Annotated in this window: 49 protein-coding genes, 3 pseudogenes and 1 riboswitch (1 of these 53 cut by a window edge); of the genes and pseudogenes, 33 read left to right on the top strand and 19 right to left on the bottom strand. The window is 71.1% G+C overall.

Annotated features, from left to right (window positions below; all coding sequences use genetic code 11):
• Positions 1-397, top strand: the final stretch of a protein-coding gene (locus tag ACZ5VQ_RS37910; protein WP_469108943.1) for a pyruvate dehydrogenase. The gene continues 1,346 nt to the left of window position 1, outside the view; 397 of the gene's 1,743 nt are visible here — the last part of the coding sequence; its start codon lies beyond the left edge, outside the window; it ends in the stop codon at positions 395-397.
• A gap of 79 nt (positions 398-476) precedes the next feature.
• Here the strand turns inward: ACZ5VQ_RS37910 and ACZ5VQ_RS37905 are convergent, their stop codons facing one another.
• Positions 477-1,913: a helix-turn-helix domain-containing protein gene (locus ACZ5VQ_RS37905; protein ID WP_469108942.1), complete on the bottom strand. Its 1,437-nt coding sequence runs from the start codon at positions 1,911-1,913 to the stop codon at positions 477-479.
• Between the two features lie 319 nt (positions 1,914-2,232).
• Here ACZ5VQ_RS37905 and ACZ5VQ_RS37900 point away from each other — a divergent pair, with 319 nt between their 5' ends.
• The 3 genes from ACZ5VQ_RS37900 to ACZ5VQ_RS37890 all read left to right on the top strand — a co-directional run bounded on the left by ACZ5VQ_RS37900 (position 2,233) and on the right by ACZ5VQ_RS37890 (position 5,543).
• Positions 2,233-2,919 carry a hypothetical protein gene (locus ACZ5VQ_RS37900; protein WP_469108941.1) on the top strand — a complete coding sequence of 229 codons (687 nt, stop codon included), beginning with the start codon at positions 2,233-2,235 and terminating at the stop codon, positions 2,917-2,919.
• Between the two features lie 213 nt (positions 2,920-3,132).
• Positions 3,133-3,945 (top strand): serine/threonine protein kinase, encoded by an 813-nt coding sequence (locus ACZ5VQ_RS37895; RefSeq protein WP_469108940.1) that lies wholly within the window; start codon positions 3,133-3,135, stop codon positions 3,943-3,945.
• A 59-nt stretch (positions 3,946-4,004) separates the two neighbouring features.
• Positions 4,005-5,543 carry a serine/threonine-protein kinase gene (locus tag ACZ5VQ_RS37890; RefSeq protein ID WP_469108939.1) on the top strand — a complete coding sequence of 513 codons (1,539 nt, stop codon included), beginning with the start codon at positions 4,005-4,007 and terminating at the stop codon, positions 5,541-5,543.
• A 97-nt stretch (positions 5,544-5,640) separates the two neighbouring features.
• Here the strand turns inward: ACZ5VQ_RS37890 and ACZ5VQ_RS37885 are convergent, their stop codons facing one another.
• Entirely contained in the window at positions 5,641-6,843 is a 1,203-nt protein-coding gene (locus tag ACZ5VQ_RS37885; protein WP_469108938.1) for a serine hydrolase, read from the bottom strand.
• Positions 6,844-6,935: 92 nt separating this feature from the next.
• Entirely contained in the window at positions 6,936-7,304 is a 369-nt protein-coding gene (locus ACZ5VQ_RS37880) for a hypothetical protein (protein ID WP_362078730.1), read from the bottom strand.
• A 545-nt stretch (positions 7,305-7,849) separates the two neighbouring features.
• Between ACZ5VQ_RS37880 and ACZ5VQ_RS37875 the strand changes: the two genes are divergently transcribed.
• The gene (locus tag ACZ5VQ_RS37875) at positions 7,850-8,350 is read left to right on the top strand and encodes an ATP-binding protein (protein ID WP_469108937.1); all 501 of its coding nucleotides are present in this window, start codon (positions 7,850-7,852) and stop codon (positions 8,348-8,350) included.
• A 168-nt stretch (positions 8,351-8,518) separates the two neighbouring features.
• Here ACZ5VQ_RS37875 and ACZ5VQ_RS37870 read toward each other — a convergent pair whose 3' ends face one another.
• Together ACZ5VQ_RS37870 and ACZ5VQ_RS37865 are read right to left on the bottom strand one after the other, a co-directional pair.
• Complete coding sequence (locus ACZ5VQ_RS37870; RefSeq protein ID WP_055615044.1) at positions 8,519-9,556, bottom strand: DUF2637 domain-containing protein; 1,038 nt, start codon at positions 9,554-9,556, stop codon at positions 8,519-8,521.
• A gap of 326 nt (positions 9,557-9,882) precedes the next feature.
• Complete coding sequence (locus ACZ5VQ_RS37865) at positions 9,883-10,764, bottom strand: (2Fe-2S)-binding protein (RefSeq protein WP_469108936.1); 882 nt, start codon at positions 10,762-10,764, stop codon at positions 9,883-9,885.
• Positions 10,765-11,518: 754 nt separating this feature from the next.
• Here ACZ5VQ_RS37865 and ACZ5VQ_RS37860 point away from each other — a divergent pair.
• On the top strand, positions 11,519-12,259 hold the full coding sequence (locus ACZ5VQ_RS37860; RefSeq protein WP_469108935.1) for a GntR family transcriptional regulator: 741 nt from the start codon (positions 11,519-11,521) through the stop codon (positions 12,257-12,259).
• Positions 12,260-12,369: 110 nt separating this feature from the next.
• Here ACZ5VQ_RS37860 and ACZ5VQ_RS37855 read toward each other — a convergent pair whose 3' ends face one another.
• Together ACZ5VQ_RS37855 and ACZ5VQ_RS37850 are read right to left on the bottom strand one after the other, a co-directional pair.
• Positions 12,370-13,143, bottom strand: a complete 774-nt coding sequence (locus ACZ5VQ_RS37855; RefSeq protein WP_469108934.1) for a hypothetical protein — start codon at positions 13,141-13,143, stop codon at positions 12,370-12,372.
• Between the two features lie 164 nt (positions 13,144-13,307).
• Positions 13,308-15,008 carry a PucR family transcriptional regulator gene (locus ACZ5VQ_RS37850; protein ID WP_469108933.1) on the bottom strand — a complete coding sequence of 567 codons (1,701 nt, stop codon included), beginning with the start codon at positions 15,006-15,008 and terminating at the stop codon, positions 13,308-13,310.
• 429 nt (positions 15,009-15,437) lie between these two features.
• On the opposite strand from ACZ5VQ_RS37850, the gene ACZ5VQ_RS37845 reads away from it, so the two are divergent.
• The 5 genes from ACZ5VQ_RS37845 (at position 15,438) to ACZ5VQ_RS37825 (ending at position 22,277) form a co-directional block, all read left to right on the top strand.
• Positions 15,438-16,328, top strand: a complete 891-nt coding sequence (locus ACZ5VQ_RS37845) for an FAD binding domain-containing protein (protein WP_469108932.1) — start codon at positions 15,438-15,440, stop codon at positions 16,326-16,328.
• A complete protein-coding gene (locus tag ACZ5VQ_RS37840) occupies positions 16,328-16,921 on the top strand; it encodes a (2Fe-2S)-binding protein (RefSeq protein WP_469108931.1) in 594 nt (197 codons plus the stop codon). The genes ACZ5VQ_RS37845 and ACZ5VQ_RS37840 overlap by 1 nt, the downstream gene beginning before the upstream one ends.
• Before the next feature lie 2 nt (positions 16,922-16,923).
• The gene (locus tag ACZ5VQ_RS37835) at positions 16,924-19,323 is read left to right on the top strand and encodes a xanthine dehydrogenase family protein molybdopterin-binding subunit (protein WP_469108930.1); all 2,400 of its coding nucleotides are present in this window, start codon (positions 16,924-16,926) and stop codon (positions 19,321-19,323) included.
• 269 nt (positions 19,324-19,592) lie between these two features.
• Positions 19,593-21,050, top strand: a complete 1,458-nt coding sequence (locus ACZ5VQ_RS37830; RefSeq protein WP_362078708.1) for an NCS2 family permease — start codon at positions 19,593-19,595, stop codon at positions 21,048-21,050.
• Positions 21,051-21,119: 69 nt separating this feature from the next.
• A complete protein-coding gene (locus ACZ5VQ_RS37825) occupies positions 21,120-22,277 on the top strand; it encodes an XdhC family protein (protein WP_469108929.1) in 1,158 nt (385 codons plus the stop codon).
• Positions 22,278-22,316: 39 nt separating this feature from the next.
• Here ACZ5VQ_RS37825 and ACZ5VQ_RS37820 read toward each other — a convergent pair.
• From ACZ5VQ_RS37820 to ACZ5VQ_RS37810, 3 genes and pseudogenes are all read right to left on the bottom strand, one after another.
• Positions 22,317-22,974, bottom strand: a pseudogene (locus ACZ5VQ_RS37820) (TOPRIM nucleotidyl transferase/hydrolase domain-containing protein).
• Between the two features lie 64 nt (positions 22,975-23,038).
• A complete protein-coding gene (locus ACZ5VQ_RS37815; protein WP_469108928.1) occupies positions 23,039-23,746 on the bottom strand; it encodes a cation efflux transmembrane domain-containing protein in 708 nt (235 codons plus the stop codon).
• The gene (locus ACZ5VQ_RS37810; protein WP_469108927.1) at positions 23,746-24,081 is read right to left on the bottom strand and encodes an ArsR/SmtB family transcription factor; all 336 of its coding nucleotides are present in this window, start codon (positions 24,079-24,081) and stop codon (positions 23,746-23,748) included. The genes ACZ5VQ_RS37815 and ACZ5VQ_RS37810 overlap by 1 nt, the downstream gene beginning before the upstream one ends.
• 818 nt (positions 24,082-24,899) lie before the next feature.
• Between ACZ5VQ_RS37810 and ACZ5VQ_RS37805 the strand changes: the two are divergent.
• A pseudogene (locus ACZ5VQ_RS37805) lies at positions 24,900-25,390 on the top strand (hypothetical protein); the annotation flags it as partial.
• Between the two features lie 74 nt (positions 25,391-25,464).
• On the opposite strand, the gene ACZ5VQ_RS37800 reads toward ACZ5VQ_RS37805, so the two are convergent.
• Positions 25,465-26,445 (bottom strand): Gfo/Idh/MocA family protein, encoded by a 981-nt coding sequence (locus tag ACZ5VQ_RS37800; protein WP_469108926.1) that lies wholly within the window; start codon positions 26,443-26,445, stop codon positions 25,465-25,467.
• Between the two features lie 191 nt (positions 26,446-26,636).
• Here ACZ5VQ_RS37800 and ACZ5VQ_RS37795 point away from each other — a divergent pair, with 191 nt between their 5' ends.
• The 12 genes from ACZ5VQ_RS37795 to ACZ5VQ_RS37740 all read left to right on the top strand — a co-directional run bounded on the left by ACZ5VQ_RS37795 (position 26,637) and on the right by ACZ5VQ_RS37740 (position 38,467).
• A complete protein-coding gene (locus ACZ5VQ_RS37795) occupies positions 26,637-27,980 on the top strand; it encodes an ABC transporter substrate-binding protein (protein ID WP_469108925.1) in 1,344 nt (447 codons plus the stop codon).
• Positions 27,977-28,918, top strand: a complete 942-nt coding sequence (locus ACZ5VQ_RS37790; protein ID WP_469108924.1) for a carbohydrate ABC transporter permease — start codon at positions 27,977-27,979, stop codon at positions 28,916-28,918. Before ACZ5VQ_RS37795 ends, ACZ5VQ_RS37790 begins: the two co-directional genes overlap by 4 nt.
• Positions 28,915-29,778, top strand: a complete 864-nt coding sequence (locus ACZ5VQ_RS37785) for a carbohydrate ABC transporter permease (RefSeq protein WP_469108923.1) — start codon at positions 28,915-28,917, stop codon at positions 29,776-29,778. The genes ACZ5VQ_RS37790 and ACZ5VQ_RS37785 overlap by 4 nt, the downstream gene beginning before the upstream one ends.
• Positions 29,775-30,374, top strand: a complete 600-nt coding sequence (locus ACZ5VQ_RS37780) for a hypothetical protein (protein WP_469108922.1) — start codon at positions 29,775-29,777, stop codon at positions 30,372-30,374. Before ACZ5VQ_RS37785 ends, ACZ5VQ_RS37780 begins: the two co-directional genes overlap by 4 nt.
• Before the next feature lie 184 nt (positions 30,375-30,558).
• The gene (locus tag ACZ5VQ_RS37775) at positions 30,559-30,798 is read left to right on the top strand and encodes a hypothetical protein (protein ID WP_469108921.1); all 240 of its coding nucleotides are present in this window, start codon (positions 30,559-30,561) and stop codon (positions 30,796-30,798) included.
• Entirely contained in the window at positions 30,795-33,074 is a 2,280-nt protein-coding gene (locus ACZ5VQ_RS37770) for a heavy metal translocating P-type ATPase (protein WP_469108920.1), read from the top strand. The genes ACZ5VQ_RS37775 and ACZ5VQ_RS37770 overlap by 4 nt, the downstream gene beginning before the upstream one ends.
• Positions 33,071-33,604 carry a copper chaperone PCu(A)C gene (locus ACZ5VQ_RS37765; RefSeq protein WP_469108919.1) on the top strand — a complete coding sequence of 178 codons (534 nt, stop codon included), beginning with the start codon at positions 33,071-33,073 and terminating at the stop codon, positions 33,602-33,604. Before ACZ5VQ_RS37770 ends, ACZ5VQ_RS37765 begins: the two co-directional genes overlap by 4 nt.
• 34 nt (positions 33,605-33,638) lie before the next feature.
• Entirely contained in the window at positions 33,639-34,409 is a 771-nt protein-coding gene (locus ACZ5VQ_RS37760) for a hypothetical protein (protein WP_469108918.1), read from the top strand.
• A 219-nt stretch (positions 34,410-34,628) separates the two neighbouring features.
• On the top strand, positions 34,629-35,282 hold the full coding sequence (locus ACZ5VQ_RS37755) for a sigma-70 family RNA polymerase sigma factor (RefSeq protein WP_469108917.1): 654 nt from the start codon (positions 34,629-34,631) through the stop codon (positions 35,280-35,282).
• Positions 35,283-35,391: 109 nt separating this feature from the next.
• Positions 35,392-36,777 carry an MBL fold metallo-hydrolase gene (locus tag ACZ5VQ_RS37750; RefSeq protein ID WP_469108916.1) on the top strand — a complete coding sequence of 462 codons (1,386 nt, stop codon included), beginning with the start codon at positions 35,392-35,394 and terminating at the stop codon, positions 36,775-36,777.
• Positions 36,778-36,973: 196 nt separating this feature from the next.
• Entirely contained in the window at positions 36,974-37,720 is a 747-nt protein-coding gene (locus ACZ5VQ_RS37745) for a sulfite exporter TauE/SafE family protein (RefSeq protein WP_469108915.1), read from the top strand.
• Positions 37,721-37,876: 156 nt separating this feature from the next.
• A complete protein-coding gene (locus tag ACZ5VQ_RS37740; RefSeq protein ID WP_469108914.1) occupies positions 37,877-38,467 on the top strand; it encodes a rhodanese-like domain-containing protein in 591 nt (196 codons plus the stop codon).
• 14 nt (positions 38,468-38,481) lie between these two features.
• Here ACZ5VQ_RS37740 and ACZ5VQ_RS37735 read toward each other — a convergent pair whose 3' ends face one another.
• Together ACZ5VQ_RS37735 and ACZ5VQ_RS37730 are read right to left on the bottom strand one after the other, a co-directional pair.
• A complete protein-coding gene (locus ACZ5VQ_RS37735) occupies positions 38,482-38,982 on the bottom strand; it encodes an LmeA family phospholipid-binding protein (protein ID WP_469108913.1) in 501 nt (166 codons plus the stop codon).
• Positions 38,983-39,060: 78 nt separating this feature from the next.
• On the bottom strand, positions 39,061-39,732 hold the full coding sequence (locus tag ACZ5VQ_RS37730; RefSeq protein WP_469108912.1) for a TetR/AcrR family transcriptional regulator: 672 nt from the start codon (positions 39,730-39,732) through the stop codon (positions 39,061-39,063).
• A gap of 195 nt (positions 39,733-39,927) precedes the next feature.
• Here ACZ5VQ_RS37730 and ACZ5VQ_RS37725 point away from each other — a divergent pair, with 195 nt between their 5' ends.
• Positions 39,928-41,532 (top strand): MFS transporter, encoded by a 1,605-nt coding sequence (locus ACZ5VQ_RS37725; protein ID WP_469108911.1) that lies wholly within the window; start codon positions 39,928-39,930, stop codon positions 41,530-41,532.
• A 288-nt stretch (positions 41,533-41,820) separates the two neighbouring features.
• Here the strand turns inward: ACZ5VQ_RS37725 and ACZ5VQ_RS37720 are convergent.
• Positions 41,821-42,090 (bottom strand): annotated as a pseudogene (locus ACZ5VQ_RS37720) (bifunctional 3-(3-hydroxy-phenyl)propionate/3-hydroxycinnamic acid hydroxylase MhpA); the annotation flags it as partial.
• A gap of 98 nt (positions 42,091-42,188) precedes the next feature.
• Here ACZ5VQ_RS37720 and ACZ5VQ_RS37715 point away from each other — a divergent pair.
• From ACZ5VQ_RS37715 to ACZ5VQ_RS37695, 5 genes are all read left to right on the top strand, one after another.
• Positions 42,189-43,022 (top strand): AraC family transcriptional regulator, encoded by an 834-nt coding sequence (locus ACZ5VQ_RS37715; RefSeq protein WP_469108910.1) that lies wholly within the window; start codon positions 42,189-42,191, stop codon positions 43,020-43,022.
• An 82-nt stretch (positions 43,023-43,104) separates the two neighbouring features.
• Positions 43,105-43,575, top strand: coding sequence for a cupin domain-containing protein (locus tag ACZ5VQ_RS37710; RefSeq protein ID WP_469108909.1), 471 nt, complete (start codon positions 43,105-43,107; stop codon positions 43,573-43,575).
• Positions 43,572-44,291, top strand: coding sequence for an SGNH/GDSL hydrolase family protein (locus tag ACZ5VQ_RS37705; RefSeq protein ID WP_469108908.1), 720 nt, complete (start codon positions 43,572-43,574; stop codon positions 44,289-44,291). Before ACZ5VQ_RS37710 ends, ACZ5VQ_RS37705 begins: the two co-directional genes overlap by 4 nt.
• A 259-nt stretch (positions 44,292-44,550) precedes the next feature.
• Positions 44,551-44,892 carry a hypothetical protein gene (locus ACZ5VQ_RS37700; RefSeq protein WP_469108907.1) on the top strand — a complete coding sequence of 114 codons (342 nt, stop codon included), beginning with the start codon at positions 44,551-44,553 and terminating at the stop codon, positions 44,890-44,892.
• Positions 44,893-45,408, top strand: coding sequence for a tyrosine-type recombinase/integrase (locus ACZ5VQ_RS37695; protein WP_469108906.1), 516 nt, complete (start codon positions 44,893-44,895; stop codon positions 45,406-45,408). It abuts the gene before it with no gap.
• Between the two features lie 25 nt (positions 45,409-45,433).
• Here the strand turns inward: ACZ5VQ_RS37695 and ACZ5VQ_RS37690 are convergent, their stop codons facing one another.
• A complete protein-coding gene (locus ACZ5VQ_RS37690) occupies positions 45,434-45,637 on the bottom strand; it encodes an FAD-dependent monooxygenase (RefSeq protein ID WP_469108905.1) in 204 nt (67 codons plus the stop codon).
• A gap of 212 nt (positions 45,638-45,849) precedes the next feature.
• On the opposite strand from ACZ5VQ_RS37690, the gene ACZ5VQ_RS37685 reads away from it, so the two are divergent.
• The 3 genes from ACZ5VQ_RS37685 (at position 45,850) to bla (ending at position 48,350) form a co-directional block, all read left to right on the top strand.
• Positions 45,850-46,479, top strand: a complete 630-nt coding sequence (locus ACZ5VQ_RS37685; protein ID WP_469108904.1) for a TetR/AcrR family transcriptional regulator — start codon at positions 45,850-45,852, stop codon at positions 46,477-46,479.
• 92 nt (positions 46,480-46,571) lie between these two features.
• Positions 46,572-47,216, top strand: a complete 645-nt coding sequence (locus tag ACZ5VQ_RS37680; protein WP_469108903.1) for a TetR/AcrR family transcriptional regulator — start codon at positions 46,572-46,574, stop codon at positions 47,214-47,216.
• A 258-nt stretch (positions 47,217-47,474) separates the two neighbouring features.
• Positions 47,475-48,350: a class A beta-lactamase gene (bla, locus tag ACZ5VQ_RS37675; protein ID WP_469109027.1), complete on the top strand. Its 876-nt coding sequence runs from the start codon at positions 47,475-47,477 to the stop codon at positions 48,348-48,350.
• Positions 48,351-48,421: 71 nt separating this feature from the next.
• Here the strand turns inward: bla and metE are convergent, their stop codons facing one another.
• The 4 genes from metE to ACZ5VQ_RS37655 all read right to left on the bottom strand — a co-directional run bounded on the left by metE (position 48,422) and on the right by ACZ5VQ_RS37655 (position 56,382).
• Positions 48,422-50,743, bottom strand: coding sequence for a 5-methyltetrahydropteroyltriglutamate--homocysteine S-methyltransferase (metE, locus tag ACZ5VQ_RS37670; RefSeq protein ID WP_469108902.1), 2,322 nt, complete (start codon positions 50,741-50,743; stop codon positions 48,422-48,424).
• A 167-nt stretch (positions 50,744-50,910) separates the two neighbouring features.
• Positions 50,911-51,135: riboswitch (cobalamin riboswitch) on the bottom strand.
• Positions 51,136-51,398: 263 nt separating this feature from the next.
• Positions 51,399-52,385: a methylmalonyl Co-A mutase-associated GTPase MeaB gene (gene meaB / locus ACZ5VQ_RS37665; RefSeq protein ID WP_469108901.1), complete on the bottom strand. Its 987-nt coding sequence runs from the start codon at positions 52,383-52,385 to the stop codon at positions 51,399-51,401.
• Between the two features lie 5 nt (positions 52,386-52,390).
• Positions 52,391-54,577 (bottom strand): methylmalonyl-CoA mutase, encoded by a 2,187-nt coding sequence (gene scpA / locus ACZ5VQ_RS37660; protein WP_469108900.1) that lies wholly within the window; start codon positions 54,575-54,577, stop codon positions 52,391-52,393.
• The gene (locus tag ACZ5VQ_RS37655; RefSeq protein WP_469108899.1) at positions 54,577-56,382 is read right to left on the bottom strand and encodes a methylmalonyl-CoA mutase family protein; all 1,806 of its coding nucleotides are present in this window, start codon (positions 56,380-56,382) and stop codon (positions 54,577-54,579) included. The genes scpA and ACZ5VQ_RS37655 overlap by 1 nt, the downstream gene beginning before the upstream one ends.
• Positions 56,383-56,738 lie beyond the last annotated feature (356 nt).

Below are 56,738 nucleotides of genomic sequence, written 5' to 3'. Positions count from 1 at the left end.
CCTCGTCCAGTACGACCTGCCGGTGAAGGTCGTCCTCTTCAACAACTCCTCCCTGGGCATGGTCGAGTTGGAGATGCTGGTCGCCGGCCTTCCCTCGTACGGGACCTCCAACAAGAACCCCGACTTCGCCGCCGTCGCCCGCGCCTGCGGTGCCTACGGTGTACGGGTCGAGAAGCCCAAGCAGCTCGCGGGCGCGCTGAAGGACGCCTTCCGGCACAAGGGCCCGGCGCTCGTCGACATCGTCACCGACCCGAACGCCCTGTCGATCCCGCCGAAGATCAGCGCGGAGATGGTGACCGGGTTCGCGCTGTCGGCGTCGAAGATCGTGCTGGACGGGGGAGTGGGCCGGATGCTGCAGATGGCCCGCTCCAACCTGCGCAACGTGCCGCGACCGTAGGCAGCCGCCTCAGGACACCCCCTCAGGACACCGCCTCAGGAAGAAGCCTCCTCGGGACGCATCTTCGGGACGCCGTGGCTCAGTCGGTGCGGGGGACCCACTGGCGGTCCGAACCGACCGAGCCGTACCAGTAGCGCGGGAGACCCTCGACGCCGCTGGTACGGAACGGCTTGCCGTGATCGTCGATTCGGATCGTGCCGGTGCGTCCCTGGGACGACCAGTCGAGTTCCAGGTACCAGCGGCAGTCGCAGGAATTCGTCCGTGCGTTGACGAGCAGCACCTCCGGGTCCTCGGCGGACACCCGGTAGGGCATACGCATCGCAGGGATCGTCCCGTCGACGTCACCGCCCGGGACCGCGCGTGCGATGGGCCGGTCCTTGTCCAGGTCGACGGCGAAGGAGCGCGGGGTGATCGCGCCTCCGCAGCCCTCGTCCATGGAGTAGCCGGCACCCCGCAGTTGGGTCGAGCGCCCGACGACCCGTACCCGGAGGGCCTCCAGGACGACGGCGGTGGACGACTTTCCCTGGACCGAGATCTTCACGATCGTCTCGCGCCCGTGCACCGCGTTCTGGCTGGCCGCCCACCTCGCGGCGTCCTGTGTGATCGGAGGCGGTGGTACCTGCTCCGGCTTCCTGTCGACGACGTACTCGTGGCCGCAGTCGAACGTCCAGCCGTGCGAGTTCGCGGTCCAGGTCAGCGGGAGGCCGGTGGAACCGGAACCGTTCGGCCGGCCGGCGTTCGCCGACGGCTCGCCGTCCTTGCCGGGGGGTGTGGACGCCTTTCCCTTGCCTCCGGCCGACGGTGAGGACGACGACGGTCCGGAGACCTTGGGCGACGGGCTCGTGGACCGGCGGTCACGCGGGTCGCCGGTGGCCGTCGTCGAGGTCGGGCCCTCGCTCGGGCCGACGTTCCGGGAGGCGTCGTCGGACCGGCGGTCGTCGGACAGGGCGGACAGGCTGCCCAGCGTGACGAGCAGCACGGTCACCACGGCGGCGGTGACCGCGACCCGCCGCCGGTACCAGGCCCGGCGGGGGCGCGGACCCGAACCGCCGGAGGAACTGGAAACGGTCGGCACGCTCGATACGGGGTCGGCCTCCGCCTCCGTGTCCGCGTCCGCGTCCGCGTCCGAAGACTCTGACTCCAACTCGTCGCTTTCCTCGGGCCCGGAGCCCGCTGCGTCGGCGACCGGAGCCGGAGCTGAAGCCGAAGCCGGAGTTGGAGCCGGATCCGCACTCTCCTGCGCCCCCGACCCCCGCGGCCGCTGTCGTGCCGCCACCGCCAGGATCCAGAGGCGGTGGAGTTCGAGCCGCTCGGCCGGTGTCGCCCCGCACAGTGCGGCGAACCGCTCCACGGGGGCGAAGTCGAGCGGCACCGCGTCACCGGCGCAGTAGCGGTGCAGCGTCGAGGTGTTCATGTTCACCCGGCGTGCGAGGGCGCCGTAACTGCGGTCCGTGCGCGCCTTCAGACGCCTCAGCAGTGCCGCGAACTCCTCGACGTCGTCGTCCCGAGTCGACACCGTGCCCCCGTGCTTCTCGTCGTGGCCCCGTGGTCGAAGGGGCGGTTCCGTCCCGGGAGGGCATCCCAGGCACTCCATGTACCTGCACGTCAGATGGCCTGGGATGGTTCCACCGTCGCGGACCCGGCGCTGTCTGTTGCGCAGGCCCCGAGTGACGGCTGATGCTCTTGGTGTCGCACCGACCGCCGCCGGACCGACCACCCGGTGGCAGCCCACGACCGGGACGGGCGTCGACACCCGTGCACACGGATTCTTCCCGTGTGCACCTCACTTCACCGACCAGCGCTGATCAATCACGCACTCATACACAGGGGGACCCATGTCCAAGCGCACCCGAGCGGCCTCGCTCACCACATTCGTCGCCGCGAGCGTCGCTTTCGGTGCGGTGCTCGCCGGCCCGGCCGACGCCACGGGGAAGGACTCCGCGGGGAAGGACGCGAGCGTCTCGAAGCACACGTCCACGAACGCCTCGGCGAAGGTGAAGGCGGCCGCGTGGCCGAAGTTCCTGTCGGCCTCGCAGCTGCCCCCGCACCCCACGTCCTCCTGGACGGCGGGCAAGGTCACGGACGGCGTGCCGGACGAGGTCCGGTTCTGCATCCAGGACACTCTGCCGGGCTACGACTCCCGGTACCGCGACTTCCGGACCGACCTTGAGACCAACGCCCAGCAGCTCACCTTCGTCGTCGGCAGCAGCGCCAAGGCCAAGGCCCTGGCCACGCGGCTGAACAAGGACATCCGGGCGTGCGTCACACGGATCGAGCAGTCCGACCCGGAGACCGAGGCCGCACTGAAGGACTACGGCAAGCTGCCGGTCGAGGAGGGCGCGCACGCCTACGGCCTGCACACCGAGACGTCCTGGGGCGCCACCGACATCAACCTCTACTCGGTCGGCAGGGACGGCCGGGCCGTCACCCTCGTGCACTGGGGGCAGATGGGCGATTTCTCCGACGCGCCGGTGAAGGCGTTCAAGAAGACGACCACCACAGCGGTCAACAAGCTCTACTGACCGCTGCCGGGGGGAAAGGGCTGGAGCCGCCCTCCCGCCACGGGGGTGTGAGAGGGCGGCTCCTCCGCACGGGCAACACCGGGCACCAAGGGGCACCAAGGGCATCGGGAGCAAGCAGCCCCGAACAGCGGCGAGGCGAGAACCGGCCGCCGCCGGTGCCCGTGATTGATCTGCGCACTACAATCCTGGCGACCTCATCGGGGGAGAGCCGTCGTGGAAACGATCATTGTCCAATTACCGGGTCCGTCGTGGGCGGACGGCGAGCACGACCGACGCGAAGGCGGGCCCGGACCCGGACTGCTGCACCTGGGGCCCGGCGACATGGCCGACTTCGGGCGCGGCGGGTCGGGAGCCGCGGACCTGGCGGTCGTCCTGGCCGACCCGGGCGTCTCGCGGCGCGCCGGACGGCTGGAGGCCGCCGAGGACTACTGGCGGCTGTCCAACTTCAGCCGGACCGCCGCCTATGTGGTGGAGAACCTGGAGGGCGCCGGCGAGTACCTCACGGTGGCCCCCGGCCGCCTCGGCGCGCCGGTCCCCTTCGAGTTCTCCCGTGTCGTGCTGCCCGCACTGAACGGAACCGTCGACTTCAAGGTGTTCGCTCCGCAGCACGCCTACCTCGACGAGCGGTCCGTGCCCGGTGCCGGTGACCAGACCGTCAACCCCTTCGCCCTCGACCAGACGTCGAAGTACTTCCTCGTCCTGGTGGCGCTGTGCGAGCCGCGGCTGCGCGAGCCCTCGGACACGACGCTCCCCGGCGCGGGGGAGATCGCGGAACGGCTGCGTCCGCTGGACTCCTGCCGCGATCTGTCCCGATCCGCGGTCAACTACCACATCGACTACCTGTCCTTCGCGAAACTGCGCCTGGACCAGGGGGACATGGAAGGGGAGCAGGGCGGTCGTACCGGTGCCAAGCGCGCCCGGCTGGTGGCGTCGGCGCTCCGGTTCGGCCTCGTACGCGAGGAGCACCTCGCCCTGCTTCCGCGCCGGACGGCGAGCCGCCGGTCCGTACAGGAAGCTCCCGCGTGACACCGTCGTCCAGTGCGGAAGGCTCCCACCCGCCTCCGCCCCTCGAAGAAGGCCCCGCTTTGACCCCCCGCACCCCCCGCACAGACCCCTCGCCGCACCTCCCCGCCGGTTTCCGCATCGACGGCTGGGAGCTCGGCGCACCCATCGGCTCCGGCGCCTGGGGCACCGTCCACGAGGCCCGTTCCGTCGCCGACGGCACTCCGGTCGCGGTGAAGGTGCTGCGCACCGACGCCCTGGCTCCGGGACAGCGGGCCGCCCTCGGTGAACTCGTCCAGCGCGAAGCGCGGTTCAGCCGGGAGGCGGACCACCCCAACCTCGTACGGACCCATGCGGTGTGCACCGTCGAGGCGCCGGACCATCCCGATCTGGACGGTTCGATCGCCCTGGTCATGGACCGTGCCGAGCGCAGCCTCCAGGACGTGCTGGACGGCTCCCCGGTCGGCTGGCCGATCCCCGACGCGGACCGCGTACTGCGTTCGGTGGCCGCCGGTCTCGCGCACATGCACGGCGCCGGATGGGTGCACGGCGATCTGAAACCGGCCAACATCCTGTTGAGCGCGGACGGCGACGTGTGGCTCGCCGACTTCGGGGTCGCCGCCGAACTGGAGGGCACCCACGCCCACATGCCGCCGCTCGGCACCCTCGACCATCTGCCGCCCGAGTGGTGGTCGCAGCGCACCGACGCGCGGGGCACGGTCGTCCGGACGACCGCCGACATCTGGGCCTTCGGCGTCCTCGCCCACCAGGTGCTCACGGGTGGGCTGCACCCGTTCCCGGGGGCCACCGCCAGGGCCCGCTCCCTCGCCGCCCAGTCCTACGCGCGCGGGACCGCACCGCTGCGTCTGGACGCCGGCATCGAGGAGAGCCGGCGCCGGCTGATCGCCGACTGTCTGGCGCCGGACCACGCCACGCGTCTCCAGTACACCGCCGACGTCCTCAAGGCCCGCGTCGACGAGCTGTCCGGCGCGCCCCGCCGTCGCCGACGGCTGGTGCCGGTCGTCGCGGGCGTCCTCGCGGGGGCCGCCGCCGTGACCGGTGTGCTCCTGCTGCGGGGTGACGGCGGTGACGACGACGCGGACGGCCGTGGCACGTCCGCCACGGCCACGGCCACGGGCAGTCCGGTGGCGGTGGCCGCTGGGGAGATCCCGCCGGACTCGGACGTGCCCGCGGCACTGCGCCCGGTCATCGTGAAGGCCGCACACCGCTGCACCGACAAGGAGATCACCCCCATCGTGCTCGCGGCCATGCTCAAGGCGGAGAGCGGGTTCGACGCGAAGGCGGCCCGCCCGGCCTCCGAGGAGTTCGGCATCGCGATGTGGACGCCCTCGGTGTTCCGGGCCTGGGCCGTGGACGGGGACGGCGACGGCGACAAGGACCACATGTCGCCGCCCGACGCGATCTCGACGATGAGCCTGTACGTGTGCTGGCTCGACCAGCGTTTCAAGGAGGCCGGGCTGCCGGAGAAGGACCTCGTCAAGCTCGTCGTGGCCGGCTACCGCACGAGTGACCGCACGATCATCGAGGAGCGTGGTGTCCCGGAGCGCGTGCGGCCGCACGTGGACAAGGTGATGCGCTATCTCGCCGACTACGAGCGGTGACTTTCCCGCCGACTGCGAACGGTGAGCCGGGACCCGGCGAACAGCGAGCCGGGACCCGGCAGGCGACCGGGTCTCGGCTCACCGACTCACGCCTCGGCTACGAGCCGGCGCAGTCCGGCACGTCCGGCAGCCGGTTGCCGGGCGAGCTGATGTAGATGTTGGAGATGTAGCCGCCGTACTGGGGCAGATACGCCCACCACTCGTTGGTGTAGGGCGGCACGCTGACGGTCTGGCCCTTCTTCTGGCAGCTCACCAACACCTCGACCCCGGCGGGCAGTTGGGTCATCGGCGGGTTGGCGGTGGACGGGTCCCGGCGGACGTTCACGTGTTCGCTCCAGGTTCCGTACCACTTGCCCGTCGGCCGTACCCCGCCGGGCACGTTCAGGGAGCGGGTCAGCCGGCCGATGTCGGTGTAGGCCTTGCCGTACGAGGTGCCGTCCGGATGGAGCGTCAGGACCGCCACGATCGTACGGTCGCCCGCTCCCACGGTGCCGGTGGTGTGCAGCGCCGGGCGGGTGAGGTCCACGGCCGCGGCGGCGCGGTCCTTCGGAGCGGCGGTGGTCCGTGCGCCGGCGGCCGCGCGCGTGGCGGCGGCCGAGTCCGGCGGGCCGCACGTGCCCTCCGGGTACGAGGCGCCCGCCCAGCCCTGCTTCACGGCCCAGGGGCGGTCGAACGCCCCCGCGATGCCGAAGTGCTGGTCGAAGTCGTCCGAGGCGCAGCGCGTGGACTGGCGCAGGTTGCCCATGACGAAGTCGCGCACGGGGGCCGGTGCCGTGTCCAGGAGGTAGCGGTAGATCTTCACGGTGTCGCGGGCCGACAGGGCGGTGTAGCCCCAGTAGCCCTCGTAGCCGACGGGAGGTGGGGCGGTGTCGGTCAGGCCGAGCTCACGGACCATCCGGTCGATGATCGCCGAACCGCCGTAGTTGGACCAGTAGTAGTCGGCCGCGTCGTCGTCGCTGCTGCGCAGCATGGGCTCCAGACGGGCCCGGTCGGCGGCCGGGATGGAGTAGGACGGCCCGCGGTTCCACAGGAAGTCGAGGGTCAGCAGCAGCTTGACGACGGAGGCGGACCTGAACGGCGCTGCGGCGTTGACCTGTTCGGTGAAGGTTCCCGTCTGACGGTCGAAGACGGCGACCCCGGCGGTGACGCCGTCGGGGATCTGGGCGGCGGCGGGTGCCTGGGCGGCAGCGGTGGCCGGTGTGGCCGCGCCGGAGGTCAGGACCAGAAGTGCGGCGGCGGACGCGAGAAGTGTTCTCCACACGTGTCCGGCCGTTCCGCGAAGGCGCGCGGTGCGGTGCATGGTGGTTGTCTCCCCCTGGAGGAACGGCGCGGCCCCGACGACTGCCAGGACCGCACCGGCCGGGTTTCGAGCGGCTGACGGTGAAGGCAGGGTCAGTCCAGGTGCGGCCTGAGGACGATCGAGTTGATCGGCGTGAGGTCGGCGTACACACCGGTTCCCTCGGCGAGCATGTCTGCCGTGCAGTCCGTCCCGCTGCTGTAGCACAGCATCGCGAGCGCACCGTCGTACTGGTTGTTGAGAACCCAGTGATTGCCGTACTGGTTGTGGAGGTTGTGCGTGCCGTACGTCCAGTAGATGTGGCTCGGGCTGACGGCGGGGTTCTGGTTCTGCGGGTAGACGCACACGGCGCCGTACGGGCAGCCGGCCCAGTCGTCGGCCGCCTGGGCCTCCGTCGTGCCCACAGCCGTCAGGGCCGCGGTCGCGAGCGCGAGTGCGGCGGCGCCGCGAAGAAGTCTGCGCATGGTTGTCACTCCTCCGTGGAGTCGGTGAACTCGAACCCTAGGAAGAGAAGCGGGCGACCGGTCCTGACGAATGTCAGGTTGACTGCGGCCGGATCGGCAGCACGGCATCGGTAGTTGGTCCGAGGGCGGGTGGTCGCACGGCGCCCGGGACCGTAGGCGCGGCAGAGTTCGGCATGGCCGGGTCGGCCGTCGGTCCCACGGGCAGATGTACCGGCCCGTCTCGTCGTGCGAGTGGACGCGGGGATCAGACGTGATCGCGCCGTTCAGCCCTTGAAGGGGCACCCGGAACGGCCTACGGCAGCCCCTTCGGCTGGCAGCCCTCCACTCCCGGGGCGCCCGGGTCTCCACCCGTGATCGTCCGTCGGGTGGCGGCGGCTCGGGCGGGTGGGTTTTCGCGCGACTTTTCCGGGTGGTGACGGGCCATCCGGGGACGTACCAGGGGTGGTTGACGATTCGACATGAGTGTCGTGTTCCGGGCCGGGGCATGCATTCCGTGAACGTGTTCGAGCAGGAGGGGAATCGACAGCGGCGTGCGGGCGGGGGTCATGAAGAGGCAGGCACGAGGAGGCGGTCCCGTCGTATCCGGGGCCTTCTCGGCGAAGACGGTACAGACGACCACGACGGCGGGGGACACAGCGGACGGAACGACCGACCAGCACGGCGTTCCGCAACTCAGGCTCAGGCTCGGGCGCTGCGACCTCCGGGCGGTGCCCCAGGTCCGCAGGGCGCTGCGGGACCTGCTCGCCCACTGGGGGCGGCCGGGCCGATCCGAGATAGCGGAGTTGCTGACCAGCGAGATCGTCACCAACGCCCTCGTCCACACCAACCACGACGCGCTGCTGACAGCCACCGTCGGCCCGCGCGGACTCCGGGTGGAGGTGAGGGACTTCGTGGGACGCAGGCCGAGACTGCGACTGCCGAACGCCGACGACGGTACGCACGGCAGAGGCCTGATCCTGGTGCAGTCCCTCGCGGACGCGTGGGGCGTCCGGGTCCACGGAGTGGGGAAGGTGGTGTGGTTCGAGCTGGACGCGGGAGCGACCTGACACCGGACGAGGCAACGGATCGGACACGGACGAGGCAACCGATCGGACACCGGACGAGGCAACGGATCGGACACCGGACAGGGTCGGGACATGAAACTGGACGGGGGCGCGGCATCAACTGCCGTGCCCCCGTCCAGAGTTGAGGCCTCGGGAGGCCCCGGGTCCGGATCAGCCGAACTGCTGCTCCAGGTCCTTCAGCTTGCGCTCAAGGGAGTCGAGACGAGGGAGCGCCATTGTGTCGTCCTCCGCGGTGAGATCGACCGTCGAGGACTCAGTGCCTCGGCGGACGGGCTGCAACGAGGGTCGGGCGGCGCGTGCCGGTAGTTCCGGCGTTGCTATGGCAGGCTCCGCGGCGACCTGGGTGGCCGCCGGGGCCGGCTGGAGTTCCGCCTGACGGCCGCCGCCGCGTCCGATCATTCCGCGGTGGCCGCGGGTGATCGCCTTGATGCGGGCACGGTCCAGCTTCTCCTGGTCGCGCCGACGCAGACGGTTCTGCTCCTTCTCCCGCTTGTCCTCACGCACTTCCTCGACGGCCTCGTCCAGGCTGCGCACGTTCTCGAGGAGCATCAGGGACCAGGCGCCGTAGGTCTCACGAGGGGCACGCAGCCACCGCACGATCCGGATCTGCGGCAGCGGCCGGGGCACCAGGCCCTGCTCGCGCAGGGCGGCGCGGCGGGTCTGCTTCAGCGCGCGGTCGAACAGGACGGCGGCCGACAGGGACATGCCGGCGAAGAAGTGCGGGGCGCCCGCGTGGCCGAGGCCCCTGGGGGCGTGCACCCAGTTGAACCAGGCGGCGGCGGCCGCGAACGTCCACACGAGTATCCGGGAGCCTAGCGCCGCGTCACCGTGGCTGGCCTCGCGCACCGCGAGTACGGAGCAGAACATGGCCGCGCCGTCCAGGCCGAACGGCACCAGGTACTGCCAGCCGCCGGACAGGTTCAGATTCTGCTCGCCGAAGCCGACCAGGCCATGGAAGGAGAGTGCGGCGGCGACCGCGGCACAGCAGAAGAGCAGTACATAGGAGGCGGTGCCGTAGACGGCCTCCTTGCGCCTGCGGCGCTCTTCCGTGCGCTCCCACGAATCGTCGGCGTGGGTCTTCTCCCCGGCGCGCTTGCCACGCGCGAGCACCGCAACCGCCGCCAGCAGGCCCAGGAGCAGCACGGCGCCGGGAAGCAGCCAGTTCAGCGATATGTCGGTCAGTCTCATCTGGGGTCCCTTGCATTGGGATAGGGCGTAACGCCCGCCATAGTGGCCCAATCCCGTGCGTCCTCAGAGGGTTTCGGGGCAAGAGGCCGCCAAGGGAGTGCAAGGGTATGCGCGAGGACGGCATTCTCCTCGAACTGCCGCTTGAGGAGCGGGAGTTGAGTTCGAGTTAGATTACCCTTACGGGTGGTTCCACGGAAAGTTCTTGCGGCAAGTGAGGATTTTGTGAATCGACTGTAACCAAAGGGCTCGGCCGGGCCGCCGTGAAGGTACCTGGTTCCGTGCCGAGTTGATCTTACGTGACGTGGAGTCAGCCTCTTGCCACGGGATCAGCCCGCAGCGGCCGCCTCCGCCGTCAGCTTCGCGATGCGGACCGCCTCGGAGTTGCGCGGGCAGTTGGCGCAGGTGTCCTCGGCGTCGAGGGTGTAGTAGAAGCAGCAGCTCGCCCGGTCGCGCGTGGACAGGCACTCGCCGTTCGAACCGGTCACCTCTCGGAAGCCGGCGGTGCCGACGTACGGCCGGGTCGCGCCGGGGAACAGCCGCTCCAGTTCGTCCGTCACGCGCCGCTGCTCGCCCAGGAGCCCGGCGACGTACCAGAGGCTCTCGACGACCTCGTCCGTCGCCATGCCCCACAGGGCACGGCCCCGGCGCCGCGTCCGGGGGCCGAACGCGTCGAGGGCCGGTTCCAGGTGCTCGGCCACGGCGGCCCGTACCGCCGCGCGCAGGGCCTCCTCGTCGGGGACGACCCGGGCGCCGGGCAGTGCGGCCGCCGGATCGTCCGGCAGACAGGCGAACTCGCCGACGCGTACGGCGATGCGGCCGGGCATGCGCTGGAACGTGACGTGCTGCACGGGAAAGCGGGGCACTCGGCGCAGCAGGAACCACGGCACCGTGATCAGCAGACAGGCCGGCCAGGCGTAACGGTGCAGACCGAAGCCGGCGATCACGTCCGGGCGGCCTCGCCGTCCGTGGTCCGTGAGCACCTGGTCGTCGTCCCACGCGAGGAACGCGTCCAGTTCGGCCCCGCCCTCCGCGAGCCCGGCGACGGAGATCCACCGGTCGCCCGTCGGGGCCGGTTCGTGCGGTGCGAGTTCCGTGACACCCAGGGACGGGAGCACCTCGGTCATCCGCGTGTACGCCGGTGTGAGGGCCGAGCCGACCGGGCGTACTTCTGCGCCGGTCGAGGTCCCGGCCGGGACGGGAGCGGACATGCGGGAGCCCCGTTCCGTGATCGGTTGCAGGTAAGGCTTACCTTACCCGATACGATCGAGGTTTACCCTGTTCTGTCGGGGTCGCTCCGGACCCCGACAGAAATACTCACCACCACTGCCCGTCCTGGAGGAGGCTCCCGTGGAGAAGGCCGGTTCGCGCGAGGCGTACGGCTCCGCAGGAGATCCTTCGGAGACCGCCCCCGGCGCGGGGGCGCCACGCGTGCCCCAGCAGCAGACCCGGGCGGCGGGCGAAGGCCGGGAACGCCCGGCCGGCCGGGCGTTCCGCGAAGAGACCCCCCGGGACGCCGCCGCACCCGGGACCCCCGCCCCAGCTCCAGCCGCTGCTCCCGCTCCCGCCGAGCACACCGCCCGCGGGGAGCACACGCACAGCGAGACGCCGATTCCGCAGCCGAGAGTGACGCGGGAGGGGCTCCCGGCCTCGGCGGACGCCCCGGGAACCGGCGCACGCCGGACTTCGACGGCCGCCTCCGGCCGTCCGGGCACACCGGAGGCCTACGGAGACCCGTGGCACCACGGGACCTCCGGAGCCCCCGCCGCTCCCGGTGGTTTCGGAGGACACGGAAGCCGCGGTACGCCCGGAGGATTCGGAGCGCCGAGCGCACCCGCGGCGCCCGGCGGGTCCGGCGTACGGGATGGGTCCGGCGTACGCGGCGGGTCTGGCGTACGGGACGGGTCTGGCGTACGGGACGGGTCCGGCGTACAGGACGGGTCTGGCGTACGCGGCGGGTCCGGCGTGCGGGACGGGTCTGGCGTACGCGATGGCTCCGGCGTACGGGATGGAGCCGGCTCGCGGGGCGTCCCCGCCGCCCGTACGTCTTCCTCGCCCTCGCCTCCGTCCGCGCCGCGCCGCCCCGTGATTCAGCGAGCCTCCGTCCGCGGTCAGATCCTCGACGCGCTGCGGGCCGCCCTCGTGGCCGGGGAACTCGCCCCCGGTGAGGTCTACTCGGCCCCCGCGCTCGGCGAAAGCTTCGGTGTCTCGGCGACGCCCGTGCGCGAGGCCATGCAGCAACTCGCCACCGAGGGCGCCGTGGAGGTCGTACCGAACCGGGGATTCCGTGTCATCGAGCGCGGCGCCCGCGAGCTGGCCGAACTCGCCGAGATCCGCGGGCTGATCGAGGCACCCGTGATGCTGCGCCTGGCCCGCACCCTGCCGGCCGACGACTGGGAGGACCTGCGCCCCCTCGCGGAGGAGACGGCCCGGGCGGCGGCCGTCGGTTGCCGGGCGACGTACGCCGAGGCCGACCGCGCCTTCCACCGGGCGCTCCTCGCCCTCGCGGGCAACGAGCAACTCGTACGTATCGCGGACGACCTCCACCGGCGTGCGCAGTGGCCCCTCGGCGGCAGCCCGACCGCTCGCGCCCGCCTCGAACTGATGGCGGACGCGGCGCAGCACCTCGCCCTCCTGGACGCCCTGTCCGCGCAGGACCTCTCGGCGGTCGAGGCGCTGCTGCGGGAGCACTTCGTCAGCATGTGAGCCGCGCCCCGTCAGGGGCGCGGGGCTGTGACATCTTGCGGCTCCGCCGCGGCGCGCGACCAGCCCCACCCACCCGCACAGGACACACAGGCCGGCGGCAGCCGCACGGCTCAGGCCGTCGCCGCCGGTGGGGTCAACTGGTCCGCCAGCCAGGTCGGTACGCCTCCCAGGAGGCGGAACAGACGTCCCGCCTCGGCGCGCAGGCGCGAGGCCTCCGGCTCGGTCTCCGCGTCGGCCAGGGAGGCCAGGGCCGGGGCCGTGCCCACCAGGTAGCCCAACTCCTCCCGGATGCGCAGGGATTCACCGAAGCCGTGCCGGGCCTCCGCCAACTCGCCCTCGCGCAGGGCGAGTCCGGCGAGGTGACGCCAGGTGAAGGAGAGCAGGAGATGGTCGTCCTGGGCGGTGGCGCCGGCATGGGCGCGGCGGTAGGCGGCGCGCGCGGACTGCGGGGAGCGGGCGAGGTTCTCGGCGAGCAGCCCGCGCCGGAAGTCGAGCAGAGCGCGGCCCGGAGCGCCCGGCGCGATCAGGGCCGCCGCACGGCCGAGCGCGGCCCGCGCCTCGTCGGCCCGGTCGCGGACGGCGAGCAGCGTGGACGCGTACGCGAGTTGCCCGCGCTCGCACGCCGCGGCGCCCCGCTCGTCGTCGGACTGGGCCAGCGCCTCCGCCGTACGCAGGGCGTCCTCCGCCTCCGCCCAGCCCTGCTCGGTGTAGAGGCACCGCTCGACGAGGAGCGAGGCCCGTTGGAGTGCGGCCGAGGCCGTGTGCGGTTCGAGGAGGGCCGCCGCGTCGGCCCAGCAGGCGCGCGAGCGCAGCCGCCACACCGCGGTCTGGAGTGGATCGTCCCCTGCAGTCGTTCCGTAACCAGACATGGCGGGATACGCCACGTTGCCCTCCCCGAGCACGCCATTGAGCTGTTGAGTGGTGGCGGCATCTCAGCACGAATGCACTCGCCCGGCCAAGGGGGTGGGTGAAGGATTTCACAAAGTCGTGGGACAAGGGGTGCGGCGGCGAAGGCACTTGGTGCCACTCGCCGCGCACCCTTGTGACCTCAGCTCATCCGCAACGCCAGGAAGAAGTCGAGCTTGTCCTCCAGGCGGGAAAGATCGCGACTCGTCAACTGCTCGATGCGTCCCACCCGGTAGCGCAGCGTGTTGACGTGCAGGTGCAGACGGGCCGCGCACCGGGTCCAGGAGCCGTCGCAGTCGAGGAACGCCTCAAGTGTGGGGATCAGCTCGGCGCGGTGGCGCCGGTCGTAGTCGCGGAGGGGATCGAGGAGCCGCGCGGTGAAGGCGCGACGCACGTCGTCCGGCACGAAGGGCAGGAGCAGGACGTGCGACGCCAGCTCCTGGTGCCCGGCCGCGCACACCCGGCCGGCCCGCGCCGCGGCGACCCGGCGCGCGTGCCGGGCCTCCTCCAGGGCGCCGCGCAGCCCCTCCGCCGAGTGCACGGACGCGCTGACGCCGAGCGTGAGCCGCCCGTCGTCGTCGAGGCCGGCCGACAGCGGGTCCCGTACGGCCGCCAGGAGGGTGTCCGCGTGCAGCCCGGCCTCCGAGCCGTCGTGCTCCGAGGAAACCGCCGGAAGCGGTACGAGCGCGATGGCCTCCTCACCCGTATGGGCGACCGCGATCCGGTCGGACGGTTCGGGACCGGCCGACAGCGGGTCGACGAGGATCTCCTCCAGGAGCGCCTGCGCCACCGCACCGCCCTCGATCTCCCCGCCGTCCCACTCGACCCGGGCGACCACGACCTGCCAGTGTGGGGCCGCGCCGAGCCCCGGCAGCAGCACGGGCGCCGCGACCCGCAGCCGCGCCGCGATCTCGCCGGGCGCGGCACCGGTCTGCACCAGTTCGAGGACCTCCTGAGCGAGCCGCCGCCGCACCGTGCGTGCCGCGTCCCGCCGGTCCCGCTCCACGGAGATCAGCTGGGTCACGCCCTCCAGCAGGTCGAGCCGCTCCGCCGGCCAGTCCCCGGCGTCGGCCTCGACCGCGAGGAGCCAGTCCGACAGGACCGTCTCGCGGACGTCCCGCGAGCCCGGTGCACCAGCCGTCGCACCCGCCGTGCCCGTGCCCCGCGTGCTGCTGCGGATGGGGAAGAGCGAGTACGTCGTGCCGCCCACCGCCACCCGGTACGGCCCGCGCCGCCCGGTGCGGACCGCCGCCAGGTGCTCGCCGGCCAGTGCCGCGCACACCGCGGAGGGCAGCCCCGGTTCGGCGCCGGGGGAGCCCGCGATGAGGCGCCCGGCGGGGGAGAGCACCCAGGCCCGCAGGTCCAGGTCGGAGCCGAGCAGGTCCAGGACCACGTCCGGGCCGCCGCCTGCGGGACCCGAGGTCATCATCCGGCGGTGTCGGTCCACCACGGCCGCCAGATCCCCGGCGCGCTCGCCCGACACCTGTCGTACGACGTGCTCGGTGATCGTCGCGAAGGCCACCGACTCGTTGACGGCGAACAGCGGCAGCCGGTGCCGCGCACAGGCCGCCACCAGGTCCTGAGGGATGGGGCCGAGCTCGGCCTCACCGGCGGCCAGCGCGGTGACCCCGGCGCTCGCGAGGATCCGTACGAAGGGCTCCGAATCGGTGGCGTCGCGGCGCCAGGCGAGACCGGTGAGCACCAGCTCGCCGCCCGAGAGATAGCGGCTGGGGTCCCGCAGGTCCGTGGTCATCACGCCACGGACCGTGCGGTCCAGCTCGTCCTCGCCGCCGAGCAGCCGCAGGCCCAGCGCGTCCGTGTCCAGCAGTGCGCGCAGCCGCATTCTCGTCGCCGCCGTTCTGTCTCGAAAACTACGATGGATCTGGATGGTTCCGGAGGGGCCCGAGTATGGGTGCCCCGTGCACGGGTTCCCGGGCTCCGCAGAGTGGGCCCGAGGGGTCCGGTGGACGATGTTTCCGGCCCTCATGGCCTGTGTCCTGGGCTTTCGCGACATGTGGTCGCTGATTCCCGAACCTGTGCGTGGTGTTTCCGGAGGAAAACGAGGAGGTTGCTGATGCCCTCCGTTCATACGAATCTACAAGATGCGCGCCCTGGCCAGCGAACTCCTTCATGGTTTCGGTGACTGACCCAGGTGCGGGACGGCGCTGTGTACTGATTTCAATCAACGTGAACAACGTATGAACGAGCCGGGCCCGCCGCACACGAACTGGCTTGAACAGAACCATCCACGAGACGAAGAAGAGAGCCGGTCATGGACTTCCTTCGCCCCGCCAGCTGGGAGGAGGCGCTCGCCGCGAAGGCCGAGCACCCCACCGCTGTGCCGATTGCGGGTGGCACCGATGTGATGGTCGAGATCAACTTCGACCACCGCCGGCCCGAGTACCTGCTGGACCTGAACCGCATCGGCGAACTGGGTGAGTGGGAGGTCGGAGAGGAGTCCGTCCGCCTCGGCGCCTCGGTCCCGTACACGGCGATCATGGAGCAGCTGCGCGGCGAGCTGCCCGGCCTGGCCCTCGCCTCCCACACGGTGGCCTCCCCACAGATCCGCAACCGCGGCGGCGTCGGCGGCAACCTCGGCACCGCCTCCCCGGCCGGCGACGCCCACCCCGCCCTCCTCGCGGCGGGCGCGGAGGTCGAGGTCGAGTCCGTACGGGGCTCCCGGCTGATCCCGATCGACGAGTTCTACACCGGTGTGAAGCGCAACGCGCTCGCCGCCGACGAGCTCATCCGGGCCGTCCACATCAAGAAGGCCGACGGACCTCAGCAGTACTCGAAGGTCGGCACCCGCAACGCCATGGTGATCGCGGTCTGCGCCTTCGGTCTGGCACTGCACCCCGACACCCGCACGGTCCGCACCGGCATCGGCTCGGCCGCGCCCACGCCCGTACGGGCCAAGGCCGCCGAGGAGTTCCTGAACGCGGCGCTCGAAGAGGGCGGCTTCTGGGACAACGGCAGGATCATCACCCCGTCGGTCGCCAAGCAGTTCGCGGAGCTGTGCTCGGCCGCCTGCAACCCGATCGACGACGTCCGGGGCACGGCGAGCTACCGCCGCCACGCGGTCGGCATCATGGCCCGCCGCACGCTGACCTGGACCTGGGAGTCGTACCGCGGCACCGCCGCCCGTTCGGAGGGAGTCGCGTAATGCGCGTCAATTTCACGGTCAACGGCCGTCCGCAGGAAGCCGACGACGTCTGGGAGGGCGAGAGCCTGCTCTACGTCCTGCGCGAGCGCATGGGCCTGCCCGGCTCCAAGAACGCCTGCGAGCAGGGCGAGTGCGGCTCCTGCACGGTCCGCCTGGACGGCGTACCGGTGTGTTCGTGTCTGGTCGCGGCCGGCCAGGTCGAGGGCCGCGAGGTCGTCACGGTCGAGGGCCTCGCCGACTTCGCCAAACAGCGTGCGGAGCACGGAGGTTGTGCCTCCGGGGCTTCCGGAGCCTGCGGTACGCCCCTGGACGCGGCCAAGCGGTGGGAGGCCCGCCCCTCCGACTCGCAGGCAGGCGAGGGCGCCGAACTCTCCCCGATCCAGCAGGCGTTCATCGATGCCGGTGCCGTCCAGTGCGGCTTCTGCACGCCCGGCCTGCTGGTCGCCGCCGACGAGATGCTGGAGCGCAACCCGACCCCGAGCGACGCGGACATCCGCGAGGCGCTCTCGGGCAACCTGTGCCGCTGCACCGGCTACGAGAAGATCATGGACGCGGTCCGCCTGGCGGCCGCCCGACAGGGAGAGGCGGTCTGACGATGGCCGGCAAAAACGCTCCCCTCGGCACGCCCACCAAGGTCACCCAGGGTTCCCGGACCAAGGGCGGCATCGGCGAGTCCACGCTCCGCCCGGACGGCATCCTCAAGGTCACCGGCGAGTTCGCGTACTCCTCGGACATGTGGCACGAGGACATGCTCTGGGGCCAGATCCTGCGCTCCACGGTCGCCCACGCCGAGATCGTCTCCATCGACACGGTCGAGGCGCTGAAGACCCCCGGCGTCTACGCCGTCATGACGTACGACGACCTGCCGACCGACGTGAAGAACTACGGTCTGGAGATCCAGGACACCCCGGTGCTCGCGCACGGCAAGGTCCGTCACCACGGCGAGCCGGTCGCGATCGTCGCCGCCGACCACCCGGAGAGCGCCCGCCGCGCCGCCGCCAAGATCAAGGTCGAGTACCGCGAACTCCCGGTCATCACCGACGAGTCGTCCGCGACCGCACCGGACGCGATCCTCGTCCACGAGAACCGCGACGACCACCACATCGGCCATGTCCCGCACCCGAACATCGTGCACCGCCAGCCGATCATCCGCGGCGACGTGGCATCCGCCCGGGAACGCGCCGACTTCATCGTCGAGGGCGAGTACACCTTCGGCATGCAGGACCAGGCCTTCCTCGGCCCGGAGTCGGGTCTCGCCGTGCCCTCCGAGGACGGTGGCGTCGACCTCTACATCGCCACCCAGTGGCTGCACTCGGACCTCAAGCAGATCGCTCCGGTCCTCGGCCTGCCCGAGGACAAGATCCGCATGACGCTCTCCGGCGTCGGCGGCGCGTTCGGCGGCCGCGAGGACCTGTCGATGCAGATCCACGCCTGCCTGCTCGCACTGCGCACGGGCAAGCCGGTCAAGATCGTCTACAACCGCTTCGAGTCCTTCTTCGGCCACGTCCACCGCCACCCCGCGAAGCTCCACTACGAGCACGGGGCGACCAAGGACGGCAAGCTCACGCACATGAAGTGCCGGATCGTCCTGGACGGCGGCGCCTACGCCTCCGCGTCCCCGGCGGTCGTCGGCAACGCCGCGTCCCTCGCGGTCGGCCCGTACGTACTCGAAGACGTCGACATCGAATCGATCGCCCTCTACTCCAACAACCCGCCCTGCGGCGCCATGCGCGGCTTCGGCGCGGTCCAGGCGTGCTTCGCCTACGAGGCCCAGATGGACAAGCTCGCCGACAAGGTGGGCATGGACAGGGTCGAGTTCCGCCAGCTGAACGCGATGTCGCAGGGCACGGTCATGCCGACCGGCCAGAGCGTCGACTCGCCCGCCCCGGTCGCCGAACTCCTGCGCCGCGTCAAGGCGATGCCCCTGCCGCCGGAGCAGCAGTGGCTCGCGGCCGGCGAGGCGGCGGACGTCCGCCAGCTGCCCGGCGGCCTCTCCAACACCACCCACGGCGAAGGCGTCGTACGAGGCATCGGCTACGCGGTCGGCATCAAGAACGTCGGCTTCTCAGAGGGCTTCGACGACTACTCGACGGCCAAGGTCCGCATGGAGGTCGTCGGCGGCGAGCCGGTGGCCACCGTCCACACCGCGATGGCGGAGGTCGGCCAGGGCGGCGTCACCGTCCACGCGCAGATCGCCCGCACCGAGCTGGGTGTCGCCCAGGTGACGATCCACCCCGCGGACACGCAGGTGGGGTCGGCGGGTTCGACGTCCGCGTCCCGCCAGACGTACGTCACCGGCGGCGCCGTCAAGAACTCCTGCGAGCTGGTCCGCGAGAAGGTCCTGGAGATCGGCCGCCGCAAGTTCGGTTCGTACCACCCCGCCTGGGCCACCGCCGAGCTGCTCCTGGAGGGCGGCAAGGTCGTCACCGACGGCGGCGAGGTGCTGGCCGACCTGGTGGACGTACTCGAAGGCGAGGCAGTCGAGGTCGAGGAGGAGTGGCGGCACCGGCCGACCGAGCCCTTCGACCTCCGTACGGGCCAGGGCTTCGGCCACGTCCAGTACTCCTTCGCCGCCCACCGCGCGGTCGTCGAGGTGGACACCGAACTGGGCCTGGTGAAGGTCATCGAACTGGCCTGCGCACAGGACGTCGGCAAGGCGCTCAACCCGCTGTCCGTCATCGGCCAGATCCAGGGCGGTACGACCCAGGGCCTGGGCATCGCGGTCATGGAGGAGATCATCGTCGACCCCGTGACGGCGAAGGTCAGGAACCCCTCCTTCACCGACTACCTCATCCCCACGATCCTCGACACGCCGACCATCCCCGTCGACGTGCTCGAACTCGCCGACGACCACGCGCCGTACGGGCTCCGTGGCATCGGCGAGGCACCGACTCTGTCGTCGACTCCGGCCGTGCTAGCGGCAATCCGGAACGCGACGGGCTTGGAGCTCGACAGGACGCCGGTCCGACCGGAACACCTCACCGGTACGGCATAGCGCCCCGCCGTCGTTGTGGGCAGGCGTTCCGCTGGGGGGTCCCCCAGGTCCTCAAAACACTGGGGGAGGAACGGGTGGGCACAACGACGGCACCCCGGCACCGGGCGACCGTACGTCCAACGGCAGAACCCGGTACCGGTCCACGTGCAGCACCACGATTCGTTCGTCTCGGGCCGTCCCCCGGGTCGTGCGGCCGAAGCACCTTCCCAAATCCCGCACACGCCGAAGGCGACAGCGGGTGCCCCTGTGAACCTTGGGAGTAGGCCCACATGACCCAGCAGTCACTGGAGCCGAGGACCACCGCCGACGATGCGGGTGAAGGAACCCGTATCCCGGCCGGCAGGTCCTGGCTCGACCGGTACTTTCACATATCCAAGCGAGGAAGCTCGGTCGCGCGTGAGGTGCGCGGCGGCGTCACCACCTTCATGGCGATGGCGTACATCCTGCTGCTCAACCCCCTGATCCTGTCCGGCAAGGACGCGGCGGGGGACACGCTCGGCCAGAAGGCGCTGATCACCGCGACCGCGTTCGCGGCGGCCTTCACCACGCTCCTGATGGGCTTCTTCGGCAAGGTGCCGCTCGCCCTGGCCGCCGGACTCTCCGTCTCAGGCGTCCTCTCCTCGCAGGTCGCGCCCCAGATGACCTGGCCACAGGCCATGGGCATGTGTGTGATGTACGGCGTCGTGATCATGCTCCTGGTGGTCACCGGGCTGCGCGAGATGATCATGAACGCGATCCCGCTGGCGCTGAAGCACGCGATCACCATGGGCATCGGCCTGTTCGTCGCCCTGATCGGCCTGGTCAAGGCGGGCTTCGTGCACCAGGGCAAGGCGACCCCGCTCTCCCTCGGCGCGACCGGCGAACTCGCCGGCTGGCCGGTCCTGCTCTTCGCCGTCACCCTGCTCGCCATCTTCATGCTCCAGGCGCGCGGCATCCCCGGCGCGATCCTGATCGGCATCGTAGGCGGCACCGCACTCGCCGTCGTCCTCAACGCCCTCGACGTCATCGACGCCAAGCAGTGGGCCAGTGGCGCGCCCGAACTGCACGGCAGCGCGGTGTCCATGCCGGACTTCTCGATCTTCGGGGACGTGGAGTTCGGCGGCTGGGGTCAGGTCGGCGCGATGACGGTCGGCATGATCGTCTTCACCCTGGTCCTCGCAGGCTTCTTCGACGCGATGGCCACCATCATCGGCGTCGGCACCGAGGCCAAGCTGGCCGACGACAAGGGCCGGATGCCGGGTCTGTCCAAGGCGCTGTTCATCGACGGCGCGGGCGGCGCGATCGGCGGCGTCTCGGGAGCCTCCGGCCAGACGGTGTTCGTCGAGTCCGCCACAGGCGTCGGCGAAGGCGCCCGCACCGGCCTCTCCTCCGTCATCACGGGCCTGTTCTTCGCGGCCTGTCTCTTCTTCACCCCGCTGACGGCGATCGTCCCGGGCGAGGTCGCGGCCGCCGCCCTGGTCGTCATCGGCGCCATGATGATGATGAACGCCCGGCACGTCGACTGGGCCGACCGCGCCACAGCGATCCCCGTCTTCCTGACGGTCGTCATCATGCCGTTCACGTACTCCATCACCGCGGGCGTCGCGGCCGGAGTCATCAGCTACGTTGCCATCAAGGTCGCCCAGGGCAAGGCCCGGGAGATCGGGGCCTTCATGTGGGGCCTGACGGCGATCTTCCTGGTCTACTTCGCCCTGAACCCGATCGAGAGCTGGATGGGCGTGCATTAGTAACCGGGCGCCCACACACCAGGACGCCTCCCGAAGCCCTCCCCACAACCACCGTCAGGAGACCGAGACATGCTGGACATCGCCGAAGAGCTGCACCGGTGGGTCGAGCAGGGACGCGACTTCGCCGTGGCCACCGTGGTGGCCGTCGGCGGCAGCGCGCCCCGCCAACCGGGCGCCGCACTGGCCGTCGATTCCGACGGCACGGCGATCGGCTCGGTCTCCGGCGGCTGTGTGGAGGGCGCGGTGTACGAGCTGTGCCAACAGGCGTTGGCGGACGGGAAACCGGTCCTCGAACGCTTCGGCTACAGCGACGACGACGCATTCGCCGTGGGCCTTACCTGCGGCGGCATCATCGACATCCTGGTCACGCCGGTACGCGCCGAGGACCCCAACCGGGAGATCTTCGCCTCGGTGCTCGCCGCCGCCACGCGCGGGGAGGCGGCGGCAGTGGCGCGTATCGCATCCGGACCTCCGGAACTCCTGGGCCGAGCCCTGCTGGTCCGCCCGGACGGCTCGTACGAGGGCGGATTCGGCGCACACCCGGAGCTGGACCGCACAGTAATCGAGGAGGCACGCGCCTTCCTGGACGCGGGCCGCACAGACACCCTGGAGATAGGAGAGCAGGGCTCTCGCTGCGGAGCACCGCTCACACTCCTCATCGAATCGTCGGTCCCGCCACCCAGGATGATCGTCTTCGGCGCGATCGACTTCGCCTCCGCCCTGGTCCGCATCGGCAAGTTCCTGAACTACCGCGTCACGGTGTGCGACGCCCGCCCGGTCTTCGCGACCTCGGCCCGCTTCCCGGAGGCGGACGAGATCGTGGTCGACTGGCCGCACCGCTACCTGGAGCGCACGCAGGTGGACGCCCGCACGGTCCTGTGCGTCCTGACCCACGACGCCAAGTTCGACGTACCCCTCCTCCAACTCGCGCTCCGCCTCCCCGTGGCGTACGTCGGCGCGATGGGCTCCCGCCGCACCCACCTGGACCGCAACGAACGCCTGCGCGAAGTCGGCGTCACGGAAATGGAGTTGGCCCGGCTCAGGTCTCCCATCGGACTCGACCTGGGAGCCCGTACGCCCGAGGAGACGGCCCTCTCCATAGCCTCGGAGATCGTCGCGAACAGGCGAGGCGGCACAGGAGTCTCACTGACCGGCGCCCACACGCCCATTCACCACGACAGGTCATCAACACCGAAGCCCACCGCGAGGATCGGCTCGGTGGCCTGACACGCACACCCGACGCGGTCGAGGCGCGAATGCGGCTGATCAGACGTGGGCGAGAAGCCGCTCCAACGGCCGAGGAGTCCGCTCCAGATCCAGACTCTCGACCATCCCGCGCGCGTACTGGGCCTTGCGGCCACTGTGCGTCCCCAGGAACCTCCGCAACTGTTGCTCAACGGTCCGCTCCCGCTGGGCGGGCTGATTCCGGAACGTACGGAACGGCCGCGACCCCCTGATCCACCACGACCTGTTGCACGACCTCGACGCCCAGGGACCGGATCAACTCGTCCTCCAGATCCACGTCGCACACATAGAAACCAAGCGGTTCCAGCCCCTCGGGCGGGATGTCGGAACCGAGCCCGGCCCGCTCCAGCGCCCGCCGGAAGAAGCGCTCCTCCCCGACATCGCACAGCCCGGCCAGCCGCACACCAAGCCCCTGGGGCCCGCACAGATCCACGAACCTGCCGACACTGGTCGCACCCCCGAGCGGCACGACCGACACTCCTTCACTGTCCAGATCCCGACCACGCCGCGAGGCCAACGCCTCGACCGCGGCCTGATCGCTGCCCCCTTCGACGAGCACGACCGTACGCAGCCCGACCCCGACCGCCAGCTCCCGCGCACTCTCACCGGCCGCCGACGCCCCCACCCCACCGGCCGCCCACTCGACAACGGCCCGACGGAACCTCTCCATGTCGCTCATGGGTCCCAGTCTCGCAACTCCGCTCGGCCGCACTCCACAGACTTTTGCCGCCGTGGCCCCATGCTCATGAGCAGCAGACGCAGCCGGACCGGCAACCGCACACGTCCTCGTCCGACGGGCCGGCCGCGGGTACGGCCGCCGGGGCACAGCAGCCCTTGCCCTGCCAGGCGTCACGCCCCTCCTTGACAGCAAGACCAGCAATGGCGAGGGCGGCGAGAGGGTCGGCCCAGGACCAGCCGAAGGCGGCATTGAGGACGAGGCCGACCAGGAGCACGGCCGAGAGGTAGGTGCACAGCAGGGTCTGCTTGGAGTCGGCGACCGCGGAGGCGGAGCCGAGTTCCCGTCCGGCGCGCCGCTGTGCCGCCGACAGGAACGGCATCACCGCCAGGGAGAGGGCGGCGAGCACGATGCCCGGCAGCGAACGCTCTGCTTCACCGGTGCCGGTCAGTGAGCGGACGGCATCGACGGTCACGTACGTGGCGAGCACGAAGAACGAGACCGAGATGATCCGCAGTGTCCTCTGTTCCCGGGCTTCCCGGACCGCGTGGTCGCGGGCGGAGAACTGCCAGGCGACCGCGGCGGCGGAGGAGACCTCGATGACGGAGTCCAGGCCGAAGCCGACGAGCGCGGTGGACGAGGCGATCGCGCCCGCGGTCAGGGCGGCTGTTGCCTCGATGACGTTATAGACGATCGTCGCGGCGACCAGCAGCCGTATCCGCCGGGCAAGTGTCTCGCGGCGGCCAGGGGATGGACCGAGAGACATCGCGGCCATCAGCAGCAGCCCTTTGTATCCCCGTCGCGGCAGGTCTTGCCCGCCTCCACCGCAACCACTGCGGCGCGCAGGTCGTCGAGGGCGTGACCGAGCCGTTCGTCGGCGAGTTCGTAGCGGGTGCGCCGGCCATCGGGCACGGTGACGACCAGCCCGCAGTCACGCAGACAGGCAAGGTGGTTGGACAACCGGGTGCGGGAGATGCCGAGCCGGTCGGCGAGATCCGAGGGGTAGGCGGGGGCCTGGCGCAGGACAAGCAGGATGCGGCAACGGATGGGATCGGCGAGCGCGCGGCCGAAGCGGGCCAGCACGTCGATGTCGGAGGCAACGGTCAGCACACCACGAAGGTACAGCGAAATCTGAATTCAGCAAATCATGAACAGTCGCTGCCCATCGCCCGGTACATGCCGATCGAGTCGTGCTACGAAACACCTCGACGGAGGGCACGCCCACCCTCACGCCCTGCGTCAGTATCTGGACTCAGGATTCGAGACCGTCAGGGCCGCGCCACCAGCAACCGCACAACCCGCCCGAACACCCACCGAGCCACCCACCCCACCAAGGAATCAAGTACCCGGGGCACACCCCGCACCCGCAACTCCTCCCGCCACACCACCCGCGAACCACCGCCCACCCCCGAACGCACCTCAATCTCGGCCCACCCGGTGACAAAGGTCCCCCGCTTGACGAGCCGACAGACCCCGGCCCGCTCTCCCAGAGGCGGCCGCCAAACGACAACCTCCATGGGGTCATCAAACGCAAGAACCCCAACCCCGGACCGAGCCACGAACACAGTGCCCACCCCACCCGCACCCGCCCCCGCGACGACAGTGATCCGAGTCAACGGCACCACATCCGCATGCCGCTCCCACGCAGTGAGCCGCCGCCAAGCCTCACCGGCACCCACCACGCTGTCCCGCCGCACAACAAAGAGAGCCACGCCAGGATCGTAGGCAAAAGCCTCCCGACGCACCCGCAAGCCGCCGACGCGAGCGGGGCGGGGCCGTGCCGGTATGTCAACGTTCGCGACGTACGGCTCCCACTGGAAACGCCCACGAACAACACTCAGGGCAGTACGCCCGGCAGTCGCGAACGTGACATACCGGCACGGCCCCGCCCCACCCACCGGACCAGAAGCGCCCTGCCCTCTCCCCACCACCAACGCCTACGCGCGCCGATCGTAAGAGGCCTGTCACCCGCCAAGGTCGCCGCCGTACTCCCGTACGCGGCAGAACGAGCGACAGCCCTCATCGACGCTTTCGCCCGCGCCCGCAGCAAGGACCCCCAGAACGACCTCTGCACAGAACTGATCACCTCCCTCACACCCCAGCCCCCACCCGCGACCGACCTGACCCTCGACCAACGCCACGAACTGGTCGCCCACTTGCAGAACCTCCTCCTCGCGGGCCACCTCACCACCCCCGCCCGGACGAGTTCGACATCACCCGCACCCCGGGCCGCCACCTGGCGTTCGGCCTGGGCGTGCACACCTGCCCGGGATCCCAACTGGCGAGAGAGCAACTCCGCCTCACCCTGGAGCAGTTGACGAACCGCGTCCCCGCCCTCCGCCTCACCGACGACCACCCGGTCACGATGCGCCCGACCCTGATCCACCGCTCACCCCAGAGCCTGCACGTCACTTGGTGATGCAAGCCGGCCCCAACAGACCTGCCGCAGACCTCACACGTCCAAAAGATCCCGCACCCGAACGGGCAACCCGGTCACGAACGACTCATTGGCAGCGAGCCCGGTGACCAACGACCTCGCCCCGTCCACCGCATCCGCGGCCCGCCCAGGGCATCCCCTCCGGACCGGGCCCCGAACAGATCGGCCAGCATCCGCACATCCCCACCCCCGTGCCCACCCTCGGCGGCACCGTCCCCGCCCCCGACCTTCACCTCACGTGCCGGCTCCCAGAACCGCCGCAACAGCAACTCCGTACGCCCGACCGCATCCCCCACGGCCGCCCGTGCACAACAGGACTCGCACCATGGGCCCGCACCGAGGACCGGGTCCACGTCGACTCCTCCACCAACAGCTCCAAGCCCCCGCCGCCGCCCAGCCTCCTCGCCGTAGAAGAACAGCCCGCCCTGCGCGAACACGGTCTCCGGCTCCGTACCCAACCACCAGTTGACCAGATCGAAGTGATGCGTGGCCTTGTGCACCATCAGCCCACCGGAGTTGGCCTTGTCCCGGTGCCACCGCCGGAAGTAGTCCGCACCGTGCCGCAGATCGAGCAGCCACTCGAAATGCACAGACCCGACCTCACCGATCTTCCCACCCGCGATGAGTTCCCGTACAGCCGAATGCACGGGGTTGTAGCGGTAGTTGAAGGCGACCCGCACGTCACCCCCGGTCCGCCGCCGAGCCTCAAGAATGCGGCGGGCCTTGTCGGCGTCGGTGGTCATCGGCTTCTCCGTGACGACGTCGCACCCCGCCTCCAGCGCCCGCACGATGTAGTCGTCATGGGTGCGGTCGACACTGCACACCACAACAAGGTCCACCCGCTCCCGCCGAAGCATCACGTCGAAGTCCTCGGCGGCGTAGGCCGCCACGGCCCCCCGCCCAGGGTGATCGGCCGCGATCCACGCGTTGTGGACGGCCATACGACGGGCGTTGACGTCACAGAAGCCCACCAACTCGATCCGGTCCGAGTACGGCCCGGTGATCGCCTCGGTGAACATCCGAGCACGAGCACCCAACCCCACCACGGCACAACGACGCCTCCCTGCGACGGACGAGGCGGAAGAGACGGGTGCGACAGAAGCAACGGGCGAGCCAGAAGCGCCGGGCGAGCCAGAAGCAATGCACGGGTCTTGTTCTGACATCAGGACCTTCCCTAGGGTCGTACCGGGGGGTGGAAGCGCTTTCTAGCGAAAGAGGTGACCCACTCATGCCCGGAAACAGGACAAGGAAGTCCTGGCCGTCCCGCAGGACCGCCAAGCTGCCCATACCGCCCCGGCCGTCCCGCAAGACGGCGGCGCTCCTCGCACTCTGCGCGGCGGCAGCGGCACTCACCGGCTGTTCGGACACGGGCGAGTCGAGTAGCGCCGGCGGCAACGTCGTGCTGCGTTACACCTGGTGGGGCAACCCGGACCGGGCCGCCCGAACCCAGGAGGCCGTCGACCTCTTCGAGAAGAAGCATCCGGGCATAGACGTACAAACTTCCTTCGCCGGATATGAGCCGTACAAGCAGAAGCTCGCCACCCAGGCCGCCGGCGGCGACGCCCCCGACGTGATGCAGCTCGACTACCGGATGATCGACCAGTACGCGTCGGGCGGCGTCCTCCTCGACCTCGGCAAGCAGCGGTCCGTCCTGAAAACAGGAGAGTTCGAGCCGGGCCTGCTCGCCACCGGCAAGGTGGACGGAAAGCTGTACGCCATCCCGCAGGGCCGGGGCACCGAGACGATGGTGTACGACACCACCCAGTGGAAGGCCGCCGGGGTCGAGCCGCCCAAGGCGGGCTGGACCTGGACCGACTGGGCCGACGCCATGCGTGAGCTGGCCGACAGGACGGGCAAGCCCGGCGGCACAGACCCCGGGCAGAGCGAGGACGCCTTCGAGATCTGGCTGCGCGGCCAGGGCAAGTCCCTCTACACGGAGGACAAGCGACTCGGTTTCACCGCCGATGACCTCACACGCTGGTGGACCTTCACCGACAAGCTGCGGCGCGAAGGCGCGGTCTCGTCAGCCGAGCAGACGACACAGCTCGACGGCTCGGTCGAGAACACTCCGCTGGGCCGTGGCACGGCCTTCTCCGAGATGAACTGGGACGCCCCGGCGAGCGGATACCTCGCCCTCGTCCCGGACGGGATCTCCCTCGCCCCCATGCCGTCGAACGAGGACGGCACGCCCGGCCAGTACTTCAAGCCCTCCATGTTCATGGGCGTCGCCGCCGACACGGGCCACCCCAAGGAATCCGCCCGGCTCGTCGACTTCATGCTGAACGACAGGGAGGCGGCGAAGATCGTCGGCGCGAGCCGCGGGATCCCGGTCAACGAGTCGATCCGCGACGAGATCGCCTCGGACCTCAAGGACTTCGACAAGACCATCTACGAGTACCAGGCGCCCTTCGAAGGCAAGCTCAACGCCCCGCCCCAGGCGCCCCCTTCGGGAGACAGCGCCCTGCAGACCACCTTCCAGCGCGACTACGACCAGGTGTCGTACGAGCGGCTGTCGCCCCGCGAGGCGGCCGAGAACTACATCACCGAGGCGAAGGCGGAGCTGAGGTCATGACCACCACCGAGATACCGGCGGCCGCCCGCACGGGGAAGCCCTCCACACCACCGAAGCGACCCGGGAAGCGCCAACGCGAGGGCGCGGCCTGGGTGTTCCTCTCCCCGTGGGTCCTCGGCGCCGCCGTACTGACCCTGCTCCCGATGGCCGTCTCGCTCTATCTCTCCTTCACGGACTACGACTTGTTCAACCCGCCCCAGTGGGTGGGCCTGCGCAACTACACGCAGATGTTCACGGAGGACCCGCGCTACTGGCGCTCGGTCGTCGCGACGCTCACCTACGTCGTCGTCGCGGTACCCCTCCAACTCGGCCTGGCCCTGGTCGTCGCGCTCGCCCTGAAGTCCATGCGACGCGGCAAGGGCTTCTACCGCTCCGCCTTCTACGCGCCCTCCCTGCTCGGCGCCTCGATGTCCATCGCCCTCGTGTGGCGCGCCGTCTTCAACGACGGCGGTACGGTCGACAACCTCCTCGGCACCGGCGGCTGGGTCAACAAACCCGGCTGGGCACTCTTCACGGTCGCCCTGCTGACGGTGTGGCAGTTCGGCGCCCCCATGGTTATCTTCCTCGCCGGACTCCAGCAGATCCCCACGGAGCTGTACGAAGCGGCGGCCGTGGACGGAGCGAGCCGATGGCGCCGGTTCCTGTCCATCACCGTGCCCATGCTCTCCCCGGTGATCTTCTTCAACCTGGTGCTCCAGACCATCCAGGCCTTCCAGGTCTTCACCCCCGCGTTCGCGGTGAGCGCGGGCAAGGGCGGACCCGCCGACTCGACCCTCTTCTACACCCTCTACCTCTACGACCGCGGCTTCGTCGCCTCCCACATGGGCTACGCCTCCGCTATGGCCTGGACGCTGCTCCTCGTCATCGGCGCGGTCACCGCCGTGCTGTTCCGGACCTCGCGCTCCTGGGTCTTCTACGCGTCCGAGGGGGACCGATGACCACCTCAACCGTCGCCGTACGCAAGCCCGTTGCCTGGCGTCGCATCGCCCTGCACCTCGGCTGTCTGGCCGCGCTGCTCGTGATGCTGTACCCGCTGGCATGGCTGCTCGCGACCTCGCTCAAGCCCGCCGACGAGGTCATCGCCAGCCTCGACCTGCTGCCCAGCAGCCTGGAATGGTCCAACTACACGACCGCCCTCGACGGAGTGAACGACGTCTCCGTGTGGCAGCTGCTCGGCAACTCGCTGTTCATCGCGGGCGGCGCGGTCGTCGGGAACGTACTGAGCTGCTCACTGGCCGCGTACGCCTTCGCGCGGCTGCGTTTCCGCTTCCGCGGTCCGCTGTTCGCGTTCATGATCGCGACGATCATGCTGCCGCACCATGCCGTGCTGATCCCGCAGTACATCATCTTCAACCAGCTCGGCATGGTGAACACCTACTGGCCGCTGATCCTGCCCAAGTTCCTTGCCACGGAGGCCTTTTTCGTCTTCCTCATCGTGCAGTTCATGCGGGGGCTGCCGCGCGAACTGGAGGAGGCGGCGCGGATCGACGGCTGCGGGCCGTATCGGAGCTTCTTCCTGGTGATCCTGCCGCTGACGCGACCCGCGCTGATCACGACCGCGATCTTCACGTTCATCTGGACCTGGAACGACTTCTTCACCCAGCTGATCTACCTCTTCTCGCCGGAGAAGTTCACGCTCACGCTGGCGCTCAGGTCGTTCGTGGACGCGTCCAGCCAGTCCGCGTTCGGCCCGATGTTCGCGATGTCGGTGATCGCCCTCCTCCCGATCGTCCTGTTCTTCCTCGCCTTCCAGCGGTTCCTGGTCGAGGGTATGGCGAACTCCGGGATCAAGGGATGAGCGCCGGACAGGCCCGCGAGACGGGCGAGATCTTCGGTCCGCGTATGACGCTGTTCGCGGACGTGCTGAGCGTCGGCGTCTGCACGGCCCTCGTGTCGCTGCCGGTCGTCACCCTGCCGGCAGCGCTGTCCACGGCGTGCGCGGTCCTGCGCGGCGCCCGCGAGGACCAACCGGCCACGGCGGGGCGGTACTTGGCGATGCTGCGGCGACGCCTGCGCGCCGGGGACCTCGCGGCCGGGGCGCTGGCCCTGGCCGGTGTCCTGCTGCTCTGGGCGGACCTCGCCCTGGCCCGCGCGGGACTGCCCGGTGCCCCGCTGTTCGCGATCGTCGCCGCCGCCATCGGCGTGTACGCGGCGCTCGTGGGTCTTCGCGCCTGCGGGCGCCCCGAGTCGCTCACCGACTGGCGGGCGGCCGTGGCGGGGGCTGCCCGGGACTCCGTACGGGACGTGGGCGGCAGCGGTCTCGTCCTGCTCGCCGTCGCGGCGGCCGCGTTGTGCGCCTGCATGCTGCTGCCGCTGTCGTTCCTGGCGCCGGGACCGCTGGCGTTGGCGCTCACGGCGGTCGACGTACGGATGCCGCACCGGCCAGAGGGGTGACAGCACCACCCGAGTGACGTACGCCACAGGCCCGCGCCGGAACTCACAGGGGTGCGCGCCCGACTACTGGACCGTCACGGCCCGGACCGGCCGACGCCGTGCGATCTGGAGAACCGGAATGGGTGAGTCCCGACAACCCTCCCCGAGCACGGGTGCCGGCACGGGCACAGTTGCAGGCGCGGGTGTGGCCGCAGTCTCCGCGCTTCGGAAGCTGGTGCCGCCGCCCGCGCTGTGCGGCTTCCTGCTGCTGCTCGCGCTCGTGTTCGTGGCGTCGTACGCAGCCGGTGCCGCCGTCGGCCCCGTCGCGCCCGGCATGCACGAGACCGGCACGAGCCGTGACGGAGACGGTGGCGGCGGAGACGGTGGCGGCGGGGGCGGCATGGACATGGACATGGGAGACACGCACGGGAGCGGCGGCCGATGAGTGCCGAACCGGTGGCCGTCGTCGTGACGACCGACCTGACCGTCGGCGGGATGACCTGCGCGGCCTGCGTGAACCGTGTCGAGAAGAAGCTCGCCAAGCTGGACGGCGTCACCGCGACCGTCAACCTGGCCACCGGGCGGGCCAGGGTGAGCCATCCGGCCCATGTCCCTCCCGAGGAACTCGTCGCCACGGTCGAGAAGGCGGGCTACACGGCCACCCTCCCCGACCCTCCCGAGCGACCGGAAGGCGGGAACGAGGACGCGGACAAGTCCGAGTCCGAGTCCGAATCCGAGGGCACCCGGCAGGATCGCGAGCGGCTGACGGTCACGGCGCTGCTCGCCGTGCCGGTGCTCGTCCTGTCGATGGTGCCCGCATGGCAGTTCCGCAACTGGCAGTGGCTGTGCTTCGTACTGGCCGCCCCGGTCGCGGTGTGGAGCTCCTGGCCGTTCCACGTACGGGCGTTGCGCGGGCTGCGGCACTCGACGGCGACCATGGACACGCTGGTCTCCCTGGGCGTGGCGGCGTCCTTCTCCTGGTCGGCCTACGCGCTGTTCCTCGGTGGCGCGGGCGAGCCCGGGATGCGGATGCCGTTCAGCCTGCTGCCCTCGGCGTCGGAGGGCGCCGCGCACATCTATCTCGAAGCGGCCGTGGGCGTACCGCTGTTCGTGCTGGCCGGCCGATTCCTGGAGGCGCGGGCCCGGCACGGGACGGGGGCGGCACTGCGGTCGCTCGCCCAACTCGCCACCAAGGAGGTCTCGGTACGCGGGGGGGGTTCCGAACGGCTCGTTCCCGTCGAGCAGTTGAGGACGGGGCACGTCTTCGTCGTACGTCCCGGGGAGCGTGTCGCCACCGACGGGGAGGTGACGGAGGGCAGTTCCGCCGTGGACCTGTCCCTGGTCACGGGCGAGAGCGAGCCGGTCGAGGTCGGTCCGGGATCGGCGGTGGTGGGCGGTGCCGTCAACGCGGGCGGACTGCTGCTCGTACGGGCCACTGCGGTCGGCGCCGACACCCAACTCGCCCGTATCACGAGGCTGGTGACAGAGGCTCAGGCCGGAAAGGCGCGGGCGCAGCGGCTGGCCGACGCGGTGGCCGGGGTGTTCGTGCCGGTGGTGCTGGCGCTCGCCGTGACCGTGCTCGGGTTCTGGCTCGGTGCCGGGGCCGATCCTCAGGCGGCGGTCACCGCGTGCGTGGCGGTACTGGTCGTGGCCTGTCCGTGCGCCCTGGGTCTGGCGACGCCGACCGCGCTCATGGCGGCCACCGGGCGTGGCGCCCAACTGGGCGTCCTGGTCGGCGGACCGCAGGCCCTGGAGTCGCTCCAGCACATCGACACGGTCGTACTCGACAAGACCGGCACCCTCACCTCCGGCCACATGAGCGTCGCCCGGGTCACCGCCGTGCCCGGCGGACTCGGGCGGGAGGCGGTACTGCGGCTGGCCGGTGCGGTGGAACAGGGCTCCGAACATCCACTGGGGCGCGCGATCGTCTCGTACGCACAACGGGCCGTGCCCGAGCGGCCGTTGCCGGACGTGGGGGAGTTCAGTGCCGAGGCGGGCCGCGGTGTCCGGGGTCGGGTCGAAGGCAGGCTGGTCGAAGTCGTCGCGCCGGACGACGAGTTGCCCCCGGCGCTCGCGGACGTGCTGCCGGTGGCGGAGGCCGCCGCGTACACCCCGGTCCTGGTCCGGGTGGACGGCGTACCCGAAGCGCTGATCGAGATCGGTGACGTCGTGCGGCCCGGGAGCTACCGGGCGGTGGACCAGCTGCGGCGGCTGGGGGTGCGGCCGGTGCTCGCCACCGGGGACCGGGAGGCCCAGGCCCTGGCCGTCGCGTCCGCACTCGGCATCGAGGAGGTGCACGCCCGCCGCACCCCGGAGGAAAAGGCCGCTCTCGTACGGGAGTTGAGAGAGGACGGCCGCCGGGTCGCGGTCGTCGGCGACGGTGTGAACGACGCCGCCGCGCTGGCCGGCGCCGACCTGGGAATCGCCATGGGCGGCGGGACGGACGCGGCCATCGGGGCCGCCGACGTAACGCTCGTACGCGGTGACATCGAGGCACTGGGGGACGCCGTACGGCTCGCCCGTCGCACCCTCGGCACCATCAGGGTCAACCTCCTGTGGGCCTTCGGCTACAACGCCGTGACCGTGCCGCTCGCCATGGTGGGCCTGCTCAATCCGATGGTGGCCGCGGCGGCCATGTCGGTGAGTTCGCTGCTCGTGGTCGGCAACAGCCTGCGGCTGCGAGCCTGGCAGCCGACGCGAAACCGGAGCCGCGCACGATGACGCGGACGACCGACCCGCATCCGTGGCGTCCGACCCGGCGCCGCCTCACCGACACCCTGCTCACCGCGCTCACCCCCGTCGCCGCGTGCAGCGTCGCGCTCGGCGCCCTGACCACCTGGGTCGCCGCGGGCCGAGCGGGCGATCCGGCGCGGATCGAGGTCACCGCCGGACGCGTCTTCCTCCCGTACGGCGACACCCGGGACACCGCCGCGTTCTTCCGGATCACCAACTCCGGGGACGCGGACGACCGTCTGGTCCGCGTCTCTTCGCCCGGCGGCGGTGAGGTCACGCTCGGGCGTCACCGCACGACGGGCGGCGGCGCCGCGTACCGGGACCCGGTTGGCTCGGCCGCCGTCCCCGCCCACGGCGGCCTCACCATGTCCCCGCACGGCCTCGACGTGATCCTGCGGGCGGGCCCACGGTGGGAACTCGGCGATCCGGTCCCGTTCACGCTGCACTTCCGGCGCAGCGGGCCGGTCACGGTGGAGGCGGTCGTGGTCAGTCCGGGCGATGTACGTGCCTCACCGTGACGCGCGGCCGGCGGATGCGGGGCCGAGGTCCGTCATGACCACGGGGTGGGGGACACGCACGGTACGGGCCGCGGTGTTCGCGGCCGTCTGCGTCGTGCTCGCCGCCCTCGGGCACGTGATGATGTCCGGCTCCCCGGTGCCCTGGTGGACGATGGCCGCCGGGGGCGTGGTGACGGGCGGCGCGGGCTGGTGCCTGGCCGCCCGTGAACGAGGACTGCCGCTGATCGTGACCGTGGTGGTCGTCGCCCAGGGGCTGCTCCACACGGGGTTTTCCTCGGCCCGGTCGGCCGCGTCGCCGGTGGGCCGGGGGTCGTGGGGATCGGGCGGCGGGGGCTCGATGCCGATGGGCTCCGCCGGGCGCGACATGGATTCCGTGCCCATGGATTCCGTGCCCGCGGATTCCGCGCACATGGGCTCCGCGCACATGGGCTCCGTACCCATGGGGTCCATACACACGGATTCCGCGGACGCCATGGACATGGGACACATGGGTTCGGGACCCATGGCTCACCCGGCGCACGACATGGACGGCATGTCCTCGCTCGGCATGTTGGCCGCCCACCTGCTGGCCGCGCTGCTGTGCGGTCTGTGGCTCGCGTACGGCGAACGCGCTGCCTTCCGCATTCTGCGGGCCGTGGCCGGACGCCTGGCCGCACCGCTGCGGCTACTGCTCGCCCTGCCCGCACCGCCGCACCGGTCGCGCGTCCGCGTACCCCGCCGCTCCCCGGACCGCTCGCTGCGACGGCTGCTCCTCGTCCACGCGATCACCTCACGAGGTCCGCCCGCCGGGACCGCTGTCGCCTGAGACAGCCGGATCCCCGAGGCGCCTCCCCGCGTGCCTCGGGCACCGGCCGTACCCCCCTGTACGGCCGGCCGCACCCCACGCGCCGGACCGACGCGCCGACCGTCCACGTGCCCACGCGGAACCAATGCGCCAACGCACCAACGCGCGCACGCGCCCACGTGATCACGTGCCCACGCGCGCCGTCGGTCCCGGTCCCGGACGACCCGAGAAGGACAACTGGTGATCACTCCAGCCCTGCCCGCTTCGCACGACAGGTCGCACGACAGAAGCGACGAGTCGATAACCGCCTGGGCGCTGGCCGCCCGTGGCGGCGACCCGGACGCCGTCGAGCGTTTCGTCCGTGCCCTGCACCGCGACGTCGTGCGCTATGTCGCCCATCTCTCCGCCGACCCCCAGGCCGCCGACGACCTGGCCCAGGACACGTTCCTGCGGGCGCTCGGCAGCCTGCACCGGTTCGAGGGGCGCTGCTCGGCCCGTACGTGGCTGCTGTCCATCGCACGCCGGGCGGTGATCGACAGCTTCCGGTACGCCGCCGCCCGGCCGCGTCTCTCCGACGTACAGGACTGGCGGCTGGCGGTCGAACACGCCCAGCCGCACGGCCTGCCCGGCTTCGACGACGGGGTGGCGCTCCTCGATCTGCTGGCCGCGCTGCCCGACGAGCGCCGTGAGGCGTTCGTGCTCACCCAGGTGATGGGGCTGCCGTACGCCGAGGCGGCCGAGCTCAGCGACTGCCCCGTCGGAACCGTCCGCTCCCGGGTGGCCCGCGCCCGCGCCACCCTCGTCGACCTGCTCGCCGAGGCCGACGCACCGGCCGCACGCGGGCACGGCGGGCACGCGGATCCCGCGTTCGAGCCGGGCAACCGGGTCGCCTGACCCGCCCGTTCCTCGGCCTTTCGAACAGCTTTCAAATACCCCCGGGGGTACATGCTAGTGTCCCTCATATACCCCGGGGGGTAATTCTCGTTCGGAAGGAGTGTCCGACGTGTTCTTCGTTGACACCATCGAGGTGGCGGGGCTCGGCAACCGCAGCTACCTGGCGGGCGGCGAGCGGGAGGCCGTCGTGGTCGATCCGCCGCGTGACGTCGACCGGGTGATCGCGGCGGCGGCCCGGCGGGGCGTGCGGATAGCGCACGTCGTCGAGACGCACGTGCACAACGACTACGTCACCGGCGGTCCCGAACTGGCCCGGCTCACGGGCGCGGCCTACCTCGTCCCGGCCGGAGCCCGCGTCTCCTTCGAGCGGACACCGGTGCGCGACGGGGACTGCGCGGTCGTCGACGCCGACGCGGGTCTGGCCCTGCGCGCGCTCGCGACCCCCGGCCACACCCCGCACCACACCTCGTACGTTCTGGAGGAGGGCGGGGCGGCGGTCGCGGTCTTCACCGGTGGGTCGCTGCTCATCGGCACGGTCGGGCGCCCCGACCTGGTCGAACCGCGCCTGACCGAGGACCTCGCCCGCGCCCAGCACGCCTCCGCCCACCGGCTCGCGGCCGAACTCCCCGACGAGACGACGGTGTTGCCCACTCACGGCTTCGGCAGCTTCTGTTCCGCCGGCCGGGCCGAGGGCGGTGCCACCACCATCGGCAAGGAGAAGTCGGCCAACGAGGCGCTCACCCGGGACGTGGACACCTTCGTCGCCGATCTGCTGGCAGGGCTGGACGAAGTCCCCGCCTACTACGCGCACATGGGTCCGGCCAACGCCGCGGGGCCCGCGCCCGTCGACCTCACCACGCCGGCCGTGGCGGACGCCGACGAGATAGCCGCCCGGCTGGCCGCGGGGGAGTGGGTGGTCGATCTGCGCAACCGCGTCGCGTTCGCCGAAGGGCATGTCGCGGGCTCGTTCAACTTCGAGGCCGAGGGCCAACTGGCCACCTATCTGGCCTGGTTGGTCCCCTGGGGCAGGCCAGTGACACTGCTCGCCGAATCGGCCGGGCAACTGGCCGCCGCTCAGCGCGAGTTGGTCCGGGTCGGCATCGACCGCCCGGCCGCCGCGGTCACCGGTGAACCCTCGGCATGGGTACGCGAGGACGAGCCCCTGGCCGCCTTCCGCCGGGCCACGTTCGCCGACCTCGCCGACCTTGCCGACCTCTCCGGTCGGCACCCTGGCGACGGCCTCGTCGTACTGGACGTCCGGCGGTCGTCCGAACGCGCCGGCGGCTTCATCGAGGGCTCGGTCCACATCCCGGTCCACGCCCTGCACGGGCGGCTCGGCGAGATTCCCGCGGGCGAGGTGTGGGTGCACTGCGCGGGCGGCATGCGCGCCGCCATCGCCGCCTCTCTGCTGGACGCGGCGGGCCGTCAAGTCGTCGCCGTGGACGACGCGTTCACCGCGGCGGAGAAGGCCGGCCTCACCGTCCGCACCGCCTGAACACGCATCGGTACGAGGGCCGGTCCTCGCGTGGGCCGGCTCCGGCGCGAGCTCAGCCCTCGCGCGGCGTCCGAACTCAACCCTCGCGCGGCGTCCGAACTCCGTCACCAGAAAGAAGCGAGACCGTGCCGATGAACGCCCTTCCCTCACCCCGTGCTCCCGGCCGCGCCGACGGTCTTGAGAACGGCACGGTGGCGTGAGCCCTCTCATACTCGCCCTGACCGCCGGTGCCGTCATCGGGCTGGCGCTCGGTGCGCTCGGGGGCGGCGGCAGTGTCCTGGCCGTCCCCGCCCTGATCTATCTGCTCGGTTTCACCCCGGTCGCGGCCAGCACCGCGAGCCTCGTCATCGTGACCGTCACCTCGGCCACGGCACTGTCCGGCCACGCACGCGACGGCCAGGTCCGCTGGCGTACGGGGGCGCTCTTCGCGGCGGCGGGCATCGGCCCGGCGCTGCTGGGCGGCGCGGTCGTGGGGAAACTGCCGGACGCCGCGCTGACCGGGGCCTTCGCCGTGGTCGCGACGGTGGCGGCGGTACGCATGCTGCGCTCCCGGCAGAGTTCGGACGACGTCCGGCCGCTCCGGTCCGCGCGGGCCGCGGCGGCCGGTGGCGGGCTCGGCGCTGTCACCGGCGTACTCGGAGTGGGCGGCGGCTTCCTCGCCGTACCGGCGCTCGTGGGCGTACTCGGCCTGCGGATGAAGGAAGCGGTGGGCACCAGCCTGCTCGTCATCACCGTCAACTCGCTCGCCGCGCTCGCGATGCGCGCCGGTACGGCCGACGGCCTGGACTGGGCCGTCATCGCCCCCTTCGCCGGGGCCGCGATCCTCGGTGCGTGGGACGGCAAACGCCTCGCCGCGAAGGTGTCCGGCCCGACGCTCCAACGCGTCTTCGCCCTGGTGCTGCTCGCGGTGGCCGCCCTCATGCTCATCGACACGGCGGTGTGACGGGCCCAGCCGCTCGATCACTACAGCGCGCCCCCAGCCCTCCAGTACCTACAGCTCTCCCCTACAGCCCTCCAATACCTGCCGTCCGCCAGTACCTCCAGCCTTCCAATACCTCCAGCCTTCCAGTAACTCCCAATACACAGGAGCACCTCAGCCATGACCGTTTCCCCCACGCCTGCCGTCGTCCTCGGTGTCGGCCAGGCCCGCAGTCGGCTGCACGACCTCACCGTCATCGACGTACGGACGCCCGGCGAGTACGCCTCGGGCCATCTGCCCGGCGCCCTGAACATCCCGCTGGACCAGGTGCGGCGGGCGCTGCGCGAACTGCGGCACGCCGCCGAGCGCGGTGACGTCCTGATGGTGTGTGCCTCCGGCAACCGCTCCCAGGCCGCCTGTGAGCTGCTGTCCGGAGAGGGCGTCGCCGCGGCGACCCTTGCAGGCGGCACGACCGCGTGGGCCGCCGAGGGCAACGACCTGGACCGGCCCGCGGCCTCCGCTGCCCGTGGCGGCTGGGCCATGGAGCGCCAGGTGCGCTTCACCGCAGGCACGCTCGTACTCGTCGGACTGGCCCTGGGACTGTTCGTCCACCCGGCCTTCCAGGTCCTCTCGGCGGCGGTGGCGGGCGGCCTGGTCCTCTCCGCGCTCACCAACACCTGCACCATGGCGGTCGTGCTCGGCAGGCTGCCGCACAACCGCCCCCGCGCGGCCGACCTGGAGGCAACGCTGGCGGCTCTGCGCAGCCACTGAGGGGGCGGAGGCGGTCATCCCTGTGCCGCGTCGTCGGGGCGGAAGGTGACCGACGTGCCCGAGAAGCGGGCGGTGAGGCCGTCGTCCGTGGTGGTGACCGAGCGAAGACGCAGGCCGTCGGGGATGTTCCGCAGCAGGATCGGCTGCTCGAAGACCTTGTCGAGCAGTGCCTGACCGGCGTCCGGCAGTACACCGCTCGTCACCCGGAAGTCCTCGAAGGCGATGCGGTTGCCGGAGACCGCCGACACCTTCACCGTCATGGTGATCCCGTCGCCGAACGGCATTGCGATCCTCGCGCTGATCCGGCCGGGCCGGTCGCCCTGGGACACCTCAAGACCGAGGGCGTCGGACACATCGGTGTACGACAGACGGGCGGTCGCTTCGGCACTGCGTGCCCGTGCCTCGCTGCCGTCGTCCGACTTCCGCAAGTCGTCGAGCCCGAGGTCGAGTTCGGTCACCGGCAGCGGGTCCTGGTACGTGGAGTCGTCGCGGTATTCGGGATGGGGGCGGTACATGAACTCTCCTGTCGCGTGTACGGGGTTGCTGGGTGCCCGAGTTGCTTGGCACCCGGGCTACTGGGCATGACACCCGGGCTACTGGGCACCGCACCCGGGCTGGTCGGCATCGCAGAGGCGGCGAACCGTCGAGGCCGCGACATCGCGGTCGGCCCCTGCGGCGATCAGAGTGGTGGTGGCGGCGCCCGTGCCGTCGTCGGCCCAGATCCCGGAGTTGACGCTGTCGAGGATGGCCAGCATGTGCGCTTCGAGGGCTCTGCTGAGCGGGCCGGGCGGGACGCCGGTGCGGAAGACGCCCTGCCGTTGGCCGCGGGCGAGGATCCCGGCGACCTTGTCGCGGACGGGAGTCAGCAGCCCGCTGAATCCGTTGGCTCCCAGGTCCTGGCGGGTGCGGGTCAGCCCGATGAGCGTGCGATAGCGGTCACCGACGGGCCAGAGGGTGAGAACGACACGCGCCAGGGCAGTCGCGGCGTCCGGGGCCTGACCTGTAACCGGCCCCGGCGCGTCGATGACGGCGATCGCGACGCGAATCGCCTCCCCCGCGTCCGCCGCGAGCCCTCCGACCAGTGCGGCCCGCCCCGCGAAGTGCGCGTACACGGTGCGACGCGCCACACCGGCAGCCTCGGCGATGTCACCGAGGCTGCTGTCGGCGTTGCGCCCCAGTTCCCGCCGAGCCGCTTCCAGGATGCGCGTGCGGGTGGCGCGGGCCGTACGGCTGCGGGGTTCGTGCGTCGCTGGCGGGCTGGTCACATCGGTACCTCGGCAGGCAGGCAGGCAGGCAGGCGGGCGGGCAGGCGGGCAGGCGGGCGGGCGGGCAGGCGGGGGTCAGGGAGGGGCTACCGAGATATTTGCACATCGACGGGCAATAAACTAGTCTGCACATCGATGGGTAATTAAGTCGCCCCGCTTGTTCCTCTCGTCCCACTCACCCCCCGGGAGCCTCCGATGCCGCTCTTCGTCAGCACACCCGTCGAGAAGATGACAGGGCCGTACTCAAGGCGCTGGCTCGCCCTGCTGGTGCTGTGTCTGAGTCTGCTGATCGTGGTCATGGCGAACACGTCGCTGATCGTGGCGGCGCCGGACATGACCAAGGACCTGGGCCTGAGCAGCAGCGACCTGCAGTGGGTCATCGACGGCTACACCGTTCCGTACGCGGCGCTGATGCTCGTCCTCGGCTCGATCGGCGACAAGTACAGCCGTCGCGGGGCGCTCGTCGCGGGTCTGGTGATCTTCGCGGGCGGTTCGGTGATGGGCAGCCTGGTCGACGGGACGGGCCTGGTGATCACGGCCCGCGCGATCATGGGCGTCGGCGCGGCGGTGGTCATGCCGGCCACGCTGTCCCTGCTGGTCGCGATCTTCCCGAAGCGGGAGCGGGCCAAGGCCATCACGGCCTGGACCGCCACCTCCGGTCTCGCCATCGCGGTCGGCCCGCTGGTGGCCGGCTGGCTTCTGGAGGACCACGCCTGGGGATCGACCTTCCTGATCAACGTCCCCATCGCCGTCGTCGCCGTGATCGGCGCGCTGGTCCTGGTGCCGCCGTCGAAGGCGGCGAACGCCGGCCGGATCGACTACGTGGGCGGACTGTTGTCGATCGTCTCGGTCGGCTCGCTCGTCTACGCGATCATCGAGGGCCCGCACTTCGGCTGGGGCACCGGCCCGGTCACCGCCGCGGTCGTAGCGGGCGTGGGCCTGCCGGCCTTCGTGCTCTGGGAGCTGCGCCACCCGCACCCGATGCTGGACGTGCGCAGGTTCGCCCAGCGTCCCTTCAGCGGCTCGATGCTGGCGGTGCTGTTCTTCTTCTTCGGCACCTTCGGGGCGATCTACTACTCCACCCAGTTCCTGCAGTTCGTCCTCGGCTACGGCGCGCTGGAGACCGGCGTCCGTCTGCTGCCGCTGGCCGGCGCGGTGTTCGTCGGCGCCGCGGCCACCGGGCGCCTGACGCCGAAGCTGGGCATGAAGGCCATGGTGGTGGCCGGCATGGCGATCGGTACCGTCGGCGTCCTCCTGCTCACCCGGATCGACACGGGCTCCACGTACGCCGACTTCCTGGCGCCGATGATGATGCTCGGGTTCGCGATCGGGCTGAGCGTGTCCCCGGCCACCGACACCATCATGGGTTCGTTCCCGGAGAGCGAGCTGGGCGTCGGCGGCGGCGCCAACGACACCGCGCTGGAACTCGGTGGCTCCCTCGGCATCGCCGTACTGGGCTCGCTACTGGCCACCGCCTACAAGGACCGGCTGGCCGACCTGGTCGGCGGGCAGCTGCCGGCCTCCGCGATGGAGACGGCCAAGGACTCGGTCGGCGGCGGTCTGGCGGTCGCCGAGCAGATCGCGAAGACCCCCTCCGCCGGACCCGAGCAGGCCCAGGCCCTGATCGACGCGGTGCACGAGGCCTTCGCCCACGGGGTCGCCCACACCAGCCTGATCGGCGGGATCATCATGGCCGCCGGAACCATGATCGTCCTCGCGGTCCTGCCCGGCCGCAAGGCCGCGAAGCGCGACCAGGACGAGCCGGATGAGAGCACCAAGGAGCGCGTGGACGTCGGCTGAGGACGCACACGCGGGTCGGTTCCGGACGGAGCCGGTCACCAGGAGGCCGGACCTCAGGTCCGGTCTTCCTCCACCCCTGACGGGTCGTGCCCGAGCGGCGCACGGCCCGGGCGGTGCCGGGACGGGACGCCCGGCACCGCCCGTCTCATGAACGGGCGGGCTCGGCAGATTCCGCCCACGAGACCGCGACCGCCCCAGCGGGCCCGCCGGAGGGCGCGTCGGCGCACGAGTGGCCCCGCGGCAAGGGCCGGACTGAGGTCACGAGCGGCTGCCGCGGTCAGGTCGGCGGCGCCAGCGGTCGGCGATACGGGCCCGGAAGGTGTACTGCGCCTGCCGCACCACCTCCAAGTCGGCGCCGTACGAGGGATCCCCCCAGGGAGCGATCAGCTCGCGCAGCCGCTCGTGATCCGGTTCCGGCTCGTCCCGCAGGCGGAACTCCCAGCGGTAGCGGTCCTCGCCGACGCGCATGAAGGTCGCCGACCGGTCGGGATCACAGATCTGCTCGACGCCTTCCCAGTAGCGGACCGGGGCGCTCGTGCGCACGTCGACGACCGTCCACGGGGTGCCGGTAAGAACCGCGTCACCAGCCGCAAACGGTGGTGATCAGTCCTTGGACTGTGATCTTCCTGGGCTGGGCGGCTCGTACACTGACGAAAATGGAGGACCACACGGCCACCATCGGTGCACGTCCGGCGCCCGTCTTGCGGGAGTACGTCGACTCGTATGTCGGCTTCGACCTCCGCGGGCTCCCGACGGGGGTGCACTGCGGCCCGCCGAGCCGCGCGCTCACTGCGGTGATCAGCCTGTCAGATCCTTTGGAGGTGGCGGCGGGCGTTGACGACGGGTCACCGGTCATCCGATTCGGCAGCGTGGCCGGCGGTCTGATGTGCCGGTCCGTCGCGATTCACCACGACGGACGCCAGCAAGGTGTTCAGGTATCGCTGACACCGCTCGGGGCCCGGGCCATCTACGGCATGCCGTCCGCCGAGCTCGCCCACCGACTGGTCCCACTTGACGAGCTTCTCGGAGCGCTTGCCGTCGAGCTGGTCGACCGGCTCCGATCGGCGACAACATGGGCGGCGCGGTTCACCGCGCTGGACGAATTGCTCCTCCGAGCTGTCGGCCGTGGCGCCTGCGGCGACCATGTGCGTTGGGTGCGCCCCGAGGTAGCCGAGGCATGGCGCCGCCTCGTCGCCGCGCGGGGTTGCGTCCAGGTTGGTGCGGTCGCCGCGGAACTCGGCTGGAGCCGTCGGTACCTCACAGAGCGGTTTCGCGGTGAGGTGGGCCTGTCGCCGAAGACCTTCGCCCGAGTCTTGCGCTTCGAGCACGCGCACGAACTGGCGGCGGCGCAGGACCCGCTCCCGTGGGGCGATGTGGCAACCGTCTCTGGCTATGCCGACCAGGCCCATCTCGTTCGGGACTGGCGCGAGTTCACGGGCCGATCGCCGACGGCCTGGCGTCGCAGCGAAGTCCTCCTCGGAGCCGGGTAGCCGCCAACCGTCTGCCCTTCGCGTCGGCTTCTGTTCCCTTTTCTTCAAGACCGCCCGATCGCTGTCGTGGACGATCGTCGGCATGAGACTCGTCAACCACGAACGCAATGCCATGAACCTGCGGACCACCCCCGTGCACCTCGGACTGGGATCGAGAGCGAAACCCGTCGAAGGTTTCACCTGGGACCCGGAGGTGCTCCAGGCCTACAGCGCCGCGGTCGCGGCAGACGGCGCCGAGGGCCGGATGGTGACGATCTTCGACGGCGACGGGCTTGGCGACCATTGGGAGAGCCACCCTGCAGGCGACGAACTGGTCGTTTGCCTCAGTGGGTCCGTGACGGTCACCCGCGACGTGGACGGGGTGCCCGACCACGTTCTGCTCGGGCCGGGCGAGGCCACCATCAACCCGGCCGGGGTATGGCACGTGGTCGACGTGGAGGGGCCGACGTCCATCCTGGCCATCACTGCGACCCTCGGCACCGACCACCGTCCTCGGACCGACACCCGCCCGACCGAACGCATCGGCACGCCCAGCCCGGAGGAAGCGCCGTGACGACACGCATCGCGTGCCTCGGCGACAGCCTCACCCGCGCGCAGTTCAGCGTCGACTACCTGGATCTTCTCGGACGACGCCGCCCTCCCGGTGACGTGCAGCTTGCCCGTTTCGGCGCCAACGGCGACTTCGCCTACAACCTCTTGCAGCGCCTCGATGCTGTCGCCACGAACCCACCCGATGTGATCACCGTGTTGATCGGGACCAACGACGCCCGAGCAAGCCTCGCCGGCTACCCCGTCGAGCAGGCCATGAAGCGCAAACAGCTCCCCGATCGCCCGTCGGCCGGCTGGTTCCAACAGTGCCTGGGAGCCGTCGTCGCACGGCTGAGAGCGGAGACCGACGCGACGATCGGTCTGCTGTCGCCACCGGTACTCGGCCAACAACTCGACGGAGCAGCGGCACAGGCATCGCAGGCGTACAGCCGGATGATCGCCGAGGTCGCCGCCACCAATGACGTGGCCTACCTTCCGCTCCACGAACGCCAGATCGAGGAACTGCGCCAAGCGGACCCGCCGCCGATTCCATACCGGGAGGTGACGCCCGCAGCGGGCGTCGGCGTCCTCGTCCAGCACGCAGTGCTGCGCCGCAGCCTCGACACGATCTCGCGGCGGCGACGTCTCGTGCTCACGACCGACCACATCCACCAGAACAGCCGCGGCGCCACCCTTATCGCTGAGGTCATCGACGCCGGTCTGCTGACCCAGAGCGCGTAGCTGGTTCCGGCGCCCGGCCAGTCGGATGCCATCTACCGCGCGGAGGTGGCATGGCTTCGGGCAGCGGCTCGGTGCCGATCGGTAAGACGCCGTGTGCTGCTCGTCCGAGGCGCGGGACAAAAGCGCTGGCTACGGGCGCAGGTTGCGGCCCTGTCCCGCCGTTGCCGAGTACTGGCACGCGCCTTCCGATACCTCACGGGCGGGCATCGCGAAGTCCTCCGCGCGGATCTACCGGATCTCGCTGACGACGTGAGGATGGATGCTCACCGGCGAACCCGCGCCGACCGGACCTGCCCGCCGAGGCGCGAAGCCGCCCGTCTTCCCTGTCGCCGTGATCGACGACATGGCACTGCCGGAGGTCCTGGCCGAGCTGGCCGCCGCGCGGGCGGACGAGATGGACGCTGACATCGTCAACCGGGAGCTGCCCATCGCGCGCAAGGCGATCGGCTGGTGGCAGCGCCAGGGCTGGATCGAAGGCGATCCCACGATCGGCATCGAGCGGCGGCCGGCACCGCCGGACCGCACCAAGGCTCTCGCGGAGAACCAGATCGCCGCCCTGTGGCGCCTCGACGTCGCGCTGCGGGAGAAGACGCAGGGGTAGATGCTCTTCGAATCCGCCGCACGGGCCGACGAGGTGTTGTGCCTCAACGTGGAGACCTCTACCCACAAGGACAAGCGCGGAAGGATCACCGCCAAGGGCGGGGCGACCGAGTGGATTCACTGGCAGTCCTTCACCGCCCAGCTGCTGCCCTGCCTCATCGCCCGCCGCACCCGCGGCCCGCTGTTCCTCACCGACCGCAAGGCCCCGGCCGGAACCCCGACACTCGACGTGTGCCCGGAGACCGGCCGGGCCCGGCTTTCCTATCGCCGGGCTGAGGAGATCTTCGAGGAGAACACCCGGCTGCTGGCCGACCCCCTCGCCTCACCCGACGGCATCGAGGACCTGGACGGCTGGACGCTTCACCGGCTACGACACAGTGCCCTGACACACGACGCGGAGGACGGCACCTCTACCCCGATGCTGCTGGCCCGCTCCCGCCACGCATCCGTCCGCTCCCTGGAGCGGTACGCCCGGCACGTCGCCGAACGAGACCCCGCTGCACGCCGCCGCACGTAAATCCGAGCAGATCAGGGCTTCAAGATCATCCCGTTGCCCATTTGGCGCGTATCTCGGTCACACCCCTCCAGCGCTCCTCGAAACGCAGGTCCTGCCATCCGACGCCGACCGTGTCGCGGGTGAGGCTGCCCGCGCCGTCGCAGCCGAGGACGGCGTCCGCCCACAGGTGTTCCTCGACGCCGTCCCGGCGGAAGGTCACCCGGACGGGGCCGTTCCCGTCCTGGCCCACGCCCCGCCGACGCCCCCGCCAATGCCCACGCCCGGGCCGACACCCGTGCCGACACCCATGCCGACGACCTCCACCCCGGTCCGCAGATCGCACTCCGGGCGGCGGGCCAGGGCGTCGCGCAGCAGCCGCTCCAGCTCCGGCTAGTCGAACATGCTGGTCTGCGGGAAGCCGTGTGCCCCTTGTTCCGCGCGCGGGAACTCGGCCATCACCCGGTGCCAGGCGTCCAGCAGCCGGAGCCCCCGCGCGGGGCGGCCGAGACACGCCAGGCGCTCGTGCGCGCGGCCCGGCGGATTCTCGCCGAGAACGGTGACACCGGCGTGAGCATCCAGGCGATTGCGGAGCGCGCCGACGTGGGGTTCGGCTCCTTCTACAACCACTTCGCGTCGAAGGCGGAGCTGTTCGACGCGGCCGTCGCGGACGCCCTGGAGGAGTTCGGCCAGACCTTCGACGAGCGCCTGAGCGGGATCGACGACCCGGCGGAACTCGTGGCGGCGGGCTTCAGGCTCAGCGCCAGAATGGCCGATTCGCATCCGGAGCTGATGCAGGTCCTGCGCCGCCGGGGCCTTGAGCCCCTCCACTCCGACCGCGGGCTCGCTCCCCGTGCCCTGCGCGACCTGGAGGTCGGTGTCGCGTCCGGCCGGTTCTCCCCCGTCGATCCGACCGTCGCGCTGACCGCGCTGGGCGGGACCCTGCTGTCCCTGGTGGAGCTGAGGTTCACCCGCCCGGACATGGACGGCGACGAGGCCGCCGTGAACCTGGCCGAGATGGTCCTGCGCATGCTGGGCGTCCCGGCCGACGACGCCCACGACGTCGCCCGGCGGCCACTCCCCGACCTCGGCTGACGAACGGGTCCGGGCAGGCCCAGGAGCCGTAGTCCGCCTCCGTGGGAGAATCGGATAGCCATTTCCACCCCCTGCATCCGCGAGGACGTGCCGTGCCCAAGCCCGTGGTCCGTGAGCCGTTGCGAAGCAATTCGCGTTCCAACCGGGCCCGCATCCTCGCCACCGCCCGACAGGAGCTCGGACGGAACCCCGACGTCACCCTGGAGGAGATCGCCCGGGCGGCCGGCGTGGTCCGCCGTACGCTCTTCGGGCACTTCCCGGGGCGCGCGGCCCTGCTGGACGCTCTCGCCGAGGAGGCGTCCGAGGCCCTGCGCGGCGTCGTGGCCCGTTTGCCGGACGAGGCCGAGGCACCCGATCGTGCGTTCGCGCGGTTCGTCCTGTCGATCTGGTCGGTGGGGGACCGGTACCGGCTGCTCCTGGCACTCGCCCGCCAGGATCTGGGCGTGGAGAGGGTGTCCGAGGTGCTGGCCCCGGCCCGGGACGTGGCGACGGCCGTCCTCGAACGAGGGCAGCGCGCGGGTGTGTTCCACGAGCACCTGCCGGCGGTGGTCCTCAGCTCCGGCCTGGAGGCCCTGGCCATCTCCCTGCTCGAAAGCGTCAACACGGGGGCATGGGAGGACGACGGGACACGGACCGCCATCGCCACGCTGGTCGCGGCGGGAGTATCGGAGAAGGAGGCGTCCGCGGTCGTCGAGAGCGTGGCGTCGGAGGAACGCGCCGAGGCCGCCGACGCGTAGAGGCGTATGTGACACATAGGGTGTATATGGCGTATGGGATGCTAGGCAACCGGTTCGTCGTGTCGTGGCGTCTTGATCATCGGAAGGAACGTCACGCCCGCACGAACAGGAAGTACGGCCTTGGACACCTCAGGATCCCGCTCCGGTCCCAGTTCCAGCACCACCTCCAGCACCACCTCCAGTTCCAGTTTCGGTTCCGGTTTCGGTCCCGGCTCTCGTGCCGCCCGCTTCAGCTCGCGCCCGAGCCGTCGTACGGCGCTGGCCCTGGGCGCCGGAGCGGCGCTGGCGGTCACCGTGCCGACGGCGGCGCACGCCTCGGCCCCCGGCGGAGAGAGCCTCGCGGGACAGCTGGGTGACCTGGAGCGGGAGTACTCCGCGCGCCTGGGGATCTTCGCCCACGACACGGCCACCGGCCGGACCGTGGCCTACCGCGCCGACGAACGCTTCCCGATGTGCTCGGTGTTCAAGATGCTCACGGCCGCGGCGGTGCTGAGGGACCTCGACCGTGACGGCGAGTTCCTGGCCCGGCGCATCCGGTACACCAAGGAGTACGTCACGGCCGCGGGCTACGCCCCGATCACGGGCACGGACGAGAACGTCGCGAACGGCATGACGGTCGAGGAGCTGTGCTCCGCCGCTGTCTCCCAGAGCGACAACGGCGCCGCCAACCTCCTCCTGCGCGAGCTGGGCGGACCGACCGCGATCACCCGGTTCGCCCGCTCGACCGGGGACAGGATCACCCGGCTCGACCGGTGGGAGCCCGAGCTGAACTCGGCGGAACCCTGGCGGAAGACCGACACCACCAGCCCGCGCGCCATCGGGCAGACCGGCGCGCGGCTCGTGATCGGCAGGGCGCTCCCGGCCGAGGACCGCGAACGGCTGACCGGGTGGCTGATCGCCAACACCACCAACACCGAGCGCTTCCGCGCGGGCCTGCCCAGCGACTGGACCCTCGCGGACAAGACCGGGGGCGGCTCGTCGTACGGGGTCGCCAACGACGTGGGCGTCGTATGGCCTCCCGGGCGGCCGCCCCTGGTGCTGGCCGTTCTGTCGACCAAGTACGCCGCCGACGGGCCCACGGAGAACTCGCTGGTCGCCAGGGCGGCAGCGCTGGTGGCGGCGGAACTCACCTGACGAGACAGGGCGCCTCCGACACAGCGCCCGGGGACATCCGTGTCCCCGGCCGCCACGTCGGAGGTATCGGATCAGTCGGCGGTGGGCAGTTCGGCCCGTACCGCATGGGCGGCCGCGACCAGGTTGTCCAGGGACGCCCGGGTCTCGGGCCAGCCGCGGGTCTTCAGGCCGCAGTCGGGGTTGACCCAGAGCCGTTCGGCCGGGATGGCCTCAAGCCCCTTGCGCAGCAGGGCGGCTGCCTCGTCCGCGCTGGGCACGCGCGGGGAGTGGATGTCGTAGACGCCGGGCCCGGCCTCCCGCGGATAGCCGTGCGCGGCCAGTTCGCGGGCAACCTGCATGTGGGACCGGGCGGCCTCCAGGCTGATGACGTCCGCGTCGAGGTCGTCGATCGCCTGGACGATGTCGCCGAACTCGGCGTAGCACATGTGGGTGTGGATCTGGGTGGCCGGCCGGACCCCTGCGGTGGTGAGCCGGAACGCCTCGGTGGCCCACGCCAGATAGCCGGGGCGGTCGGCGGCACGCAGCGGCAGGGTCTCGCGCAGCGCGGGTTCGTCGACCTGGATGACCGAAGTCCCGGCCGTCTCAAGGTCGTCGACCTCGTCGCGCAGGGCGAGGGCGACCTGGCGGGCGGTGTCGCCGAGCGGCTGGTCGTCGCGGACGAAGGACCAGGCGAGCATGGTGACCGGCCCTGTGAGCATGCCCTTGACGGGGCGCTGGGTCAGGGACTGGGCGTACGTCGTCCAGCGCACCGTCATCGGCTCGGGGCGGGAGATGTCGCCGGCCAGGATCGGCGGACGGACGTAACGGGTGCCGTAGGACTGCACCCAGCCGTGCTGCGTGGCGAGGTAGCCGGTGAGCTGCTCGGCGAAGTACTGGACCATGTCGTTGCGTTCGGCCTCGCCGTGCACGAGGACGTCCAGGCCGGTCTTCTCCTGGAAGGAGATCACCTCCTGGATCTCGGCCTTGATGCGCTCCTCGTAGCCGGCCGTGTCGATGCGCCCGGCGCGCAGGTCGGCGCGGGCGACGCGCAGTTCGGCGGTCTGCGGGAAGGAGCCGATGGTGGTGGTCGGGAGGAGGGGCAGACTCAGGTGGGCGCGCTGTGCGGCGGCTCGTTCGCCGTACGGCTGGGAGCGGCGGGCGTCGGTGTCCGTGACCGCACCGACCCGCGCCCGTACGGCCGGGTCGCGGGTGATGGGCGAGTTCGCGCGGGAGGCCAGGGCGGCCCGGTTGGCGGCGAGTTCGCCGGTGATCGTGCCCGTCCCCTGGGCGAGCCCCCTGGCGAGGGTGACGACCTCGGCCGTCTTCTGCCGGGCGAAGGCGAGCCAGCGCAGGATCTGCGGCTCGATGTCCCGTTCGGCGGTGGCGTCGAGGGGCACGTGGAGCAGTGAGCAGGACGTGGCCACGTCGACCCGGTCGGCCAGCCCCAGCAGGGTGCCGAGCGTGGCGAGGGACTTGGTGAGGTCGTTGACCCAGATGTTGCGCCCGTTGACCACGCCCGCGACCAGGCGCTTGCCGGGCAGTCCGCCCACGGCGGCGAGCGCGTCCAGGTTGCCGGCGGCCGCCTCGGTGAAGTCGAGGGCGAGGCCGTCGACCGGGGCCTTGGCCAGCACCGGCAGGGCGTCGCCGAGCCGGTCGAAGTAGGAGGCGACCAGCAGCTTCGGACGGTCGGTGAGCGCGCCGAGGTCGCGGTAGGCGCGCGTGGCCGCGTTCAGTTCGGCGGGCGTACGGTCCTGGACCAGGGCCGGTTCGTCGAGCTGCACCCACTCCGCGCCCGCCGCCCGCAGATCGGAGAGGACCTCGGCGTACACCGGCAGCAGCCGGTCCAGCAGGGTCACCGGGTCGAAGTCCGCGGCCACACCGGGCGCGGGCTTGGCGAGCAGGAGATAGGTGACGGGTCCGACGAGGACCGGGCGGGCGGTGAGACCGAGCGCGAGTGCTTCGCGGAGCTCGGCGACCTGCTTGGCGGAATCGGCGGTGAAGACGCTGTCAGGGCCCAACTCCGGGACCAGGTAGTGGTAGTTGGTGTCGAACCACTTCGTCATCTCCAGCGGCGCCACGTCCTGGGTGCCGCGGGCCATCGCGAAGTAGCCGTCGAGCGCGTCGGCCTCGACCGAGGCGCGGTGGCGCCCGGGGATCGCGCCGACCATGACGCTGGTGTCCAGGACATGGTCGTAGTACGAGAAGTCGCCGGTCGGCACCTCGTGGATGCCGGCCTCGGCCAGCTGCCGCCAGTTGGTGCGGCGCAGTTCGGCGGCGGTGGCCCGGAGGGCGTCGGCGTCGACGCGGCCCTTCCAGTACCCCTCGATCGCCTTCTTCAGTTCCCGGCCCCTGCCCTGACGGGGGTAGCCGTACACGGTGGCCCGTGCCGCCGCGGCTGCGGACTTCGATGTCACGGAACTCTCCTTCGCGAGATGTCTCCCTGAGATCCCGGGACGGGACGTGGGCGCGAAGGGGTGACGAACCCGGCAGAGACACCTCTCGCGCGGCAAGGCGCGGTCGTCCGCCGGATATGTACGCCTGACCCGCCCACGAGGTCACCGGGATTGTCCGTACGCGATCGGTCACGTACGGGCAGATGGCAGGTCTTCGGACTCGCGAGCACGCCCTCCGTACGGAGGACACCTACTGGCCGTCGCTTCCCAGGCCCCCGCTTCTCGGGGCCCAGTGCGTATGACGGCGGTCGTTCCCGCTCACCGCTGCGGGGCAGTCCCGGATTCCCACCGGGTTCCCTCTTGCGACGCATCCCGCCTGGCGGACGGGGCGAACCAGCTGCACCGGTCAGCCTAGGGGTCGCGGCCTCACGACGTGGAACATTGCCCATATGCCGGACGGCTGTACGAGACACCGGGTCGTACGAGACACCGCCCAGGCCAACTGGACGGGCGCCGCCCCACTCCTGTGGCGCCGCCCGCCCCGGTCCCCCACTGCCACCGGCCCCTCAACCGGTGACGGGCCGGGCCCCTCAGCCCTGGGCATACACGGGGAACCCGCGGCCCGTCCTACGCGGTCCCGCTCACTCCGGTCCTGCCCGGTCCGACCCGGTCCCGCTCAGTCCGTCTCGCCGCCGAACGCCCGCAGGATGCGCTCGGCGGCGAGTGTGGCCGTCAACTCGCCGTCCCTGACCCGCTGTTCGAGACCGGGCCCGAGGGCGCGTACGGCGGGATCGGAGTGCAGGCGGCCGAGGAGTTCGTCGCGCACCATCGTCCAAGTCCAGTCGACCTGCTGGTCACGGCGTTTGGCGGCGAGGCGGCCGGTCGAGTCGAGCAGCGTACGGTGCTGTTCGAGACGCTCCCAGACCGTGTCCAGGCCGGTCGACTCACGGGCGCTGCAACTCAGCACCGGTGGCGTCCAGGCGGCGTCTGCGGGGTGCATCAACCGCAGCGCGCCCGCCAACTCCCTTGCCGCGCCCCGGGCTTCCCGCTCGTGCGGTCCGTCCGCCTTGTTGACGGCGATCACGTCGGCCAGCTCCAGGACACCCTTCTTGATGCCCTGCAACTGGTCCCCGGTCCGGGCGAGGGTGAGGAGCAGGAACGAGTCGACCATGTTCGCGACGGCGGTCTCGGACTGGCCGACGCCGACCGTTTCGACGAGGACGACGTCGTAACCGGCCGCCTCCATCACCACGATCGACTCCCGGGTCGCCTTGGCGACCCCGCCGAGCGTCCCGGCGGTGGGGGAGGGGCGAATGAAGGCCGCCGGGTCGACGGCCAGGCGTTCCATGCGCGTCTTGTCGCCCAGGATGGACCCGCCCGTCCGGCTCGACGACGGGTCGACGGCGAGCACGGCGACCCGGTACCCGAGCGAGGTGAGCAGCGTGCCGAACGCGTCGATGAACGTCGACTTGCCCACGCCCGGGACGCCGCTGATGCCGATCCGCCGCGCCCTCCCGCTGTGTGGCAGCAGCTCGGTCAGCAACTCCTGTGCCATCGCCCGGTGTTGGGGCCTCGTCGACTCGACGAGCGTGATGGCGCGCGCCACCAGCGCCCGCTTCCCGTCGAGTACGCCCTTCACATAGGTGTCGAGGTCGATCGCCATGGGGCTCAGAGGTCGTGGCCGAGGTCGGTGGCCAGACGCTCGACCAGGTCGTACGCCGCGTCCGGGATCACGGTCCCGGGCGGGAAGACGGCCGCCGCGCCCATCTCCACGAGCGTGGGCACGTCCTGCGGCGGAATCACCCCACCGACCACGATCATGATGTCCTCGCGCCCCTCCTCCGCGAGCTGCTCCCGCAACGCCGGTACGAGGGTCAGGTGCCCGGCGGCCAGCGAGGACACCCCGACGATGTGCACGTCCGCCTCGACGGCCTGGCGGGCCACTTCACCCGGCGTCTGGAACAGCGGGCCGACGTCCACGTCGAAGCCGAGGTCGGCGAAGGCGGTCGCGATCACCTTCTGGCCGCGGTCGTGGCCGTCCTGGCCCATCTTGGCGACCAGGATGCGCGGGCGACGGCCCTCGGCCTCCTCGAAGGAGTTCACCAGCGTACGGGTGCGCTCGACGGACGGGGACTCGCCGGCTTCGGTGCGGTACACACCGGAGATCGTACGGATCTGGCTCGCGTGCCGCCCGTACACCTTCTCCAGGGCGTCGGAGATCTCGCCGACAGTGGCCTTCGCACGGGCCGCGTTCACCGCCAGCTCCAGCAGGTTGCCCTCACCGCCCGCCGCCCGGGTCAGGGCGTCCAGCGAGTCCTGGCAGGCCCGCTCGTCGCGCTCCGCGCGCAGCCGCCGCAGCTTCTCGATCTGCTGGGTGCGTACGGAGGAGTTGTCGACCTTGAGGACGTCGATCTGCTCGTCGGTCTCCACGCGGTACTTGTTCACGCCGATCACCGGCTGACGTCCGGAGTCGATCCGGGCCTGGGTGCGGGCCGCGGCCTCCTCGATGCGCAGCTTGGGGATGCCCGCGTCGATGGCCTTGGCCATGCCGCCCGCCGCCTCGACCTCCTCGATGTGCTGCCAGGCCCGCCGCGCGAGGTCGTACGTCAGCTTCTCGATGTACGCGCTGCCGCCCCACGGGTCGATCACCCGGGTCGTGCCGGACTCCTGTTGGATCAGCAGCTGCGTGTTGCGGGCGATGCGCGCCGAGAAGTCGGTGGGCAGCGCGAGCGCCTCGTCGAGGGCGTTGGTGTGCAGCGACTGGGTGTGGCCCTGGGTGGCCGCCATCGCCTCCACGCACGTACGCGTGACGTTGTTGAACACGTCCTGCGCGGTCAGCGACCAGCCCGAGGTCTGCGAATGGGTGCGCAGGGAGAGGGACTTGGCGTTCTGCGGGTCGAACTGCTTGACCAGCTTGGCCCAGAGCAGCCGCGCGGCCCGCATCTTGGCGATCTCCATGAAGAAGTTCATGCCGATCGCCCAGAAGAAGGACAGCCGGGGCGCGAACGCGTCCACGTCCATCCCTGCGTCCCGGCCCGCCCGGATGTACTCCACCCCGTCCGCGAGCGTGTACGCCAGCTCCAAGTCGGCCGTCGCGCCCGCCTCTTGGATGTGGTAGCCGGAGATGGAGATGGAGTTGTAGCGGGGCATCCGCTGCGAGGTGAAGGAGAAGATGTCGGAGATGATCCGCATCGACGGCTTCGGCGGATAGATGTAGGTGTTGCGGACCATGAACTCCTTGAGGATGTCGTTCTGGATGGTCCCGGCCAACTTCTCGGGCGGTACGCCCTGTTCCTCCGCCGCGACGATGTAGAGCGCGAGCACCGGCAGCACGGCGCCGTTCATCGTCATCGACACGGTCATCTTGTCCAGCGGGATCCCGTCGAACAACTGCCGCATGTCGTAGATGGAGTCGATGGCGACCCCCGCCATGCCGACGTCACCGGTCACCCGAGGGTGGTCGCTGTCGTAACCCCGGTGCGTGGGCAGGTCGAAGGCGACGGACAGACCCTTCTGGCCGGCCGCGAGGTTGCGGCGGTAGAAGGCGTTGGACTCCTCGGCCGTGGAGAAGCCCGCGTACTGCCGGATCGTCCAGGGCTGGTTGACGTACATCGTCGGGTACGGGCCGCGCAGATACGGGGCGACGCCCGGGTACGTACCCAGGAAGTCCAGGCCCTCCAGGTCCTGCCCGGTGTAGAGCGGCTTGACCGCGATGCCCTCCGGGGTCTCCCAGAGGAGGTCGTCGCCGCCGGCCGCCTTCTTGACGGCGTCGCGCCACTCGTCGGGGCCGCCGTCCACGGCCGGGACCCCCAGCTCGATCCCGGAGAAATCGGGGATCGGTCCCGTCGGTTTCATCAGGACACTCCCATGCGGTCGAGGGTGGCGGAGAGCACGGCTACGGCGTCACAGTCCGCGAAGACGTAGTCGTCGACACCGGGGTACTGCCCGGGACGCCCGGCGAGGAACACATGCGCGGCGCCCGCCGACTTGAGGGACGCGGTGACCTCGGCGGCCTGCTCCTCGTACAGCGCGTCACTGGAGCACAGACAGGCCTCGGTGGCCCCGCTGTCCTCGAACGCGCCTTCCGTGACGGGTTCGATGCCGCCCGCCTGGAACAGGTTGGAGGCGAAGGTGAGGCGGGCGGTGTGGGCGGCTGCCGGACCGAGTGCGGCCAGGAAGATCCGCGGCCGGGTGCCGGTCGCCGCCAGGTGGGTGTCGGAGCGGGCACGCAGGTTCTCGTACGCCTCGTCGCGGCGCACCCGGGGGAGTCCGCCGGACGGCGGCTCGGGCGCGGGCTCGCGTGCCACCAACCGCTCGGCGAGGTGCGGGAACTCGCTGACCCCGGTGACGGGTTCGCGCCGCTTGGCCAGCTTCGCGCTGCGCGCCGCCCAGGTGGCGGCCAGCTCCTCGCCGACGAGGCCCGACCGCAGGGCGGCCGCCTGTCCACCCGACCGCTCGACGGACTGGAAGAACTCCCAGCCCGCGTGGGCGAGTTCGTCGGTGAGGCGTTCCACGTACCAGGAGCCGCCCGCCGGGTCGATCACCCGGGACAGATGCGACTCCTCGACCAGGATCGTCGAGGTGTTGCGGGCGATCCGGCGGGCGAACGCGTCCGGCAGGCCGAGGGCGTGGTCGAAGGGCAGCACGGTGACGGACTCGGCGCCGCCCACTCCGGCGGCCAGCGTGGCGACCGTCGCACGCAGCATGTTCACCCACGGGTCCCGGCGGCTCATCATCACCGGCGAGGTCACCGCGTGCTGCACCTGCCCGCCCGGCGCCCCGCAGACCTCGGCGACCCGAGCCCAGAGCCTGCGCGCCGCACGCAGCTTGGCGATGGTCAGGAACTGGTCCGCGGTGGCCGCGTACCGGAACTCCAGCTGCGCACAGGCCTGTTCGACGCTCAGCCCCGCCCCGGTCAGCTCCCGCAGATAGGCGACACCGGTCGCCAGCGAGCAGCCCAGCTCCTGCGCGGCGGACCCACCGGCCTCGTGGTACGGCAACGCGTCGACCGTCAGCGCCCGCAGCCCCGGGTACTCCTCGGCGCACAGCCGCGCGAGAGCGGCGACGGGCGCGAAGTCGAACCCGTCCTCTCCCGTACGGGCCGCATGGCCCAGGGGATCTGCGCCGAGATTGCCACGGGCGGCGTCGCGCGCGACCCCCCGCTCCTCGTACAGTCGCAGCAACTCCCGTGCGGCGGGCTCCACTTCACGCCCCGCCTCCAGGACGACCGGTGCCAGATCGAGGTAGACGCCGTCGAGGACCCGGCCGAGCGACGACACGGGGAAGCCGCCTTCGCCGACGGCCAGCCACAGCGAGGCGACCCCGTTCTCCAGGTCGGCGAGGACCGCGGCGTTGTCGGCGGCCGTGTGCCGCTGCCGTACGTCCCAGCCGCCGAGGGTGTTGCCCTCGGCACGGCCGCCCCGCACGAAGGGGGCGAAACCGGGCAGGCCGGGATCCGGCGCGGAGTCGTGTGCGCTGTAGAGGGGCCGGGCGCGCAGCCCGTCCTCGAGCGTGGTGGACAGGGCGTCCTCAGCTGCGTCGTCCGAGACTTCCTTGCCCGACTTGCGCAGTACGCCCGCCACGAGGCGTTGCCACTGCTCATGGGTCGCGTCAGGGAACTCGGCGGCCAGCGAGAGCCCGTCGTCAGGCAGGACCGTCATGCTCGGATGCTAGGTCAGATCCACAGGTGAGCAGCAGAGGGACCCGCTGTGACCTTGACCTCCCAGTGGTTCCCTTGATCCTTGGGCCGGGTTCGTACTACGGACGACGACGGCACGTGCGCCCTCGGGTCCTGGGGCGGGAGGCTTCTCCTCTGTTTCTCCCTGCCCCGTCATTTCCTTCTGGCCCGGGAGGTCTTCGGGCGGCTCGTGGCGGAGGACGGTCCGGGGAGGGCGGCGACGTGCCGGACCGAGAACTCGCGGCTCGCGGCTCGCGGCTCGCGGCTCGCGGCTCGCGGCTCGCGGCTCGCGGCTCGCGGCTCGCGGCTCGCGGCTCGCGGCTCGCGGCTCGCGGCTCG

It is taken from the genome of Streptomyces sp. NPDC033178 (assembly GCF_055577685.1).
The sequence above is the reverse complement of the archived record's forward strand: the minus strand, read 5'-3'. Positions and strand labels throughout refer to the sequence as shown.

What these genes read in the sequence shown, in the direction of transcription:
- ACZ5VQ_RS37870 (WP_055615044.1), bottom strand. Translation starts at nt 9,556, where the DNA reads ATGAGACTGACCGACATATCGCTGAACTGGCTGCTTCCCGGCGCCGTG.
- ACZ5VQ_RS37825 (WP_469108929.1), top strand. Translation starts at nt 21,120, where the DNA reads ATGCTGGACATCGCCGAAGAGCTGCACCGGTGGGTCGAGCAGGGACGC.
- ACZ5VQ_RS37695 (WP_469108906.1), top strand. Translation starts at nt 44,893, where the DNA reads ATGCTCTTCGAATCCGCCGCACGGGCCGACGAGGTGTTGTGCCTCAAC.
- ACZ5VQ_RS37885 (WP_469108938.1), bottom strand. Translation starts at nt 6,843, where the DNA reads ATGCACCGCACCGCGCGCCTTCGCGGAACGGCCGGACACGTGTGGAGA.
- ACZ5VQ_RS37735 (WP_469108913.1), bottom strand. Translation starts at nt 38,982, where the DNA reads ATGTACCGCCCCCATCCCGAATACCGCGACGACTCCACGTACCAGGAC.
- ACZ5VQ_RS37780 (WP_469108922.1), top strand. Translation starts at nt 29,775, where the DNA reads ATGAGCGCCGGACAGGCCCGCGAGACGGGCGAGATCTTCGGTCCGCGT.
- ACZ5VQ_RS37770 (WP_469108920.1), top strand. Translation starts at nt 30,795, where the DNA reads ATGAGTGCCGAACCGGTGGCCGTCGTCGTGACGACCGACCTGACCGTC.
- ACZ5VQ_RS37790 (WP_469108924.1), top strand. Translation starts at nt 27,977, where the DNA reads ATGACCACCACCGAGATACCGGCGGCCGCCCGCACGGGGAAGCCCTCC.
- ACZ5VQ_RS37715 (WP_469108910.1), top strand. Translation starts at nt 42,189, where the DNA reads ATGGAGGACCACACGGCCACCATCGGTGCACGTCCGGCGCCCGTCTTG.
- ACZ5VQ_RS37710 (WP_469108909.1), top strand. Translation starts at nt 43,105, where the DNA reads ATGAGACTCGTCAACCACGAACGCAATGCCATGAACCTGCGGACCACC.
- ACZ5VQ_RS37835 (WP_469108930.1), top strand. Translation starts at nt 16,924, where the DNA reads ATGGCCGGCAAAAACGCTCCCCTCGGCACGCCCACCAAGGTCACCCAG.
- ACZ5VQ_RS37795 (WP_469108925.1), top strand. Translation starts at nt 26,637, where the DNA reads ATGCCCGGAAACAGGACAAGGAAGTCCTGGCCGTCCCGCAGGACCGCC.
- ACZ5VQ_RS37840 (WP_469108931.1), top strand. Translation starts at nt 16,328, where the DNA reads ATGCGCGTCAATTTCACGGTCAACGGCCGTCCGCAGGAAGCCGACGAC.
- ACZ5VQ_RS37880 (WP_362078730.1), bottom strand. Translation starts at nt 7,304, where the DNA reads ATGCGCAGACTTCTTCGCGGCGCCGCCGCACTCGCGCTCGCGACCGCG.
- ACZ5VQ_RS37875 (WP_469108937.1), top strand. Translation starts at nt 7,850, where the DNA reads ATGAAGAGGCAGGCACGAGGAGGCGGTCCCGTCGTATCCGGGGCCTTC.
- ACZ5VQ_RS37865 (WP_469108936.1), bottom strand. Translation starts at nt 10,764, where the DNA reads ATGTCCGCTCCCGTCCCGGCCGGGACCTCGACCGGCGCAGAAGTACGC.
- ACZ5VQ_RS37725 (WP_469108911.1), top strand. Translation starts at nt 39,928, where the DNA reads ATGCCGCTCTTCGTCAGCACACCCGTCGAGAAGATGACAGGGCCGTAC.
- scpA (WP_469108900.1), bottom strand. Translation starts at nt 54,577, where the DNA reads ATGAAACCGACGGGACCGATCCCCGATTTCTCCGGGATCGAGCTGGGG.
- ACZ5VQ_RS37655 (WP_469108899.1), bottom strand. Translation starts at nt 56,382, where the DNA reads ATGACGGTCCTGCCTGACGACGGGCTCTCGCTGGCCGCCGAGTTCCCT.
- ACZ5VQ_RS37760 (WP_469108918.1), top strand. Translation starts at nt 33,639, where the DNA reads ATGACCACGGGGTGGGGGACACGCACGGTACGGGCCGCGGTGTTCGCG.
- ACZ5VQ_RS37845 (WP_469108932.1), top strand. Translation starts at nt 15,438, where the DNA reads ATGGACTTCCTTCGCCCCGCCAGCTGGGAGGAGGCGCTCGCCGCGAAG.
- ACZ5VQ_RS37765 (WP_469108919.1), top strand. Translation starts at nt 33,071, where the DNA reads ATGACGCGGACGACCGACCCGCATCCGTGGCGTCCGACCCGGCGCCGC.
- ACZ5VQ_RS37900 (WP_469108941.1), top strand. Translation starts at nt 2,233, where the DNA reads ATGTCCAAGCGCACCCGAGCGGCCTCGCTCACCACATTCGTCGCCGCG.
- ACZ5VQ_RS37740 (WP_469108914.1), top strand. Translation starts at nt 37,877, where the DNA reads ATGACCGTTTCCCCCACGCCTGCCGTCGTCCTCGGTGTCGGCCAGGCC.
- ACZ5VQ_RS37815 (WP_469108928.1), bottom strand. Translation starts at nt 23,746, where the DNA reads ATGGCCGCGATGTCTCTCGGTCCATCCCCTGGCCGCCGCGAGACACTT.
- ACZ5VQ_RS37850 (WP_469108933.1), bottom strand. Translation starts at nt 15,008, where the DNA reads ATGCGGCTGCGCGCACTGCTGGACACGGACGCGCTGGGCCTGCGGCTG.
- ACZ5VQ_RS37830 (WP_362078708.1), top strand. Translation starts at nt 19,593, where the DNA reads ATGACCCAGCAGTCACTGGAGCCGAGGACCACCGCCGACGATGCGGGT.
- meaB (WP_469108901.1), bottom strand. Translation starts at nt 52,385, where the DNA reads ATGGCGATCGACCTCGACACCTATGTGAAGGGCGTACTCGACGGGAAG.
- ACZ5VQ_RS37785 (WP_469108923.1), top strand. Translation starts at nt 28,915, where the DNA reads ATGACCACCTCAACCGTCGCCGTACGCAAGCCCGTTGCCTGGCGTCGC.
- ACZ5VQ_RS37700 (WP_469108907.1), top strand. Translation starts at nt 44,551, where the DNA reads ATGCTCACCGGCGAACCCGCGCCGACCGGACCTGCCCGCCGAGGCGCG.